Source organism: Pseudomonas fluorescens, assembly GCF_001648775.1.
GTDB lineage: Bacteria > Pseudomonadota > Gammaproteobacteria > Pseudomonadales > Pseudomonadaceae > Aquipseudomonas > Aquipseudomonas fluorescens_M.
Genome location: NZ_LVEJ01000016.1, coordinates 56,313 through 113,457, shown reverse-complemented (window position 1 = coordinate 113,457; position 57,145 = coordinate 56,313). Strand labels below are relative to the sequence as shown.

At 59.5% G+C, this 57,145-nt stretch carries 52 protein-coding genes (2 of these 52 only partly in view); 32 read left to right on the top strand and 20 right to left on the bottom strand.

Going from position 1 to position 57,145, the window contains the following annotated elements:
* Nucleotides 1-1,158 carry the 3' portion of a DNA repair protein RadA gene (gene radA, locus A8O26_RS15165; protein WP_064118751.1) on the top strand. It extends 210 nt beyond the left edge of the window, so only the last 1,158 of its 1,368 coding nucleotides appear in the window; its start codon lies beyond the left edge, outside the window; its stop codon occupies nucleotides 1,156-1,158.
* 118 nt (nucleotides 1,159-1,276) lie between these two features.
* On the opposite strand, the gene A8O26_RS15160 is transcribed toward radA, so the two are convergent.
* Complete coding sequence (locus tag A8O26_RS15160) at nucleotides 1,277-1,645, bottom strand: PilZ domain-containing protein (RefSeq protein ID WP_064118750.1); 369 nt, start codon at nucleotides 1,643-1,645, stop codon at nucleotides 1,277-1,279.
* 160 nt (nucleotides 1,646-1,805) lie between these two features.
* On the opposite strand from A8O26_RS15160, the gene A8O26_RS15155 reads away from it, so the two are divergent.
* The 3 genes from A8O26_RS15155 (at nucleotide 1,806) to yjiA (ending at nucleotide 5,221) form a co-directional block, all read left to right on the top strand.
* The gene (locus A8O26_RS15155) at nucleotides 1,806-3,872 is read left to right on the top strand and encodes a carbon starvation CstA family protein (RefSeq protein WP_064118749.1); all 2,067 of its coding nucleotides are present in this window, start codon (nucleotides 1,806-1,808) and stop codon (nucleotides 3,870-3,872) included.
* 15 nt (nucleotides 3,873-3,887) lie between these two features.
* Nucleotides 3,888-4,085, top strand: a complete 198-nt coding sequence (locus tag A8O26_RS15150; protein WP_003228401.1) for a YbdD/YjiX family protein — start codon at nucleotides 3,888-3,890, stop codon at nucleotides 4,083-4,085.
* Nucleotides 4,086-4,249: 164 nt separating this feature from the next.
* Nucleotides 4,250-5,221 (top strand): GTPase, encoded by a 972-nt coding sequence (gene yjiA, locus A8O26_RS15145; RefSeq protein ID WP_064118748.1) that lies wholly within the window; start codon nucleotides 4,250-4,252, stop codon nucleotides 5,219-5,221.
* A 116-nt stretch (nucleotides 5,222-5,337) separates the two neighbouring features.
* On the opposite strand, the gene A8O26_RS15140 is transcribed toward yjiA, so the two are convergent.
* The 5 genes from A8O26_RS15140 to morA form a co-directional block, all read right to left on the bottom strand.
* Entirely contained in the window at nucleotides 5,338-6,048 is a 711-nt protein-coding gene (locus A8O26_RS15140) for a GntR family transcriptional regulator (protein ID WP_064118747.1), read from the bottom strand.
* Nucleotides 6,049-6,067: 19 nt separating this feature from the next.
* Nucleotides 6,068-6,772, bottom strand: coding sequence for a FadR/GntR family transcriptional regulator (locus tag A8O26_RS15135; RefSeq protein ID WP_064118746.1), 705 nt, complete (start codon nucleotides 6,770-6,772; stop codon nucleotides 6,068-6,070).
* 83 nt (nucleotides 6,773-6,855) lie between these two features.
* Nucleotides 6,856-8,169: a C4-dicarboxylate transporter DctA gene (locus A8O26_RS15130; RefSeq protein ID WP_064118745.1), complete on the bottom strand. Its 1,314-nt coding sequence runs from the start codon at nucleotides 8,167-8,169 to the stop codon at nucleotides 6,856-6,858.
* A gap of 279 nt (nucleotides 8,170-8,448) precedes the next feature.
* Nucleotides 8,449-9,702: a serine hydroxymethyltransferase gene (gene glyA, locus A8O26_RS15125; protein ID WP_007909785.1), complete on the bottom strand. Its 1,254-nt coding sequence runs from the start codon at nucleotides 9,700-9,702 to the stop codon at nucleotides 8,449-8,451.
* A 240-nt stretch (nucleotides 9,703-9,942) separates the two neighbouring features.
* Nucleotides 9,943-13,791, bottom strand: coding sequence for a cyclic di-GMP receptor MorA (morA, locus tag A8O26_RS15120; protein ID WP_064118744.1), 3,849 nt, complete (start codon nucleotides 13,789-13,791; stop codon nucleotides 9,943-9,945).
* 425 nt (nucleotides 13,792-14,216) lie between these two features.
* On the opposite strand from morA, the gene ettA reads away from it, so the two are divergent.
* Nucleotides 14,217-15,881 carry an energy-dependent translational throttle protein EttA gene (gene ettA / locus A8O26_RS15115; RefSeq protein ID WP_064118743.1) on the top strand — a complete coding sequence of 555 codons (1,665 nt, stop codon included), beginning with the start codon at nucleotides 14,217-14,219 and terminating at the stop codon, nucleotides 15,879-15,881.
* Nucleotides 15,882-16,232: 351 nt separating this feature from the next.
* The gene (gdhA, locus tag A8O26_RS15110; RefSeq protein WP_064118742.1) at nucleotides 16,233-17,570 is read left to right on the top strand and encodes an NADP-specific glutamate dehydrogenase; all 1,338 of its coding nucleotides are present in this window, start codon (nucleotides 16,233-16,235) and stop codon (nucleotides 17,568-17,570) included.
* On the opposite strand, the gene A8O26_RS15105 is transcribed toward gdhA, so the two are convergent.
* From A8O26_RS15105 to A8O26_RS15090, 4 genes are all read right to left on the bottom strand, one after another.
* Complete coding sequence (locus A8O26_RS15105) at nucleotides 17,567-18,061, bottom strand: GreA/GreB family elongation factor (RefSeq protein ID WP_064118741.1); 495 nt, start codon at nucleotides 18,059-18,061, stop codon at nucleotides 17,567-17,569. The two genes, gdhA and A8O26_RS15105, sit on opposite strands and share 4 nt — an antisense overlap.
* Nucleotides 18,062-18,131: 70 nt before the next feature.
* Complete coding sequence (locus tag A8O26_RS15100; RefSeq protein ID WP_064118740.1) at nucleotides 18,132-18,488, bottom strand: hypothetical protein; 357 nt, start codon at nucleotides 18,486-18,488, stop codon at nucleotides 18,132-18,134.
* A 217-nt stretch (nucleotides 18,489-18,705) separates the two neighbouring features.
* Complete coding sequence (locus tag A8O26_RS15095) at nucleotides 18,706-20,559, bottom strand: Lnb N-terminal periplasmic domain-containing protein (protein WP_064118739.1); 1,854 nt, start codon at nucleotides 20,557-20,559, stop codon at nucleotides 18,706-18,708.
* Nucleotides 20,560-20,653: 94 nt separating this feature from the next.
* Nucleotides 20,654-21,142, bottom strand: coding sequence for a DUF3015 domain-containing protein (locus A8O26_RS15090; RefSeq protein WP_007909797.1), 489 nt, complete (start codon nucleotides 21,140-21,142; stop codon nucleotides 20,654-20,656).
* Between the two features lie 301 nt (nucleotides 21,143-21,443).
* Here A8O26_RS15090 and A8O26_RS15085 point away from each other — a divergent pair, with 301 nt between their 5' ends.
* Complete coding sequence (locus tag A8O26_RS15085) at nucleotides 21,444-23,882, top strand: Lon protease family protein (RefSeq protein ID WP_064118738.1); 2,439 nt, start codon at nucleotides 21,444-21,446, stop codon at nucleotides 23,880-23,882.
* Nucleotides 23,883-24,207: 325 nt separating this feature from the next.
* Complete coding sequence (locus A8O26_RS15080) at nucleotides 24,208-24,528, top strand: hypothetical protein (RefSeq protein ID WP_064118737.1); 321 nt, start codon at nucleotides 24,208-24,210, stop codon at nucleotides 24,526-24,528.
* Here A8O26_RS15080 and A8O26_RS15075 read toward each other — a convergent pair.
* Complete coding sequence (locus tag A8O26_RS15075; RefSeq protein WP_064118736.1) at nucleotides 24,525-26,354, bottom strand: hypothetical protein; 1,830 nt, start codon at nucleotides 26,352-26,354, stop codon at nucleotides 24,525-24,527. The genes A8O26_RS15080 and A8O26_RS15075 overlap by 4 nt on opposite strands.
* Before the next feature lie 159 nt (nucleotides 26,355-26,513).
* On the opposite strand from A8O26_RS15075, the gene A8O26_RS15070 reads away from it, so the two are divergent.
* From A8O26_RS15070 to A8O26_RS15060, 3 genes are all read left to right on the top strand, one after another.
* Nucleotides 26,514-27,002: a TIGR00645 family protein gene (locus A8O26_RS15070; RefSeq protein WP_007909801.1), complete on the top strand. Its 489-nt coding sequence runs from the start codon at nucleotides 26,514-26,516 to the stop codon at nucleotides 27,000-27,002.
* A 135-nt stretch (nucleotides 27,003-27,137) separates the two neighbouring features.
* Nucleotides 27,138-27,443: a DUF6482 family protein gene (locus A8O26_RS15065; RefSeq protein WP_008078563.1), complete on the top strand. Its 306-nt coding sequence runs from the start codon at nucleotides 27,138-27,140 to the stop codon at nucleotides 27,441-27,443.
* A 122-nt stretch (nucleotides 27,444-27,565) separates the two neighbouring features.
* Entirely contained in the window at nucleotides 27,566-28,183 is a 618-nt protein-coding gene (locus A8O26_RS15060; RefSeq protein WP_064118735.1) for an FKBP-type peptidyl-prolyl cis-trans isomerase, read from the top strand.
* A 143-nt stretch (nucleotides 28,184-28,326) separates the two neighbouring features.
* Here the strand turns inward: A8O26_RS15060 and A8O26_RS15055 are convergent, their stop codons facing one another.
* The 3 genes from A8O26_RS15055 to A8O26_RS15045 all read right to left on the bottom strand — a co-directional run bounded on the left by A8O26_RS15055 (nucleotide 28,327) and on the right by A8O26_RS15045 (nucleotide 30,297).
* Nucleotides 28,327-28,584, bottom strand: coding sequence for a PA4570 family protein (locus A8O26_RS15055; protein ID WP_064118734.1), 258 nt, complete (start codon nucleotides 28,582-28,584; stop codon nucleotides 28,327-28,329).
* Between the two features lie 207 nt (nucleotides 28,585-28,791).
* The gene (locus A8O26_RS15050; protein ID WP_064118733.1) at nucleotides 28,792-29,133 is read right to left on the bottom strand and encodes a zinc ribbon domain-containing protein YjdM; all 342 of its coding nucleotides are present in this window, start codon (nucleotides 29,131-29,133) and stop codon (nucleotides 28,792-28,794) included.
* Between the two features lie 195 nt (nucleotides 29,134-29,328).
* Nucleotides 29,329-30,297 (bottom strand): polyprenyl synthetase family protein, encoded by a 969-nt coding sequence (locus A8O26_RS15045; protein ID WP_034153846.1) that lies wholly within the window; start codon nucleotides 30,295-30,297, stop codon nucleotides 29,329-29,331.
* Nucleotides 30,298-30,536: 239 nt separating this feature from the next.
* Between A8O26_RS15045 and rplU the strand changes: the two genes are divergently transcribed.
* The 5 genes from rplU (at nucleotide 30,537) to A8O26_RS15020 (ending at nucleotide 34,280) form a co-directional block, all read left to right on the top strand.
* Nucleotides 30,537-30,851, top strand: coding sequence for a 50S ribosomal protein L21 (gene rplU / locus A8O26_RS15040; RefSeq protein ID WP_003176051.1), 315 nt, complete (start codon nucleotides 30,537-30,539; stop codon nucleotides 30,849-30,851).
* 34 nt (nucleotides 30,852-30,885) lie between these two features.
* The gene (gene rpmA, locus A8O26_RS15035) at nucleotides 30,886-31,143 is read left to right on the top strand and encodes a 50S ribosomal protein L27 (protein ID WP_003176049.1); all 258 of its coding nucleotides are present in this window, start codon (nucleotides 30,886-30,888) and stop codon (nucleotides 31,141-31,143) included.
* Nucleotides 31,144-31,336: 193 nt separating this feature from the next.
* Nucleotides 31,337-32,560: an Obg family GTPase CgtA gene (gene cgtA, locus A8O26_RS15030; protein ID WP_064118732.1), complete on the top strand. Its 1,224-nt coding sequence runs from the start codon at nucleotides 31,337-31,339 to the stop codon at nucleotides 32,558-32,560.
* A 123-nt stretch (nucleotides 32,561-32,683) separates the two neighbouring features.
* Nucleotides 32,684-33,802: a glutamate 5-kinase gene (gene proB / locus A8O26_RS15025; RefSeq protein ID WP_034153848.1), complete on the top strand. Its 1,119-nt coding sequence runs from the start codon at nucleotides 32,684-32,686 to the stop codon at nucleotides 33,800-33,802.
* 10 nt (nucleotides 33,803-33,812) lie between these two features.
* Complete coding sequence (locus A8O26_RS15020; protein WP_007909822.1) at nucleotides 33,813-34,280, top strand: CreA family protein; 468 nt, start codon at nucleotides 33,813-33,815, stop codon at nucleotides 34,278-34,280.
* A 184-nt stretch (nucleotides 34,281-34,464) separates the two neighbouring features.
* On the opposite strand, the gene rpsT is transcribed toward A8O26_RS15020, so the two are convergent.
* Complete coding sequence (rpsT, locus tag A8O26_RS15015; protein WP_003228351.1) at nucleotides 34,465-34,737, bottom strand: 30S ribosomal protein S20; 273 nt, start codon at nucleotides 34,735-34,737, stop codon at nucleotides 34,465-34,467.
* A 252-nt stretch (nucleotides 34,738-34,989) separates the two neighbouring features.
* Here rpsT and murJ point away from each other — a divergent pair, with 252 nt between their 5' ends.
* From murJ to ispH, 6 genes are all read left to right on the top strand, one after another.
* Nucleotides 34,990-36,528, top strand: coding sequence for a murein biosynthesis integral membrane protein MurJ (gene murJ, locus A8O26_RS15010; protein WP_064118731.1), 1,539 nt, complete (start codon nucleotides 34,990-34,992; stop codon nucleotides 36,526-36,528).
* A gap of 129 nt (nucleotides 36,529-36,657) precedes the next feature.
* Nucleotides 36,658-37,596: a bifunctional riboflavin kinase/FAD synthetase gene (gene ribF / locus A8O26_RS15005; RefSeq protein ID WP_008078544.1), complete on the top strand. Its 939-nt coding sequence runs from the start codon at nucleotides 36,658-36,660 to the stop codon at nucleotides 37,594-37,596.
* 13 nt (nucleotides 37,597-37,609) lie between these two features.
* Nucleotides 37,610-40,441, top strand: coding sequence for an isoleucine--tRNA ligase (gene ileS, locus A8O26_RS15000; protein WP_064118730.1), 2,832 nt, complete (start codon nucleotides 37,610-37,612; stop codon nucleotides 40,439-40,441).
* Nucleotides 40,434-40,946, top strand: a complete 513-nt coding sequence (gene lspA / locus A8O26_RS14995) for a signal peptidase II (RefSeq protein WP_064118729.1) — start codon at nucleotides 40,434-40,436, stop codon at nucleotides 40,944-40,946. Before ileS ends, lspA begins: the two co-directional genes overlap by 8 nt.
* A gap of 7 nt (nucleotides 40,947-40,953) precedes the next feature.
* On the top strand, nucleotides 40,954-41,391 hold the full coding sequence (gene fkpB, locus A8O26_RS14990; RefSeq protein WP_172828167.1) for an FKBP-type peptidyl-prolyl cis-trans isomerase: 438 nt from the start codon (nucleotides 40,954-40,956) through the stop codon (nucleotides 41,389-41,391).
* A 150-nt stretch (nucleotides 41,392-41,541) separates the two neighbouring features.
* Nucleotides 41,542-42,486, top strand: coding sequence for a 4-hydroxy-3-methylbut-2-enyl diphosphate reductase (gene ispH, locus A8O26_RS14985; protein WP_064118727.1), 945 nt, complete (start codon nucleotides 41,542-41,544; stop codon nucleotides 42,484-42,486).
* Here ispH and A8O26_RS14980 read toward each other — a convergent pair.
* A complete protein-coding gene (locus A8O26_RS14980) occupies nucleotides 42,443-43,012 on the bottom strand; it encodes a GspH/FimT family pseudopilin (protein ID WP_064118726.1) in 570 nt (189 codons plus the stop codon). The two genes, ispH and A8O26_RS14980, sit on opposite strands and share 44 nt — an antisense overlap.
* 130 nt (nucleotides 43,013-43,142) lie before the next feature.
* Between A8O26_RS14980 and A8O26_RS14975 the strand changes: the two genes are divergently transcribed.
* Genes A8O26_RS14975 through thiO form a run of 7 tightly spaced genes read left to right on the top strand, consistent with a single transcriptional unit; the run spans nucleotide 43,143 to nucleotide 49,908 of the window.
* Nucleotides 43,143-43,616: a GspH/FimT family pseudopilin gene (locus A8O26_RS14975; protein ID WP_064118725.1), complete on the top strand. Its 474-nt coding sequence runs from the start codon at nucleotides 43,143-43,145 to the stop codon at nucleotides 43,614-43,616.
* A complete protein-coding gene (gene pilV / locus A8O26_RS14970) occupies nucleotides 43,613-44,062 on the top strand; it encodes a type IV pilus modification protein PilV (protein ID WP_064118724.1) in 450 nt (149 codons plus the stop codon). Before A8O26_RS14975 ends, pilV begins: the two co-directional genes overlap by 4 nt.
* Nucleotides 44,059-44,772 (top strand): PilW family protein, encoded by a 714-nt coding sequence (locus tag A8O26_RS14965; RefSeq protein WP_064118723.1) that lies wholly within the window; start codon nucleotides 44,059-44,061, stop codon nucleotides 44,770-44,772. The genes pilV and A8O26_RS14965 overlap by 4 nt, the downstream gene beginning before the upstream one ends.
* 11 nt (nucleotides 44,773-44,783) lie before the next feature.
* The gene (locus A8O26_RS14960; RefSeq protein WP_064118722.1) at nucleotides 44,784-45,263 is read left to right on the top strand and encodes a pilus assembly PilX family protein; all 480 of its coding nucleotides are present in this window, start codon (nucleotides 44,784-44,786) and stop codon (nucleotides 45,261-45,263) included.
* Nucleotides 45,250-48,333: a pilus assembly protein gene (locus tag A8O26_RS14955; protein ID WP_064118721.1), complete on the top strand. Its 3,084-nt coding sequence runs from the start codon at nucleotides 45,250-45,252 to the stop codon at nucleotides 48,331-48,333. The genes A8O26_RS14960 and A8O26_RS14955 overlap by 14 nt, the downstream gene beginning before the upstream one ends.
* Before the next feature lie 15 nt (nucleotides 48,334-48,348).
* Nucleotides 48,349-48,750, top strand: coding sequence for a type IV pilin protein (locus A8O26_RS14950; protein ID WP_064118720.1), 402 nt, complete (start codon nucleotides 48,349-48,351; stop codon nucleotides 48,748-48,750).
* Nucleotides 48,751-48,807: 57 nt separating this feature from the next.
* The gene (thiO, locus tag A8O26_RS14945) at nucleotides 48,808-49,908 is read left to right on the top strand and encodes a glycine oxidase ThiO (RefSeq protein ID WP_064118719.1); all 1,101 of its coding nucleotides are present in this window, start codon (nucleotides 48,808-48,810) and stop codon (nucleotides 49,906-49,908) included.
* A gap of 115 nt (nucleotides 49,909-50,023) precedes the next feature.
* On the opposite strand, the gene A8O26_RS14940 is transcribed toward thiO, so the two are convergent.
* The 4 genes from A8O26_RS14940 to A8O26_RS14925 all read right to left on the bottom strand — a co-directional run bounded on the left by A8O26_RS14940 (nucleotide 50,024) and on the right by A8O26_RS14925 (nucleotide 54,331).
* Nucleotides 50,024-51,370: a sigma-54-dependent transcriptional regulator gene (locus tag A8O26_RS14940; protein ID WP_064118718.1), complete on the bottom strand. Its 1,347-nt coding sequence runs from the start codon at nucleotides 51,368-51,370 to the stop codon at nucleotides 50,024-50,026.
* Nucleotides 51,367-52,956: a sensor histidine kinase gene (locus A8O26_RS14935; protein WP_064118717.1), complete on the bottom strand. Its 1,590-nt coding sequence runs from the start codon at nucleotides 52,954-52,956 to the stop codon at nucleotides 51,367-51,369. The genes A8O26_RS14940 and A8O26_RS14935 overlap by 4 nt, the downstream gene beginning before the upstream one ends.
* Nucleotides 52,946-53,188 carry a PP0621 family protein gene (locus A8O26_RS14930; protein WP_034153864.1) on the bottom strand — a complete coding sequence of 81 codons (243 nt, stop codon included), beginning with the start codon at nucleotides 53,186-53,188 and terminating at the stop codon, nucleotides 52,946-52,948. Before A8O26_RS14930 ends, A8O26_RS14935 begins: the two co-directional genes overlap by 11 nt.
* A 126-nt stretch (nucleotides 53,189-53,314) precedes the next feature.
* The gene (locus tag A8O26_RS14925; protein WP_064118716.1) at nucleotides 53,315-54,331 is read right to left on the bottom strand and encodes an outer membrane protein assembly factor BamD; all 1,017 of its coding nucleotides are present in this window, start codon (nucleotides 54,329-54,331) and stop codon (nucleotides 53,315-53,317) included.
* 151 nt (nucleotides 54,332-54,482) lie between these two features.
* On the opposite strand from A8O26_RS14925, the gene rluD reads away from it, so the two are divergent.
* From rluD to clpB, 3 genes are all read left to right on the top strand, one after another.
* On the top strand, nucleotides 54,483-55,445 hold the full coding sequence (gene rluD, locus A8O26_RS14920; protein WP_064118715.1) for a 23S rRNA pseudouridine(1911/1915/1917) synthase RluD: 963 nt from the start codon (nucleotides 54,483-54,485) through the stop codon (nucleotides 55,443-55,445).
* On the top strand, nucleotides 55,442-56,164 hold the full coding sequence (pgeF, locus tag A8O26_RS14915) for a peptidoglycan editing factor PgeF (protein ID WP_064118714.1): 723 nt from the start codon (nucleotides 55,442-55,444) through the stop codon (nucleotides 56,162-56,164). Before rluD ends, pgeF begins: the two co-directional genes overlap by 4 nt.
* A 130-nt stretch (nucleotides 56,165-56,294) precedes the next feature.
* On the top strand, nucleotides 56,295-57,145 hold the start of the coding sequence (gene clpB / locus A8O26_RS14910; RefSeq protein ID WP_064118713.1) for an ATP-dependent chaperone ClpB. The gene runs 1,714 nt beyond the window's last position; only the first 851 of its 2,565 coding nucleotides appear in the window; its start codon is at nucleotides 56,295-56,297; its stop codon lies beyond the right edge, outside the window.

Below are 57,145 nucleotides of genomic sequence, written 5' to 3'. Positions count from 1 at the left end.
CCGCGCTTCTCGACGGCATCCGGTGAACTGGACCGGGTGCTCGGCGGCGGTCTGGTCGATGGTTCGGTGGTGCTGATCGGCGGTGATCCGGGGATCGGTAAGTCGACGATTCTGTTGCAGACCCTGTGCAATCTCGCCAAGAGCATGCCGGCCCTCTATGTCACCGGCGAAGAATCCCAGCAGCAAGTGGCGATGCGCGCGCGCCGCCTCGGCTTGCCGCAGGATCAACTGCGGGTGATGACCGAAACCTGCATCGAAACCATCATCGCCACCGCCCGTCAGGAAAAGCCCAAGGTGATGGTGATTGACTCGATTCAGACGATCTTCACCGAACAACTGCAATCGGCGCCCGGCGGCGTGTCGCAAGTGCGCGAGAGTGCGGCGCTGCTGGTGCGTTACGCCAAGCAAAGCGGCACGGCGATTTTCCTCGTTGGCCATGTGACCAAGGAAGGCGCGCTGGCCGGTCCGCGCGTGCTGGAGCACATGGTCGACACCGTGCTGTATTTCGAGGGGGAATCCGATGGTCGTCTGCGTTTGCTGCGCGCGGTGAAGAACCGTTTCGGTGCGGTCAACGAGTTGGGCGTGTTCGGCATGACCGACAAGGGCTTGAAAGAAGTTTCCAACCCTTCGGCGATTTTCCTCACCCGCGCGCAAGAAGAAGTCCCGGGCAGTGTGGTGATGGCGACCTGGGAAGGCACGCGCCCGATGCTGGTGGAAGTGCAGGCGCTGGTCGACGACAGTCATCTGGCCAATCCGCGTCGGGTGACGCTGGGCCTGGATCAGAACCGTCTGGCGATGTTGCTCGCGGTCTTGCATCGCCATGGCGGGATTCCGACGCACGATCAGGATGTGTTCCTCAACGTGGTCGGCGGGGTGAAGGTGTTGGAAACCGCGTCCGATCTGGCGCTGATGGCGGCGGTGATGTCGAGCCTGCGCAATCGGCCGTTGCCGCATGACTTGCTGGTATTCGGTGAAGTGGGCCTGTCTGGCGAAGTGCGGCCGGTGCCGAGCGGTCAGGAACGGTTGAAGGAAGCGGCCAAGCATGGCTTCAAACGGGCGATCGTGCCGAAGGGCAATGCGCCGAAGGAATCGCCGCCGGGCTTGCAGATCATCGCCGTGACCCGCCTCGAACAGGCCCTCGACGCATTGTTTGAGTGAACTACTAACCTGTGGGAGCGAGCCTGCTCGCGAAGGGGCCGTGTCAGTCGGCATCATTGCTCAATGACACGCCGTCTTCGCGAGCAGGCTCGCTCCCACAGGGGATTTGTATTGATGGCTAGATTTCGATCAGGGCCCCCAGTTCGCGCTCCAGTTCGGCTTCGTCAGCCAGATTCAGCTCGATCAACCGCCGCAGGCGCTGGATCGACTCCAGGCTGATATGCCGGCAGACAAACCCCAGTTGCCCGTGATCCTCATGGGCAAGGTGCACATCCATCTGAATATCCACGTCATCGCTCAGATGAATGTCGACGAAAAAATCCTGTTCATTATCTCCAAGCCACGGCTCAGGCCGTTCGATCAGCAGCCCTTTGAGCGACAGATCAATCAACTTCACCGGCCATATGAATTGGCCCTGACTCAGCTCGGTTCTGGCATCGAACGCAATACGTTTGAAGCGACGACGGTTGGCTGGGTGCTCGCTCATGGCGCAATCCTCCGAAGGTTCGCTGACTATAGACCCGCAGGGTTCCAGCGTGCCAGCGCAGACGGGCCAGATAGACCAATGTCGGGGTATGGCCTTTACCGCCAGTAGCGCTAAACTCGGGGTGGCTGTCTTTCTTGTCCACCCTGGCTGGAATAATAAAATGAAAAATAATAATAGCCTGCTACGCCACTTACCCTGGCTAGTGCTGGCAATCGTAGGAGCGTGCGCCCTGGGCGTAGTGGCATTGCGCCGCGGCGAGGCGATCAACGCCTTGTGGATCGTGGTCGCTGCCGTGGCCATTTATCTGGTTGCGTACCGTTACTACAGTCTGTTCATCGCTAACAATGTGATGCAACTCGACCCGCGTAGGGCCACCCCCGCCGTGCTCAACAACGACGGTCTGGACTATGTGCCGACCAACAAACACATTCTTTTCGGTCACCACTTCGCAGCGATCGCTGGCGCCGGACCTCTGGTCGGCCCGGTATTGGCAGCGCAGATGGGCTACTTGCCCGGCACGCTGTGGCTGATAGCCGGGGTGGTGCTGGCGGGCGCGGTGCAGGACTTCATGGTCCTGTTCATGTCGACCCGTCGCAACGGCCGTTCCCTGGGCGACATGGTGCGTGAAGAAATGGGCCGTATTCCCGGCACCATCGCACTGTTCGGCTGCTTCCTGATCATGATCATCATCCTCGCGGTGCTGGCGCTGATCGTGGTTAAAGCGCTGGCCGAGAGCCCGTGGGGCATCTTCACCGTGATGGCGACCATCCCTATCGCGATGTTCATGGGCATTTACATGCGCTATATCCGCCCGGGCCGCATCGGCGAAATCTCCGTGGTCGGCGTGTTGCTGCTGCTCGGTTCGATCTGGCTCGGTGGGCAGATTGCTGCTGATCCGGTGTGGGCCAAGGCGTTCACCTTCACTGGCGTGCAGATTACCTGGATGCTGGTCGGTTACGGATTCGTCGCGGCATCGCTGCCGGTCTGGCTGATTCTGGCGCCGCGCGACTACCTCTCCACGTTCCTCAAGATCGGCACCATCATCGCCCTGGCGATCGGCATTCTGGTGACCATGCCCGAGCTGAAAATGCCGGCGCTGACCCAGTTCGTCGACGGCACTGGCCCTGTGTGGAAGGGCGGTCTGTTCCCGTTCCTGTTCATCACCATCGCCTGCGGTGCGGTTTCCGGTTTCCATGCGCTGATTTCTTCGGGCACCACGCCGAAGCTGCTGGATAACGAAACCAACGCCCGTTACATCGGTTACGGCGGCATGTTGATGGAGTCGTTCGTCGCCATCATGGCCATGGTCGCCGCTTCGGTGATCGAGCCTGGCGTGTACTTCGCCATGAACAGCCCGGCCGCTGTGGTCGGCAGTGATGTCGCTTCGGTTGCGCAAGTGGTCTCCAGCTGGGGCTTTGCGATCACGCCGGAAGCGCTGCAAGCCGTGGCGCATGACATTGGCGAAACCACCATCCTGGCCCGTGCCGGTGGTGCGCCGACCCTGGCGGTCGGTATCGCGCAGATCCTGCACAGTGTTCTGCCGGGTGAAAACACCATGGCGTTCTGGTACCACTTCGCGATCCTGTTCGAAGCGCTGTTCATCCTGACCGCCGTCGACGCCGGTACCCGTGCCGGACGGTTCATGCTGCAGGATCTGCTCGGCTCCTTCGTTCCGGCACTGCGGCGCACCGAATCGTGGACTGCCAACCTGATCGCCACCGCCGGTTGTGTGGCGATGTGGGGCTGGTTGCTGTACCAAGGCGTGATCGATCCACTGGGCGGCATCAACACCCTGTGGCCATTGTTCGGTATCTCCAACCAGATGCTGGCCGGTATCGCGCTGATGCTCGGCACCGTGGTTCTGATCAAAATGAAGCGACAGCGCTACATTTGGGTCACCCTGCTGCCAGCCGCCTGGCTGCTGATTTGCACCACGACCGCAGGCTTCATCAAGCTGTTCGATGCCAACCCGGCGATCGGCTTCCTGTCGCTGGCCAAGAAGTACAGCGATGCGCTGGCCAACGGTCAGATTCTGGCCCCGGCCAAAAGCATCGATCAGATGCAGCACGTGATCTTCAACGCCTACACCAACGCAACGCTTACCGCGCTGTTCCTGTTCGTGGTCTTCAGCATCCTGTTCTATGCGCTCAAAGTCGGCATCGCCGCCTGGGGCAAAAAAGAGCGTACGGATAAAGAATCGCCATTCCAGGCCCTGCCGGACGCGTAACCAGAGGATTGCACCATGTTCAATGACCTGAGTCGCCTCGGTAAATACCTCGGTCAGGCCGCGCGCCTGATGGTCGGCATGCCCGACTACGACACCTACGTCGAGCATATGCAAACCAAGCACCCGGACAAACCGGTGATGAGCTACGAGATGTTCTTCCGCGAACGTCAGGAAGCCCGTTACGGTGGCAAGGGTGGGCCGAAGTGCTGTTGAGCTGACAGCCTGCGGTTGAGGTAATCCCCCTGTGGGAGCGAGCCTGCTCGCGAATACGGAGTGTCAGTTGATGATTGATTTGACTGACACACCGCTTTCGCGAGCAGGCTCGCTCCCACAGTTGTTTTTGTGTTGTTCATTCATTTTGTGAAGGAGATCGAGTTTTGTCCTCTCCCATCCCGGTAACGGTACTCAGCGGTTTCCTCGGCGCCGGCAAGACCACTTTGCTGCGCCATATCCTCAAAGCCGAGCACGGCCTGAAAATCGCCGTGATCGAAAACGAATTCAGCGATGCCGGCATCGACACTCAGTTGCTGGGTGATGAGCCGGTGCAAGTCATGACCTTGGCCAACGGCTGCGTCTGCTGCACCATTCACACTGACCTGACCAAAGCGCTGTATCTGCTGCTCGAACGTCTGGACAGCGGCGAAATCGCCTTTGATCGCTTGGTGATCGAATGCACCGGTCTGGCCGATCCTGCACCCGTAGCGCAGACTTTTTTCATCGATGAAGAACTGCGCGAACGTTACCTGCTCGACGGCATCATCACCCTGGTCGATGCGGCGCACGCGGACGTGCACCTGACCCAGACCATCGCTCAAGCCCAGATCGGTTTTGCCGATCGCCTGCTGGTGAGCAAGACCGATCTGGTCGACGAGGCCACGTTCAACGCGTTGAGCGAACGCCTGACGCGGATCAATCGGCGTGCGCCCGTGCGTGTGGTTGAGCACGGCAATATTGATCTGGCTGAATTGCTGGATGTGCGCGGCTTCAACCTCAACGCCGATCTTGGCGGCGGCTTGAGCCTGCGCCCGGTGAGCAAGGCGCCGTCGATCGATCGCATTTCCAGTCTGGTGCTGCGCACCGATCAGCCGCTGGATATCGATCAGCTCAGTGAGTTCATGAATGAACTGCTGGAAGAACACGGCAAGCAATTGCTGCGTTACAAGGGCGTGCTGAACATTGCCGGTGAGGATCGGCGCCTGGTGTTTCAGGGAGTGTTGAAACTCTATGGTTTCGACTGGGACACCGAATGGGCCGAGGGTGAGGCGCGGGAAAGTGTGATTGTGTTTATTGCTGATGATTTGCCGGAAGAGAAGATTCGGGCGGGGTTTGCCAAAGTCGCTTCTGCCTGATGGATCCTGGTTGTCAGTGATGGCCTCTTCGCGAGCAGGCTCGCTCCCACAGTAATTCGCATTCTGTCGGGAGGAATGCAGTTCACTGTGGGAGCGAGCCTGCTCGCGAAGGCGGTCTAACCGACAGCACAATGCTCAAGGTCTGAACCCAACAGGGTCTGCTCAAGATGATCCAGATGTTGATTCATCAGCATGGCTGCTTTGGAAACATCCCGATGTTCCACTGCTTCAACCAGCGCCAAATGCTCCCGCCACGCGCAACAGCTGTGCGTAGAACCCTCACTTCGCGCAATCGCCAATGACGTCAACGGCACCAGACTACCCAAAAAATTCGCCAACGGTGCATTCCCCGCCATCTGCGCCAAGTGCAAATGAAACTCCCCGGACAAACGAATCGCCGCACCACGCCGACCCTGCTCAACGGCCTGACGCTCGCGCTCGGTCAACCCGCGCAAGCGCTTGAAACCGTCAGCTTGCGGACGCTGGCACGCCAGACGCACCAACGTGTTTTCGGCCAGCCGCCGCGCATGTAGAGCCTGTCGGGTCTGCTCCCGATCAGGTGCTGCCACACGCGGGCGATGGTTGGCCCGCAGCACAATGACTTGCTCAAGCGACAACTGCGTCAGCACCCGACGCACATCGGCGCGGCTGACGCAGAACATCTCTTTCAAACTGTCTTCGGTGAAGCGGCTGGTCGAGTCGATGCGCTGTTCCAGAATCGCATCGAACAGTCGCGGATACAGATCGTCCGCCGGCACCCCGACGCGGGAGAAGGGCAGGGGCGCCGCAGTCGGCTGGGCATGGGAGGGTGAAGCGAAACTGTTCATGGCCTGTCTCCAATTGGGATCAGCGACTCAAGTTGTCTTCCGGAATATTCAGTTCGATGCCCATGCGCTGACCTTCACGCAGAATGTGCCGGCGCATTTCGGCGCTGGCCTGGGCGCTGTTCTTGCTGCGAATGGCGCGCACCACGGCTTCGTTCTCTTCGAGGCGTTCGGCCAAGTGTTCCGGGGAATTGCGCAGCACCTCGGCGCTTTGTTTGAGCGCGTTGCTGGTTTGTTGCACCACGCTCTGGAAAATCGGATTGGACGTCAGCGTGAACAGCTCTTCATGAAAGGCGATGTAGGCGTTGACCCCGGCTTCACTGTCGCCGGCCTCAAGGGCTTCGCGCATGTCCATCAGCGTCAGGCGTAACTGGCCGACTTCCTTGCTGCTGATCGACTGCGCCACCAGACCGACGATGAACGGCTCAAGGGTGTAGCGCAGTTGCAATACATCTTCGAGGCTGGCGCCGGCCACCGCGCTGTCGTGGCTCGGGCTGTCGCTGAGCTGAGCGTCGAGCACGACCACGCCTTTGCCCGGCATCGAACGCACCAGGCCGAGGGTTTCCAGGACGATCACCGCTTCACGCAGGCTTGGCCGACTGATGCCCAGCTGTTCCGCCAGTTCGCGCTGGCCGGGCAGCATGTCGCCGGAGCGCCACTGGCCACGGGCCAATGCGGCGCGGAGTTTTTCTACGACTGAGTTGACGACGGTTGATGTGGTAATCACTTGTCTTGCTCCATGTGCCTGACGGCGCGCCGCAAACCGGGATCAAAAGATTTCCGCTTGCGGCAGCGCCGACAGGGTTGAAATCAGAACTCCTGCTGGTGCGCCGGAGTTGCTGCTTTACGCGGTTGAAAGGTGTAGCCCTGCTGACCGCTGAGTACTTTGTTGGCGCGTTGTACGTCGATGTCTTTTTCCCAACGGGCGATCGCAACCGTGGCGACGCAGTTGCCGATGAGATTGGTGAGTGCCCGGCCGATGCCCATGAACCAATCCACCGCCAACACCAGCACCAGACCGACCACCGGGATTGCCGGAATCGCTGTCAGCGTTGCCGCCAGAATCACCAGCGCCGAACCGGGAATACCGTGGGCGCCTTTGGAGGTGATCAGCGATACCAGCAGAATCGTCAGCAGATCGGTCATGGCCAGTGGTGTGCCGGTGGCATTGGCGATGAACACGATGGCCAGGGTCAGGTAGATCGAAAAACCGTCGAGGTTGAACGAGTACCCGGTCGGAATCACCAGGCCCACGGTCGAGCTGCCGATGCCCAGGTGTTCGAGTTTGCGCATGATCTGCGGCAGCACCGCGTCGGACGACGCCGTGCCCATGACGATCAGCAGCTCTTCACGCAGGTACTTGAGCAGTGGCCACATACGCAGGCCGGAGGCACGCATCACCAAGCCGAGAATCACGCTGACAAATGCGATGCAGGTCAGGTAGAACAAACCGACCAGACTGCCCAGGTGTTGCAGCGAATCGAGGCCATATTTGCTGGTGGTGAAGGCGATGGCGCCGAACACGCCGATCGGCGCCAGACGCACGATCATGCCCATGATCCGGAAGATTACGTGGCTCAGTTCGTTGATCAGCCGCGAAATCCCGGAAGCCGCTTCGCCGACCAGATTCAACGCACTGCCGAACAGCACCGAGAACAGCAGCACCTGCAAGATGTTGTTGTCGGCGAAGGCGCCGATCACTGAAGTCGGAATCAGGTCCATCAGGAACTGCGTGGTGGTGTGCATGTGCTGACCGCGCTCGGCGATGTCGCCCATGTCTGCGGCGGAGAGTTGCTCCAGATGGATATTCGCGCCGCTGCCGATGCCGGTACTGAAGGCGAAGACCAGGCCGATCACCAGGGCGATGGTGGTCAGTACTTCGAAGTAGATCACCGACTTGAGGCCGATGCGCCCGACCTTCTTCAGATCGCCGGCGCCGCTGATACCGCTGACCACCACGCAGAACACGATCAGGCCGATGAGCATCTTGATCAGTTTGATGAAGCCGTCGCCGAGCGGTTTGAGCTGGGCCGAGTATTCAGGAAGGGTCAGCCCGCAGACGATGCCGAGCATCAGTCCGAGAACCACTTGGAGGAAGATTGAACGCGAGCACCATCTGAGCATGGGAGGAATCCTGGTCGGTGTCCTGGCTGCCGTGCGCTTGAAGCGCATCAGATTCAGAACTTAATTATTGTGGTCTTACCGGTATGTCCAGTGCAGGCGCAGTCTAGGCGCTGGTTTTCCATGATCGCAAGTGAAAAATGACGAATTGGCATGACCGGTCTGACCAGTTGTGCGACAAGTCCCATTCTTGAGCGGTTCAGGCGTTTGAAAAAAATCCGGGCGAAAAAAAACCGGCCAATCACTTGGCCGGTTTTTCATGCTGCAGATTTAACGTCGCAATTAAGCGCCGTATACCGGCAGTTTCTTGCAGATGGCTTTGACTTTCTCACGAACGGCGTCGATCACCGCTTCGTTGTTCAGGTCAGCCAGGATGTCGCAGATCCAGCCGGCCAGCTCTTTGCACTCGGCTTGCTTGAAGCCGCGAGTGGTCACAGCCGGGGTACCGAAGCGCAGGCCGGAAGTGACGAACGGCGAGCGTGGATCGTTTGGCACGGAGTTCTTGTTCACGGTGATGAACGCTTTGCCCAGAGCGGCGTCAGCGTCTTTACCGGAGATGTCCTGCTTGATCAGCGACAGCAGGAACAGGTGGTTCTTGGTACCACCGGAAACCACGTCGAAACCGCGCTCGATGAACACTTCGGCCATGGCCTGGGCGTTCAGCACCACTTGTTCCTGGTAGGCCTTGAACTCAGGCTGCAGCGCTTCCTTGAAGCAGATCGCTTTAGCGGCGATCACGTGCTCCAGCGGGCCACCCTGGGCGCCCGGGAATACCGCGGAGTTCAGCTTCTTCTCGATGTCGGCGTTGGCGCGCGCCAGGATCAGGCCGCCACGTGGACCGCGCAGGGTCTTGTGCGTGGTGGTGGTCACGACGTCAGCGAAAGGCACCGGGTTCGGGTAAACGCCAGCGGCAACCAGACCGGCCACGTGAGCCATGTCGACGAACAGGTAGGCGCCGACTTTGTCAGCGATGGCGCGGAAGCGTGGGAAATCCAGAATCTGCGAGTAGGCAGAGAAACCGGCCACGATCATTTTTGGCTTGTGCTCAACGGCCAGACGCTCGACTTCGTCGTAGTCGATCAGGCCGTTGGCATCGATACCGTATTGAACGGCGTTGTACAGCTTGCCCGAGGAGGAAACGCTGGCGCCGTGGGTCAGGTGACCGCCGTGAGCCAGGCTCATGCCCAGAATGGTGTCGCCACCTTGCAGCAGGGCCAGATAAACCGCAGCGTTGGCTTGCGAACCGGCGTGTGGCTGAACGTTGGCGTAATCGGCGCCGAACAGCTCTTTGGCGCGGTCGATGGCCAGTTGCTCAACGATGTCGACGTACTCGCAACCACCGTAGTAACGCTTGCCTGGGTAACCTTCAGCGTACTTGTTGGTCAGGACCGAGCCTTGAGCTTCCATCACCGCTGGGCTGGTGTAGTTTTCCGAAGCGATCAGCTCAATGTGTTCTTCCTGGCGCTGAGCTTCTTGCTCCATGGCGGCAAAAAGGTCGGCGTCGTACTTGGCAATAGTCAAATCACGGCTGAACATGGCGGTCCTCAAGGATCGGGGGCAGAAAAGGGGGGCATTCTAACCCAATGGGTTTTGGATGGCATATGAAACGACATCATGTCGCAGACAAGTGGCGTTCATGACAGATGTGCGGTGCTTTTGAAGGCCTCTTCGCGAGCAGGCTCGCTCCCACAGTAACCGAGGTGCTCTTGCGATTTTCTGACCGACATCAATCCCATGTGGGAGCGAGCCTGCTCGCGAAGGCAACGCCGCCGATGTTCAGTCAAACATGAACAGCGCATCGTTACTGAACTGCGCCTCAAACCGGCTCGCCGGCATCGGCCGCCCGAACAGATAGCCCTGAACCTCATCGCAACCGTGCTCGCGCAGGAAGTCCAGCTGCTCATGGGTTTCCACACCCTCGGCAATCACCGCCAGATTGAGGCTGTGCGCCATGGCGATGATCGCCCGGGCAATCTGCGCGTCCTGCTCGCCCGACGGCAAACCATCGACAAACGTGCGGTCGATTTTCAGCACGTCAATCGGGAACTGCTTGAGGTAGTTAAGCGATGAATAACCAGTGCCAAAGTCATCGACTGCAATGCTCAGGCCGAGGTTTTTCAATCCGGCGAGAATCTGCATCGCCTCGCTGACTTCACGCATCAGGATACTTTCGGTCAGCTCCAACTCCAGACACGCCGGCGGCAGGCCGGTCTCGCGCAGAATCGTGGCGATCCGCGTACCGAGTTGGCCGTCGGAGAACTGCCGTGCGGAGATGTTCACCGAGACCTTAGGCACACGCACACGATTCTGGTGCCACGTCTTCAACTGACGGCACGCTTCGCTGATCACCCAATCGCCGACGTCCACCACGAGCCCGAGCTCTTCCAGCACCGGAATGAAATCCCCCGGCGGCACCAGGCCACGACGTGGATGACGCCAGCGCAACAGCGCTTCGGCACCGGTCAGGCGTTTGCCGTCGCCGCTGAATTGTGGCTGGTAATACAGGACGAATTCGTTTTGTTCCAAGGCATGGCGCAAGTCGCTTTCCAGCTCCAGACGCTCCAGCGCACTGGCGTTCATGTCGGCCTGATAGAACTGGAAGTTGTTCTTGCCGCGTTCCTTGGCGTGGTACATCGCGGTGTCGGCGTTCTTCATCAACTGGCTGAGTTCGTTGCCGTCCTGCGGGCTCAGGGCGATGCCGATACTGGCGGTGACGAAGAACTCGCGGCCTTCGAGCACGAACGGCCGCACCAGGCTGCCAAGAATCTGCTCGGCGACATGAATCGCCCGGTTCAGCGCCATTTCACGGCTGGAACGATGTTGCAGCAGCAGAGTGAACTCGTCGCCGCCCATGCGCGCCACAGTGTCGTCATCGTCGACGCAGGTCAGCAGGCGCGTGGCCATGTCCTTCAACATGCGGTCGCCGGCGGCATGACCGAGGGAGTCGTTGATCGGTTTGAAACGGTCGAGGTCGAGGAACATCAACACGACCCACGACTTCTGCCGCTCGGCCGATTGCAGCGCGGTGTGCAGACGATCCTGGAACAGCGTGCGGTTCGGCAGGTGGGTCAGGGCGTCGTAGTAAGCGAGGCGGTGAATCCGCTGCTCGCTGGCCTTGCGCTCGCTGATGTCGCTGAAGAAGCACACGTAACTGGCCAGGTCGCCCTCGTCATCGAGCACCGCAGTAATGCCGACCCACGCCGGGTAATGCTCGCCGTTACGACGCTTGAGCCAGACTTCGCCTTCCCAGGTGTTGTGCTGATGCAATTGCTTGAGCACGTAACGCAGGTGCGCGTCCTGTTGCTCATCGACGGTGAGCATGTTCGGCAACTGGTCGAGCACCTCGCTCACCGCGTAACCGCTGACGCGGCTGAAGGCTTCGTTGGCTTGCACGATGTAGCCGGCCGGGTCGGTGATCAGAATGGCCGAGGTCGAGTGTTCGAAAACCGTGGCGGCCATGCGCAGGTCTTTCTCGGCGCGACGCTGCTGGCTGATGTCGCGACCGACACCGAGCACGCCTTCGAACGCGCCGTGCTCGTCCCACACCAGCACCAGACGCAGCTCGATCGGGATCTTGCGGCCATCGGCGCGCAGACAGTCGAACAGGAACAGTTGCGTCTGCACCTGGCTGCGCAACAGCGCCAGTTGCTCTGGTTTGTCCAGCGCCTTGCTGACCCGATCCATCAGCGTGTAGATGCCGCTCAGTTGCTGCGGGTTGGCGATGGTCGATTGCCAGCCGTTCTGGAAAATCCACTCGGCGTCGTAACCCAGCACGGCTTGCACCGACGGGCTGACGTAGTTCAGCGAGAGTTTGCTGTCGGTGGAGAAAATCACGTCGCTGATGCTTTCGGCGAGCATGCGGTAACGCTGCTCGCTGTCGCGCAGGGATTCGCTGGCCTCAATCTGCTCGGTGATGTCTTTGGCCACGCCGATGATCCGCGTGACCTGATCGTGCTTGTCGCGGGCCAGTGCCTGTTCGCGAATGTCGAAACGCCGCCACTTGCCGTCGCGATGACGGAAGCGCAACTGGCATTGCAGCAACTGGCTGTAACCGGCGTGACGCTGCATCTGCCGCGAGCGATGGTAATAATCGGCATCTTCCGGGTGCAGGAGGATTTCCCAGAAATACTCGCCCATCTGGTGCAGTTCGGTGCGGTTATAGCCGAGAGTCTGCCCGAGGTGGTGGTTGCTGAAAATCATCCGCTGGCTGATCACGTCCTGCACGTACAGATGATCCGGCACGGTGCGCACCACGTCCGACCAGAAACCTTCGCGTTCCAGCAGTGACAGTTCGATCAGCTTGCGGCTGGTGATGTCGTTGATGCTGAGGATCACCGCTTTGTAGTCGTGCTGCTCCTGCGGCAGGCGCAAGACCATCCACAGGTGCTGGTCGCGGCCGCTGCTGTTGGGCAGTTTGACTTCCAGTTCCAGCTGCTTTTGCTGTTGCAGAACCGCGTCGAGCACCTGATTGCCGATTGCGCAGTGATAGTGCGGATGGCCATCGATCAGCAGTTGCCAGGCGTGCTCGCAGGAATTGACGTCGAGCAGTTGCAGCGCCACCTGATTGACCTCGGTCACGCGCAGTTCTTGCAGCAACTGTTGGCGCTGCAGTGGCTGGTCGAGCCAGGCCTTGAGCTGATCGCTGGTCTGGATCTGCGCCTTGTCGAAGACTTGTTTGAGCCCGGACAGGTCGAGCACGCATAGCGCGACGCCGGTGCCTTCGAAAATGTCCTGATAACGCCGGCGACCTTCATGCAACTGGCGCTGGCGGCGGCGCATGTTCAACAGGGCAATCACCGGCAGCATCGAGAACGCCAGACCCAGCAGGCATTTACCGATGAACGCCGGCAGCAATTCTTCGAGCACGCGCTGGCGGTCGAACAGGCCACGCAGTTGCCAGTCGCTGCTGCTCAGCGGCACGGTCAGCACGGTGTTGGCCAGATCATCGGGCGTGAGCACGCCCGGCTTGGCCGCGGGCAGCGCTTCGTCGCGGCTGATGATCTGATGGTTGATGCGGTTTTCCACCAGCCACAGCGGGCGCAGGCCGGTGTCACCCTGTTTGGTCAGCGAATCGAAGAAGGTCGGAGTCAGGCGCAAGGCCCAATAGCCGCGGGTGCTGCCGCTGGCCTGATGGAGCAACAGATGCACCACCGAGCCGTCATCGGCATTACTGAAGTAGTGCGCTTGAGCGTGGCTGCGCCGGACCAGTTCGGTCAGGTAATCGGCGTCGGAACTGTCGGCAGCGCTGTCGCTGATGATCCGCCCGGAAGGACTGAGCAACGCCATGCTGCGCAGGTCCGGCAACGATTGCTGGAGTTTGCGCAGCAGCGCCTGCTGTTCGTCGGCTGATTGCGGCTGCTCGACGATCGGTAGCAGATTGAGGGCGATTTGCGCGTTCAGCGCCATGTTCAGGCTGACCTGCGAAGCGAGGTCGGCGGTGTAATCGATGGTGTACTGGCGCTGGTTTTTCTGGGTTTCGCGCAGTTGATCGAGCAGTTGCCAGAACAGCAGCGCCAGCAGCAAAAGCACCAGCGTCGCCAGCGCGCCCTTTAATGTCCCGCGCAGGGGCGAGCCGGGCGCCGGTTGGGTGCTGCTCACAGAGGCTGGCGGAGTGACATTGGACAAGCTGTAATCCTGCGGTCTGGCTGGACTGGCGCGACGTGCACTATAAGCCGGACGCCCAAAGGGCGGCTAGCATGCCTTGAGTTGTGGCGAAGTGCCAGCCCCGCTCGGCTGGACTGCCACCGGTCATTAAGGTAGCTTTGCCGGTTACGCGGGAGCCCAGACACTGTTAAAACTACTGCGCTCGGAAATACTGCGTTGAAAACAGGCTCGGACTGCTCATTTACAACCCGTAAACTCCGCGTCCTCGCCTGTTTTCGCCTTGTCTTTCCTTCGCTCGTTACGTTTTAACAGCGTCTGGTCCAGCTCCTAGACTCAGACTTTTTCAGCGCGCACGCATTGATAACCATCAAGTGAACGACGCGCATGGTCTGGCCGGGCTTCGCCTGCGCTGCAATCATTCATCTGTCACTGACCCAAGGTTCTCCATGGCTCAATACGTCTTCACCATGCATCGGCTGGGCAAAGTTGTTCCGCCGAAGCGGGAAATTCTCAAAAACATTTCGCTGTCGTTCTTCCCCGGCGCCAAAATTGGCGTACTCGGCCTCAACGGTTCGGGTAAGTCCACGCTGCTGAAAATCATGGCCGGCGTCGACACCGAGTTCGAGGGCGAAGCCCGTCCGATGCCGGAACTGAACATCGGTTATCTGCCGCAAGAGCCGCAACTTGACCCAACCAAGACCGTGCGTGAAGTGGTCGAGGAAGCGGTCAGCGTGATCAAGAACGCCCAGGCGCGCCTGGACGAGGTCTACGCGGCTTACGCTGAAGAAGACGCCGACTTCGACAAACTGGCTGCTGAACAGGCCAAGCTCGAAGCGATCCTGCAAGCCAGCGACGGTCACAACCTTGATCGCCAACTGGAAGTCGCCGCCGACGCACTGCGTCTGCCGGCCTGGGACGCCAAGGTCGAATTCCTCTCCGGTGGTGAAAAACGTCGTGTGGCCCTGTGCCGTCTGCTGCTGTCTGCGCCGGACATGCTGCTGCTCGACGAACCGACCAACCACTTGGACGCCGATTCCGTTGCGTGGCTGGAGCACTTCCTGCACGACTTCCCGGGTACCGTGGTCGCGATCACGCACGACCGTTACTTCCTCGACAACGTCGCCGGCTGGATTCTGGAACTCGACCGCGGCGCGGGCATTCCGTACGAAGGCAACTACTCGGGTTGGCTCGAAGCCAAGTCCGATCGTCTGGCCGCCGAATCCAAGCAGCAGTCGGCACACGAAAAAGCCATGAAAGAAGAACTGGAGTGGGTGCGCAAAGGCGCGAAAGCCCGCCAGTCGAAATCCAAGGCACGTCTGCAACGCTTCGAAGAAATGCAATCGCAGGAATTCCAGAAGCGCAGCGAAACCAACGAGATCTACATCCCGGCCGGTCCGCGCCTGGGCGACAAGGTCATCGAGTTCAAGAACGTCACCAAGGGCTACGGCGATCGCGTGCTGATCGACAACCTGTCGTTCTCGATGCCCAAAGGCGCCATCGTCGGCGTGATCGGCGGCAACGGTGCTGGTAAGTCGACCCTGTTCCGCATGCTGATGGGCAAGGAAACACCGGATTCGGGCAGCATCGAAGTCGGCGAAACCGTGCAACTGGCCTGCGTCGATCAGAGCCGCGATGACCTGGATGGCAGCAAGACTGTGTTCCAGCAAATCTCCGACGGTTCCGACCAGATCCGCATCGGCAACTACGAGATTCCGTCGCGCACCTACGTCGGTCGTTTCAACTTCAAGGGCGGCGATCAGCAGAAGTTCGTCAAGGATCTGTCCGGTGGTGAGCGTGGTCGTCTGCACCTGGCGTTGACCCTGAAGGAGGGCGGTAACGTCCTGCTGCTCGACGAACCGTCCAACGACCTCGACGTTGAAACCTTGCGTTCGCTGGAAGAAGCCTTGCTGGACTTCCCGGGCGCCGCCATTGTGATCTCTCACGATCGGTGGTTCCTTGACCGCGTCGCGACCCACATCCTCGCGTACGAAGACGACTCTCAAGCGATCTTCTTTGAAGGCAACTACACCGAGTACGAAGCGGATCGCAAGAAACGCCTCGGCGAAGCGGCTGCCCAGCCACACCGGGTACGTCACAAGAAACTGGCCTGATATCGGGTCGGTTGCATGAAAGAGCGGAGCCTTCGGGCTCCGTTTTTTTTGCCCGGTTTTTTTCAGGTTTACCGAGTCGCACCCTTCGCGAGCAAGCTCGCTCCCACAGGGGAACGCATTTCAAATGTGGGAGCGAGCTTGCTCGCGAAGGCGGTGTAACTGTTGGTGCATAACTCAAATCTTGAATCACCATTCAGGTGCAAAAACACTCCAAAAAACCCCCCTGATTTATATCCTGTGCACCATTTAATTTCATAACTGCGACATTTTGCTCTGTTCCTGTGCGCATTTCGTTTGTTACAGTCCGGCCCAATCTCCTCCAACGACAATAAATTTGCCGAGACTTTTCCCATGATCGAATCCGTCGAATCCTTCCTCGCCCGCTTGAAAAAACGCGACCCGGATCAACCCGAATTTCACCAGGCCGTCGAAGAAGTCCTGCGTAGCCTGTGGCCTTTTCTCGAAGCCAATCCGCACTACCTGAGCTCGGGGATTCTGGAACGTATCTGCGAGCCGGAGCGTGCCGTGGTGTTCCGCGTTTCATGGGTCGACGATCAGGGCAAAGTCCAGGTCAATCGCGGTTTCCGCATCCAGATGAACAGCGCGATTGGCCCGTACAAGGGCGGCTTGCGCTTCCATCCTTCGGTGAACCTCGGCGTGCTGAAATTCCTCGCCTTCGAACAGACCTTCAAAAACTCCCTGACCTCATTGCCCATGGGCGGCGGCAAGGGCGGCTCGGATTTCGATCCAAAGGGCAAGAGCGACGCTGAAGTCATGCGCTTCTGCCAGGCCTTCATGAGCGAGTTGTACCGCCACATCGGCGCCGACGTTGACGTGCCGGCCGGTGATATCGGTGTCGGTGCGCGCGAGATCGGTTTCCTCTTCGGCCAGTACAAACGCCTGAGCAATCAGTTCACCAGCGTGCTGACCGGCAAAGGCATGACCTACGGCGGCAGCCTGATTCGCCCGGAAGCCACCGGTTTCGGCTGCGTGTATTTCGCGGAAGAAATGCTCAAGCGTCGCGAGCTGAGCGTCGAAGGCAAACGCGTAGCGATCTCCGGTTCCGGCAACGTCGCGCAATACGCCGCGCGCAAAGTCATGGACCTGGGCGGCAAGGTGATTTCCCTGTCCGACTCCGAAGGCACGCTGTATTGCGAAGCAGGCTTGAGCGAAGAGCAGTGGCTGGCGCTGCTGGAGTTGAAAAACGTCAAACGCGGTCGCATCAGCGAACTGGCGGCCGCCTTCGGTCTGGAATTCCGCGCCGGTCAGTTGCCGTGGTCGCTGCCATGCGACATCGCGCTGCCGTGCGCCACGCAGAACGAACTCGACGCCGAAGCCGCACACGCGCTGCTGCGCAATGGCTGCGTATGCGTGGCCGAAGGCGCGAACATGCCGACCACGCTGGAGGCTGTGGATATCTTTATCGAGGCCGGCATTCTCTTTGCTCCGGGCAAGGCGTCCAATGCCGGCGGCGTGGCGGTGAGTGGTCTGGAGATGTCGCAGAACGCTATGCGCCTGCTGTGGACGGCGGGTGAGGTGGACAGCAAGCTGCACGCGATCATGCAGTCGATCCACCACGCTTGCGTGCATTACGGCGAAGAGAACGGGCGGATCAACTACGTCAAAGGCGCGAACATCGCCGGCTTCGTCAAAGTCGCCGACGCAATGCTCGCGCAGGGCGTGGTTTAAGCCGGTTCGATGCGGATCACTTCGATGATTTGATCGCCGGCGGGGCGCTGCCACAGCACCTCGTCATTGAGCCGGGCACCGAGTAACGCCCGGCCCAGCGGTGAGCCCCAATTGATCAGGCCTTTGCCGGCATCGGCCTGATCTTCGCCGACCAGTTGCACCCGACGTTCGGTGTCGTGTTCGTCGGCGTAGGTCACCCAACTGCCGATCTGCACCTTGTCGGTGGATGTGGCGGCAACCGCGACTTGTGCGCTGCTCAGGCGCTGATTGAAATAACGCAAATCCCTTTGCAGATCCGCCAACCGTTGTTTGTCGGCCTGCTCACCTTTGGCCGATTGTTCGGCATGCAGGGTTTGCAGTTCGGCGACTTTCGCCTGCAACTGCGCCAGCCCTTGCGGCGTGACGTAATTGGGCTGCGTGCTGACCTGCCGTTCGACGGGCTGATCGGCTTGCGCGGCGGCGTTGTCTTCGTTGACGAATGCGCGACTCATGGTGTCCTCCTCATATGAGGTTTGGGCCATGCTCGCAGGCATTTGGTTTCACTGGATGTCTGGAAACGACCTATGGCGAGCGATAGGCCCGCCCGGCGTCCTGATCTTTCTGTTGCTGCCAGGCGCGCTCGCGTTCGTCCCAGTGTTCGTTGCGATACTGCTCGCGATCCTTGTTCTCCAGCATCGCCTGACACTGGCGGAAGCCGTCGGTCCAGCCTTCGGCGTATTGCTTGTCCTTGAGATAACGCGGCACGTTCTTGCGAAACTCACCGCTGATCGAACCGGCGGCCTGGCGACCACTGACGCAACCATCGTCAAAGCCGTCGGCGAAAGCCGGTGGGTATCCCTTGGCGATCAAATCTTCGTGAGTGGTCTGGCAACCGCCCAGCAACAAAACAACACCCAGCCAACCCGCACACCGCCACATTGCACTCTCCCGCGCCGGTCTCGGCTGATAGGGAAAGTCTAGAAGGGGATTCATGACACGGCTGTCGAAGCCCCGTGAAAAATCCATTAACACCACAAAACCAATGTGGGAGCGAGCTTGCTCGCGAAGGCGTCCTGTCAGGCGATTTTAATATCGACAGACCCACCGCTTTCGCGAGCAAGCTCGCTCCCACATTGGTTCTGTGTTGTGTTCGGAGTCAGTAGTGATACCACTTCACTTCAAGCATGACCTCGGTTTCCGGCGTGGCAAGGTGGCTGAACTCACGCTGCGCACTCAGGCGCAAACCCAGGTTGCGTGACAATTCCCACTGCTGGTTCAAACTCAGGCTGCGGCGCACTTCGCCATTGAAAAAATAATCGCCCTTGGCTTCCAGGCTGAGATTGCCCAACGGGTTTTTCCACAACACGCCGGTATTGAAACCGCCTGCAGGGGACACGAACTCGGCGAAGTCATTGTTGTGTTCAACGCGCACGGTGCCGAGGGCAAAACCCAGCACATCGTCGCCCAGCGCCCAGGTGCCGCCACCGCCGCCATTCACATGGCTGACCAGCGTCTCGTCATCATGCTTGCCCGGTACGCGCTCAAGACCACCGGTGACCTGCCACGAAAGTGGCTGCAACAGCTCATTGCGTGGCGTCAGCGAGCGAATCGTCGCCAGATCCAGTTGCTGGAATTGCCAGTGATTGCCTTCGTACTGGCGCAACTTCATCTGCAGGATTTCAATCTGCGCGCCGAGCGGGAAGCTTTCGGCGTTGTCGTTGAGATCGTGATAGGCCATGCGCAAACCGTATTCACCGAACGCGCGATCGCCACGGGTGCCGAGACCGGCCTGCCAGGTGCGCGATTCATGGCCATCCTCAGGCAATCCCGGCTGTGGAATGTCCAGTTCGGGCGCGGGGTTCTTGTTGATCGCCCGCAGCAATTCGAAACTGCGTTGCGCCCTTTGCGGATCGCGTCCCTGGCCGTTGGCGCGGTAGCGTTCGAGGCGATACGCCGCGTCGATGATCAACGCCTGACGGTCGCGGGGCAGGGCTTTGAAGGTCGGGTCTTGCAAAACCTGTTGATCGGCGCTGACGTTCAGCACCCATTGCTGTTCGTCACTGTTCAAAGGCTCGGCACGGCTGAGCAGTTCGCGCTCGCGGGACGGGCGATATTCGATACTTTCCACCAGCCCGGCTTCCTTCACCGCTTTGACGGTGTCGGTGGGGATGGCGGTCAACGGAAATTGGTCGGTCAGGCGCAGACTCGGCCGGGCGACTTGCAGCAGTTCGAGCAAACGGTACGAGCAGTTTTCATCGAAGAAGAAATAGTCGAACTGAATCTGCTTGAGCTCCCACACATGCTCGACCATGCGCGCGGTTTCTTCCTGGGTCAGATTCAGTCGGTATTCCCACAAATCGCGGTTTTCCAGGCTCCGATATTCCGAAAGCTTTTCCTGATACGGCACCAGTGCAAACAACCCTGGGTAGCCGCCCATCAAACCCTTCCAGGCGTAAAGAATGCTGTTGTCCGAGCCTTCGATGTAGGCGCCGAAGTTGATCGCGTAACTCAGCAGCGACGTCTTGTCGGCCTGCACATCGGCCTGATCGATACGCAGCAGGGTGTGGCCGAACATCGATGACGGACTGTTCAAATAAGCCGCCGGGAAGATCATCACCGCGCTGTGCGGCGAGACATCCTTGAACCACTTTTTGTACTCGGCGCATTCTGGCGTCGGCAGATCGCTGAGATTGAGCTGTGCTTTCAGCCAGCGAGTGCGCGCCGGATAAACGCATTGCGCATGTTGCTCGCCAAGACGGGCCGGGGCGTACAGCGCTTGCACGGTGGCCGCCAGTTCATGATCGGGATGTTCGTTGCCATCGGGCGCGAGAAAGAATTTCTTGTCGCTGACATAGCTGCGCCAGCCGCCAAGCTTGGCGGTTTCGTAGTGACCGAGGGAAATCCAGAAGCGGTCGTTGGCCAGTTGCTGCAAACGTTGAGGGTCGATGTGGGGCGCGGCGGACAGCGGGGCGCAGACACAGAGCGCCAGCCAGGCAAGGCGTTTGAGCATAGTCGGCAACTTGAACAGGAAAGAAATAAAGACCCAAGGAGGGCGGGCCGAAAAAACAAAACCCGCTTCCCGAAGGAAGCGGGTGGGGTCGAGCTTAAGCCTGAGTTGCGTACTTGGCCAGACGAGGATCCGATTTCAGTACGGCCAGGGTGTTGGTATGCACGTCTTCAGCGGTCACGTCAGCCTTGCTGAAAATCTGCTGGAAGTGCTCGTGAGTCACAGCAGCGAAGTGCGCGCGATCTTCCGGCGCCACGCCCAGTACCACGGCATAAGTCGTCAGCGCTTCGCCGTTGCCTTTGGCCATGTCTTCGGACAGCTCGTTCATCATGCCATTCATGGCAAACCAGGATTTGCCGCCATAGGTCAGCGAAGCGTTGGTCGAGCAACCGTTGGTGCCGGACGTCATACCGAAGGTCGCGTTACCGGAAGTGCCGTTGGTGGTGGAAGCGAGGAAGTGAGCAGGGGTGCCACGCTGACCTTCGAACAGCATGTTGCCCCAACCGCAATCCGGGCCGCCTGGAGCTTGCGCCATTGCGTTGATGGATACAGCGGTGAAGAGAGTACCGAGAAGAATCCGTTTCATAGCTTTGTTCTCTTTGTGTGCATACCAATGGACAGGGTTCTGGCCCCCCAAGCTCTGTACGAAACAGACCCAAACGAAGCCAGTGGGCCGGTATTAGTTCCAGCCGCGCAGTTTGGAGTTTAGGCACGTTCCCGGGGTTCCGTGATTTTTTACAAAAGATTCGCTCATGACCCCGGTTTCAGGGGGCGCGCCGCTGGGGCGGCCGGTTGTCTATGCTTTGTCACATGGCGCGCCTTGCCAGTGGGGCACGGGCAGCGCCAGAATGCCGCTATCTGCCCCGCCTGATTGTTAAGGAAGCCCGATGCCTGATCCTGTTGCTGCCAGCTTGCGTCTCGCGCCCGAAGCGCTGACCCGTCCGTTTTCCGCTGAACAGTTCAGCTTCACTACCACCAATGATCTGGAGCCCTTTCGCGGTGTGCTCGGCCAGGAACGCGCGGTCGAAGCCTTGCAGTTCGGTGTGGCCATGCCACGCCCCGGTTACAACGTCTTTGTCATGGGCGAACCCGGCACCGGCCGTTTCTCGTTCGTCAAACGCTACCTGAAGGCCGAAGGCAAACGCCTGCAGACCCCGGCGGACTGGGTCTACGTCAACAATTTCGATGAGCCGCGCGAGCCGCGCGCCCTGGAATTGCCTTCGGGCACTGCCGGCGTGTTTATCGGTGACATCAACGGTTTGATCGACAACCTGCTGGCAACGTTTCCAGCGGTGTTTGAGCACCCGTCCTACCAGCAAAAGAAAAGCGCCATCGACCGCGCCTTCAACCAGCGCTATGACAAGGCCCTCGACATCATCGAGCGTCTGGCCCTGGAAAAAGACGTCGCCCTGTACCGCGACAGCAGCAACGTTGCCTTCACGCCGATGCTCGACGGTAAAGCGCTGGACGAAGCCGAATTCGCCCAGTTGCCGGAAGCCGATCGCGAGCGTTTTCACGAAGACATCTCCGGCCTCGAAGAGCGTCTGAACGAAGAGCTCGCCAGCCTGCCGCAATGGAAGCGTGAGTCGAACAATCAACTGCGTGCGCTCAACGAAGAAACCATCACCCTGGCTTTGCAGCCATTGCTGTCGCCGCTGTCGGAGAAGTACGCCGAGAACGCGGCCGTCTGCGGTTACCTGCAAGCGATGCAGGTATATCTGCTGAAAACCGTTGTCGAGCAACTGGTCGATGACAGCAAGACTGACGCCGTTGCGCGCAAGCTGCTGGAAGAGCAATACGCACCGAGCCTGGTGGTCGGTCATCCGCTCAGCGGCGGTGCGCCAGTCGTTTTCGAGCCGCACCCGACTTACGAAAACCTGTTCGGCCGCATCGAATACACCACCGATCAGGGCGCGCTCTACACCACTTACCGCCAGTTGCGTCCGGGAGCCTTGCACCGCGCCAACGGCGGTTTCCTGATTCTTGAAGCGGAAAAAATGCTCAGCGAGCCGTTCGTGTGGGACGCGCTGAAACGCGCCCTGCAATCGCGCAAGCTGAAAATGGAATCGCCGCTGGGCGAGATGGGCCGTTTCGCCACCGTGACCCTCAACCCGCAGCACATTCCGCTGCAGGTCAAAGTCATCATCATCGGTGCGCGTTCGCTGTATTACACCCTGCAAGACCTCGATCCGGACTTCCAGGAGATGTTCCGCGTTCTGGTGGATTTCGACGAAGACATCCCGATGGTCGACGAGAGCCTGGAGCAATTCGCCCAGCTGTTGAAAACCCGTACTTCGGAAGAAGGCATGGCGCCGCTGACCGCCGATGCGGTGGCGCGTCTGGCGACTTACAGCGCACGACTGGCCGAGCATCAGGGGCGTTTGTCGGCGCGTATCGGTGATCTGTTCCAATTGGTCAGCGAAGCGGATTTCATCCGTCATCTGGCCGGCGATGAGATGACTGATGCCGGGCACATCGAGCGTGCGCTGAAAGCCAAGGCCACGCGCACCGGACGTGTGTCGGCGCGGATTCTCGACGACATGCTCGCCGGGATCATCCTGATCGACACCGACGGCGCGGCGGTCGGCAAGTGCAACGGTCTGACCGTGCTCGAAGTCGGCGACTCGGCGTTCGGTGTGCCGGCGCGGATTTCCGCCACGGTGTACCCGGGCGGCAGCGGCATCGTCGACATCGAGCGTGAGGTCAACCTCGGTCAGCCGATCCACTCCAAAGGCGTGATGATCCTCACCGGGTATCTGGGCAGCCGTTACGCCCAGGAATTCCCGCTGGCGATTTCTGCGAGCATCGCGCTGGAGCAATCCTACGGTTACGTCGATGGCGACAGTGCGTCGCTGGGTGAGGCGTGCACGCTGATTTCGGCGCTGTCGAAAACGCCATTGAAGCAGTGCTTCGCGATCACCGGTTCGATCAACCAGTTCGGCGAAGTGCAGGCGGTGGGCGGGGTCAACGAGAAGATCGAAGGTTTCTTCCGCCTCTGTGAAGCGCGCGGGCTGACCGGTGAACAGGGCGCAATCATTCCGCAGGCCAACGTCGCGACATTGATGCTGGATGAGAAAGTGCTGGCGGCGGTGCGTGCCGGGCAGTTCCACGTATACGCGGTGCGTCAGGCCGACGAGGCGTTGAGCCTGCTGGTCGGTGAACCGGCCGGTGAGCCGAATGCCGATGGCGAATTCCCGGAAGGCAGCATCAACGCACGGGTGGTGGAGCGCCTGCGCGACATCGCCGAAATGATCAGCGAAGAGGACCTCAAGGAAGCCGAGAAGGAATTGGCCCAAGAGGCGTTAGCCGAAGCAAAACCGGCCTAACAGTCTTAAAACGAACCCTGTGGGAGCGAGCTTGCTCGCGAAAGCGGTGTATAAGTCAACGAATCAGTTGCCTGACACTCCGTATTCGCGAGCAAGCTCGCTCCCACAGTTGTTTTTCCACATTGGTCTTTGTGGGGATCTTCCGGAAATTCGCCACAACTCTGGCGCCAATATTCACACAATGACCATTCGGCGCCTTCTGGTTCCATTCGGCTTGCGCAGCAGACTTTTCTTCTATTCTCAGCTCAAGGATATCGACAGTATCACTGGATCGAGCCAGTCCTCCCGTGGGGGCTGAATACCGGCTTCACCGAGGGTCGCCGCCATGTCGCGCAACCTCTGTCTCACCCGTCAATGCCTGGGTCTTGTGACTCGTATCGAATGCGCCATCAAACCCTTGGCCGGCGATAACGGCATGTGGACGCTGCTCTTCGCGGCCGGCATGGCCGGCGAACAACCTTCCGCGATTAAAGCCCAGGGCCCGTTTCATGGGCCGGTCGCCGCCGAATCGATACTCGACACCATCGTTGAAAGCCTGACCTTGCATGGCTACGAACTGGCCGATGATCCGCAAATCTGGAGCCTGCACCTGCAAGCCCAGCTACGCCAGATCAACGGCGGACGTGGCCGCAGCCTCAACAGTTAGTGCGCCGTGCCGGCCTGTGGCGCCTTGTCGAGTTTGACCTCAAAGCCGTATTGCACGGTGGCGAGGTCGGTGCGCTGATAGGTTTCCACGTGGGTCGGGCGACCATAGAAGTAATGCACGCCGAACAACGCCGGGCCTTCTGCGCTCGCGTCATGGCTGACTGAAAGAACCTGCTTGAGGTAGTTGCCGCTGTCGTCTTTGACGAAGAAACGCCACTCGTTGGGTGGGAACAGTTTCAGATCCACCACCAGTTGATTGTTCTTGATCTCCAGACCTTTGGGCAACGACTTGGCGTCGTACGCCTGCTTGGCGACTGTTGCGAGAAACAATGGCATTGAGCCGACGGCAATCGCCGGGGTTTCCGGGAACAGATTCAGGTCGTAAGTAATCGTCGCGCGCAGCGGATCGACTTGATACGCCTCGGGCGGCAATTCGATCGGCTCATCAAGCTTGCCGCTGCGCTTTTCGGTAAAAAACGTTACCGGGCTGACGCCCGGATTGAAGTCATCGCCCAGTAATTCATCGTTGAAAGAACGGCGATGGGAAAACTCGATGCGTGCCGCGCTCGGCTCTTCCACCGACTGATGGACGCGAATGCCAGCCTTCAGTTGTTCTTCGGTCAGGCTCGCACCCTTGAGCCAGTTGACCGCCAGATCGTCATAAACCGTCACCGGCAGATCCAGCGGCGCAATGGCTTTTTCCGTGGTGTGTTGATTGAACGTGCGGATCGGCAGATCCAGCTTTTTGCGCGTCACCGTCGCCGAGGAAAAGTCGAGCACGCTGACTTCCAGGGTTTCGATCGGGCCATTGAAATAAACTTTGTTGTAGCGACGCGGGTGTTGTTCCTCGAATGCCTGTTGCTCTTGCGTGAGCTGCTTTTCCAGCGAATCGCTCCAGCTCTTTTGCTGTTGCAGGTCAGTCAGCTGTTTTTCGTAGAACGCCACTTGCTCGGGGCTCTCATTGATCGAGCCGGCGCGTATCAGATACTGCCCGGTTTTATCGCGGGCCTGAACGATCAATGGATTGAGCTGCGCGTCTGCCACTTCCGCGGCCAGCGGCAGGTTGTTGCTGAATTCGACTTCGGCGTAGTTCTTTTCAAGTTTCAGCAGTTTGACGCTGAGGTTGTCATTGGTGCGGGTCTGGCCGACATCCTTTTGCGTCAGGTCGAAGCTGTACAAGCGGCGCGGCGCGATGACTTCGATCTGGCCTTGCAGGCTGACCGGTTGCGGCAGGGACTTCTTGTCGACGTCGAGGCCGTCGATGAACGGGTAGGTCACCGTCAGGTCATCGGGGTTAGTGACGTTGGAGCTGGAAGGGCTGAGCTGAATGCCGGGATCGGTTTCCGACCATTCCGGCTGGTAAGGGATCACGCGCTTGTTGCTCAACGTCACTGACTGCCATTCCACCCCATGGGGGAACAGGAAACCGCCGGGAATGTTCAGGTTGAACGGGAATACCGGTTGCAGATCGGTGAGGTAGTCGGAGCTAGAGTCCTTGTGCAGCACGAACAGGCCGTTGATGAAGGTGTCGACCAACGCCTGCGGAGCCGGGTAGTGCTTGAGCACGGCGAGGGCATCTTCACCGTATTCGGTGCGCGCTGGAATGTCGTCGAGTTTGACCTGCGCACGTTCAAGCAATAGCAGGGAACTGCCGAGCTCGGCTACGGCCTCCTTGAGCTTCGGGTCAGTGATGGCATCCAGTGACTGTTCGAACTTTGCAGTTTTTTCCTCAAGGCTCGCGGCGTGTTTTTCATCGCTGGGTGAGCAGCCGCCCAGCAGCAGCGCGAGGCACATTCCGGCAGTCGTTATCGGCAATCGCACATCCATTTCCACTCGTCCTGTCCACAGTCACGGGCTGTCAATGGTTTGGACACTAGCAGAAAAAAAATGACACACACACGCAGGTGACGGATTTGCGGGCGGTTTCTGGCTGTCACAGGTCGCTGGTATACTCGCCGCCATTTCCAGCCCCTTGTGTGAGATTCAATGGAACGCTTTATCGAAAATGCAATGTACGCCTCGCGCTGGCTGCTGGCGCCGATCTATATCGGGCTGTCCCTCGGGTTGCTGGCGCTGGCACTGAAATTTTTCCAGGAAGTGTTCCACATCCTGCCCAACGTGTTCTCGATGGCCGAATCGGAACTGATCCTGGTGCTGCTGTCGCTGATCGACATGGCGCTGGTCGGCGGGCTATTGGTGATGGTGATGATTTCCGGCTACGAGAACTTCGTCTCTGAACTGAACATCGATGAAGGCAAGGAAAAGCTCAGCTGGCTCGGCACCATGGACTCGTCGTCGCTGAAGATGAAAGTCGCGGCCTCGATCGTGGCGATCTCTTCGATCCACCTGCTGCGCATCTTCATGGACGCCAAGAACGTCGATCCCGAGCACCTGATGTGGTACGTGATCATCCACATGACGTTTGTGGTCTCGGCATTCGCCATGGGTTACCTGGACAAGGTCACCAAGCACTGATCAATCGCTGATCGATGCAAAAACACCGCCCGTCTGTTGCGAAACAGACGGGCGGTGTCGTTTGTGGCTTGTGCTTTGGTGCGCGCGGGCATATCCCTGTAGACGTCCTGACTCGCCACTGCACGAGGTGCGTTCATGAACCTGCAAGAGTTGAATGCGTTTGCCATCGCCAGGAAGGTCGATGAGTTGAACCTGATCTCCATGGAAGGCGGGATTTATCTGCTCGAAGCACGGATGCACGGGGCGGCGTATCCGTTGAGTGATCTCAAGGGCAACATGCTGACCCTGCGTTCGGTGGAGCATGCCCGGGACTTGTTGCATGCCTTTCCGGTGCTGCCCTTCAATCTAGTCCACACCTCGGTCCACGATGAAATGTGTGGCCTGGGCGCCAGTGGCGAGGAAAGCCTGAAAGTGCCGCTCGCCTGGCGTTCAGCCCTGTAGGCGTTGCGCGCCAACGCCTGAGCATCTGTGCTAGTCTGCTCGCCCTTTTGGTTCCGGGCGCGCCGGGACGCGCTGTGCACGCACGGCAAGTCTTGTGGCCGTCCGCACAGCGGAGCAGTGTCATGTCCGAAGTAAATCTGTCCACCGACGAAACCCGCGTCAGCTACGGCATCGGCCGTCAGCTGGGTGACCAGCTGCGCGACAACCCGCCACCGGGCGTTAGCCTGGACGCCATCCTGGCTGGCCTGACCGACGCGTTCGGCGGTCTGCCAAGCCGTGTGGGTCAGGAAGAGCTGTCCGCCAGTTTCAAGGTTATCCGCGAAATCATGCAAGCCGAAGCGGCTGCCAAAGCTGAAGCCGCTGCTGGCGAAGGTCTGGCCTTCCTGGCTGAAAACGCCAAGCGCGACGGCATCACCACTCTGGCTTCCGGCCTGCAATTTGAAGTGCTGACTCAGGGCGAAGGCGCCAAGCCGACCCGTGAAGATCAAGTGCGTACCCACTACCACGGCACGCTGATCGACGGCACTGTGTTCGACAGCTCCTACGAGCGCGGCCAGCCTGCAGAATTCCCGGTTGGCGGCGTGATCGCTGGCTGGACCGAAGCCCTGCAACTGATGAATGCCGGCAGCAAATGGCGTCTGTACGTGCCGAGCGAACTGGCTTACGGCGCTCAAGGCGTTGGCAGCATCCCGCCGCACAGCGTGCTGGTATTCGACGTCGAGCTGCTGGACGTTCTGTAATCCCTGATTGTTGGAGCGGGCTCGGTCATGTGGGAGCGAGCTTGCTCGCGAAAGCGGTATGTCATTCAACGATGATGTTGAATGTTATGGCCTCTTCGCGAGCAAGCTCGATCCCACAGGGCTTGCTCCGACATGTTGCATTTTCATAGTTCTATCTTGTGGTGCAGTTCATGCGAAGGGCGCAAGGCCCGGGCGTAGCAGAACAGGAACAGATTGCGCACCAGCTCCTTGAGCACAAGCGGCTCGCTGGAATTGAGGCTGCTGACGTCCAGATCGCCTTGATCCTGCAGCTCATGCAAGGCTTCTTCCTCAAGAACCGCACAGACTTCACCGGTCTCCCGATGGAGGATTCTGAGGTAAGGGTGTGGGCGATCCAGCCACGCGTCGATCAAATAAGTCATGGTTCTCATCTCCTTGAAGGGTTTCAATGAGAATAATTCTTATTCATCAAATAGCAAGCGTCTATTGGCGGATTCTGAAATTTTCCGGGTAAAGATTGCGTAAGGTCAAAACGGCTGGCGTTTAGCTATTGCGTGGTTTTATCGGGGTGAAGCGGGGGGAGGGTAAAGCTCCATCCCACGGCTGGCGCGGGATGGATCACAGCAGAATCAGACTTTTCTGACGAACTCGGATTTGAGTTTCATCGGGCCGATGCCGTCGATCTTGCAGTCGATGTCGTGATCGCCATCGCACAGGCGGATGTTCTTGACCTTGGTGCCGACCTTGACCACCAGCGAGGTGCCCTTGACCTTCAGATCCTTGATCACGGTGATGGTGTCGCCGTCCTGCAGGACGTTGCCGACCGAGTCTTTCTTCACGGCATCATCGGACGCCACTTCGGCTTCGCCATTGGCGGACCATTCGTGGGCGCACTCCGGGCACACCAGTTGGGTACCGTCTTCGTAGGTGAATTCGGAATTGCATTTCGGGCAGGGTGGCAACGTGCTCACTAAGGCTCCTTGGTAGGGATCGCTAAAAGTCGCACATTGTATAGGGTTTTACGCGAGGGAGGGCATAGCGCAGAAACAACTGTGGGAGCGACGGTGCGACGATTCGACCTGCTCGCGAAGGCGTTTTGTCAGTCAGCATTGATATCGACTGGCAGAATGCTTTCGCGAGCAGGCTCGCTCCCACAGTGGGTTGTATCAGTGCGTACGGGCGACCGCAAATTCGCTCAGCTCAACCAGTGCATCGCGGTATTCGCTGGCTGGCAGCGCCTCAAGGCACTTGATCGCGCGTGCCACGTAATCACGGGCCAGTTGCGCGGTGTACTCCAGCGAGCCGGACGCTTCCACGGCAATGCGGATGCTTTCCAGGTCTTCGATCCCGCCTTTCTGGATCGCCTGACGCACAAGGGCAGCCTGTTCAGCCGTACCTTCGCGCATGGTGTAGATCAGCGGCAGGGTCGGCTTGCCTTCGGCCAGATCGTCACCGACGTTCTTGCCCAGGGTCTCGGCGTCGCCCTTGTAGTCGAGCAGGTCGTCGACCAGTTGGAACGCCACGCCCAGGTGATCGCCGAAGGTCCGCAGGGCTTCGCTCTGCTCAGCGGTAGCGCCGGCCAATGCGGCGGCACTGTGGGTCGAGGCTTCAAAGAGCATCGCGGTCTTGCCGCGGATGACTTCCATGTAGGTTTCTTCAGTGGTGCTGGCGTCGCGCACCTTGGACAACTGCAGCACTTCGCCTTCGGCGATGATGCGCGTGGCCTGGGACAGAATCTTCATCACCGGCATCGAGCCCAGTTCGACCATCATTTCGAACGAGCGCGAGTACAGGAAGTCGCCGACCAGTACGCTCGGGGCGTTGCCCCACATGGCGTTGGCAGTCGAGCGGCCACGGCGCATGCCGGACATGTCGACGACGTCGTCATGCAGCAGGGTCGCGGTGTGCAGGAATTCGATGGTGGCGGCTAGGAGACGCATGTCGTCGCCTTCGCGACCCAGGGCCTTGCCACACAGCAACACTAATAAAGGACGCAGACGCTTGCCGCCAGCCGAGGTGATGTAATCGCCGATTTTCGATACCAGCGGTACTCGGGAAGTCAGCTGCTTCTTGATGATGCCGTCGACGGCGCTAAAATCGTCCGCCACCGCGCGGTAGAAAGCTTGGGGTTGCATCAGCGAGAGTCGCTCCAGAAGGGTTGCGCGGCATGCTAGGACCCCCATCCAGACCTGTCAAGGCGCGATAGACGGCTACTTGCAAGCCTGCCGCGCCTTGCGTACAATCGCGCACCCTGAACTTCCTGGGCAGCACCTGCCTTACGCAATTGCAACGGGCCTTCCAGCCTTATGCAGCCATGCCAGCCAATACCTCTTCTTATAAAGAGCTGGGTGAGCAGGATTATCGGAGAAATACCATGTCTTATGCAGTAATCGTTACTGGCGGCAAGCAGTACAAAGTCGCCCCAGGTGAATACCTGAAGATCGAAAAACTGGAAATCGCTACCGGCGAATCCGTTACCTTTGATCGCGTTCTGTTGGTTGCCAATGGCGACGACGTGAATATCGGCGCTCCAGTTGTTGCTGGCGCTACCGTTGTGGCTGAAGTGATCTCCCAAGGTCGTCACGATAAAGTCCGCATCATCAAGTTCCGTCGCCGTAAGCACCACATGAAGCGTATGGGCCACCGCCAGTGGTACACCGAGATCAAAATCACCGGTATTCAGGCTTAATTTCAGCCTAATTCCTCACTAGGAGAATTGACTCATGGCACACAAAAAAGCTGGTGGTAGTACCCGTAACGGTCGCGACTCAGAAGCCAAACGCCTTGGCGTTAAGATGTATGGCGGCCAGAAAATCATTCCGGGCAACATCATCGTGCGTCAGCGCGGCACCCAATTCCACGCTGGCTACGGCGTTGGTATGGGTAAGGATCACACCCTCTTCGCGAAAATCGAAGGCGTGATCAAGTTTGAAGTAAAAGGCGCGTTCAACCGCCGTTACGTGAGCGTTGTCGCCGCTTAATTGCGCGATCGCTGGAAAAGCCCTGTCTCGCGACGGGGCTTTTTCGTTTGTGGGGTGAGTCTCTTGCAAAGCTGTTTGTATGGGCTGTCGGCGTGCGATGCAGGTCGTGTTTTGGGGTCGCTGCGCTCATTTTTGCAAGAGTCTTATGTCTTGATTGTTTTTCGGCTCGTCCGTACGGCGAGAGGCGTTGGTTATGAAGTTTGTTGATGAAGTATCGATTCGCGTAAAGGCCGGTGACGGTGGCAACGGTGCCATGAGTTTCCGTCGGGAAAAATTCATCGAAAACGGTGGCCCGAACGGTGGTGATGGCGGTGACGGCGGTTCCATCTACATGATGGCTGACGAAAACCTCAACACCCTGGTCGACTACCGTTACACCCGGCACTTCGATGCCGAGCGTGGCTCCAACGGCGGCAGCACCGACTGCACCGGGAAAAAAGGTGAAGACCTGATCCTGCGCGTGCCGGTCGGCACCACGGTGATCGACTCCGCCACTCAGGAAGTGATTGGCGACCTGACCAAGGCTGGCCAGAAACTGATGGTCGTGCAGGGCGGCTGGCACGGTCTGGGCAACACCCGTTTCAAATCCAGTACCAACCGTGCGCCGCGTCAAACCACGCCGGGTAAGCCGGGTGAGCAGCGCGACCTGAAACTGGAAATGAAAGTGCTGGCTGACGTCGGTCTGCTCGGTTTGCCGAACGCCGGTAAAAGTACCTTCATCCGTTCGGTCTCTGCCGCCAAGCCGAAAGTGGCTGACTATCCGTTCACTACGCTGGTGCCGAACCTGGGTGTGGTCAGCGTCGATCGCTGGAAAAGCTTCGTCGTCGCGGACATTCCGGGTCTGATCGAAGGTGCCTCCGATGGCGCCGGCCTGGGCATTCGCTTCCTCAAGCATTTGGCGCGTACGCGTCTGCTGCTGCACCTCGTCGACATGGCGCCGCTGGATGATTCCAGTGCACCAGACGCGGCAGAAGTGATCGTCAACGAACTGATCAAGTTCAGCCCGTCTCTGGCAGAGCGTGATCGTTGGCTGGTACTGAACAAGTGCGACCAGATCCTTGAAGAAGATCACGATGAGCGCGTCAAGGAAATCGTTGAGCGCCTCGAGTGGACTGGTCCGGTCTACGTGATCTCGGCCATCGCCAAGATCGGTACCGAGCGTCTGTGCCACGACATCATGCGTTACATGGAAGACCGTGCTGATCGCCTTGCTGCCGACCCGGCTTACAAGGAAGAGCTGGCCGATCTCGATCAGCGCATCGAAGACGAAGCGCGCGCGCAGCTGCAGGCACTGGATGACAAGCGTGCCCTGCGTCGCAGTGGCGTGAAGTCGGTCCATGACATCGGCGACGATGACTGGGACGAAGAAGATGTGGATGACGAAGACGGTCCGGAAATCATTTACGTGCGTGACTGATTCGTTGCAGTAAACTTAAGCGCCGCTCAATCGAGCGGCGTTTTAGTATCTGGAAATCGCAAGTCACAAATAACGTCATGGGCAGCGCTGGGTCGCGCTGCTCTCAAGCTAAGGTTGAAGATGATGCGGAGCAAGGTGACAGGTGCGCAGCGTTGGGTCGTGAAGATCGGCAGCGCTTTGCTGACAGCTGATGGTAAAGGGCTGGATCGCGCGGCAATGAGTGTCTGGGTCGAGCAGATGGTGGCCTTGCATGAGGCTGGCGTCGAGTTGGTGCTGGTGTCCTCCGGGGCGGTGGCGGCCGGCATGAGCCGTTTGGGCTGGACCGCACGACCCAGTGCGATGCACGAGCTCCAGGCGGCCGCTGCAATTGGTCAGATGGGCTTGGTGCAGGCGTGGGAATCGAGCTTTGCCGAGCACGGCCGGCACACTGCGCAGATTCTCCTGACCCACGACGACCTGTCCGACCGCAAGCGCTACCTCAATGCCCGCAGCACCCTGCGCGCACTGGTCGAGCTGAAAGTCATTCCGGTGATCAACGAAAACGACACCGTGGTCACCGACGAAATCCGCTTCGGCGACAACGATACGCTGGCAGCGCTGGTGGCGAACCTGGTCGAGGCCGATCTGCTGGTGATCCTCACCGATCGCGACGGCATGTTCGACGCCGATCCGCGCAACAACCCTGATGCGCAGCTGATTTACGAGGCGCGCGCTGATGATCCGAGCCTCGATGCGGTCGCGGGTGGTACCGGCGGCGCGCTGGGGCGTGGCGGCATGCAGACCAAGTTGCGCGCGGCGCGGCTGGCGGCGCGTTCCGGTGCGCACACCATCATTGTCGGTGGACGACTTGAGCGCGTGCTTGATCGTCTGAAGGCGGGTGAGCGCATCGGCACGTTGCTGTCGCCTGAGCGCGGCATGCTCGCGGCGCGCAAGCAATGGCTGGCCGGGCATCTGCAGACTCGCGGCACGTTGGTGCTGGATGATGGTGCGGTGTCGGCGCTATCGCAGGGCAACAAAAGCCTGCTGCCGGTGGGTGTGAAGTTGGTGCAGGGCAGTTTCCGTCGCGGTGAAATGGTGGTCTGTGTAGCGCCGGACGGTCGTGAGATCGCCCGTGGCCTGGCCAACTACAGTGCGCTGGAAGCACAAAAAATCATCGGTCAGTCGTCGGATGCGATTGTCGGTTTGCTCGGTTACATGGCGGAGCCTGAACTGGTTCACCGTGACAACCTGATTCTGGTCTAAGGAAAACTCGATGCGTTTAGCGAAAGGATTGTTGGGCTTGCTGATGGCAATGCCATTGCTGGCCTCGGCCGAGGAAATCGGTCAAGTGTCGACGGTGTTCAAGTTCGTCGGCCCGAACGACCGGATCGTCGTCGAAGCATTCGATGACCCGAAGGTTGAAGGGGTGACCTGCTACCTGTCGCGCGCCAAGACTGGCGGCGTGAAAGGTGGTTTGGGCTTGGCTGAAGATCGCGCGGAAGCATCGATCGCTTGTCGTCAGGTCGGCCCTATCAAGTTCAAGGGCGATCTGAAGGACGGCGATGAGGTATTCAAGGAGCGCACTTCGTTGGTGTTCAAAACCATGCAGGTGGTGCGTTTCCTCGACAAGAAGCGCAATACGCTGGTTTACCTGGTCTACAGCGATCGCTTGATCGAAGGCAGTCCGCAGAATGCCGTGACTGCCATTCCGATCCTGCCATGGGTGCCCGTCCAGCAATAACCCCGCAGATGCAAATGTGGGAGTGAGCCTGCTCGCGAAGAGGTCGTGTCAGTCGATAGAGCTATCAACTGGCAGATCCCATTCGCGAACAGGTTCGCTCCCACATTTTTTTTGCGCTGGATTTGTTAAATCACAGGCAATAAAAAACCGACCCTAAGGTCGGTTTTTTAATGACTACGTCGGATTAAGCGGCTTCTTTCAGCGCTTTGACGTGGCCATTCAGACGGCTCTTATGGCGAGCAGCCTTGTTCTTGTGGATGATGCCTTTATCGGCCATACGGTCGATAACTGGCACAGCCAGAACGTATGCAGCTTGAGCTTTTTCAGCGTCTTTTGCGTCGATGGCTTTAACTACATTCTTGATGTAGGTGCGAACCATGGAACGCAGGCTGGCGTTGTGGCTGCGACGCTTCTCAGCCTGTTTTGCACGTTTTTTGGCGGAAGGTGAGTTGGCCACCGTCGAGCTCCTCGAAAGACTTTTTAGGAAATAGCAAACAAAATAGGCCGCGAATCATGCCGATGAGTTGAAGTCTTGTCAAGGGCACTTGAAACGTTCCGCTAAGTGGTAGGTATAAAGAGGCGGGATATTTATTTCCGGCGCTTGACCTGTAAACTCGCGAGCTTTGGCTCTGTGCTGCTGCGGCGCGGAGTATCGCACAAGTAGGCGCTTTGTTCGCCTGCTGTTTATCGACAGGCACAAATTCCCTCAATGAATCTGCTCAAATCGTTGGCCGCTGTCAGCTCTATTACGATGCTTTCCCGGGTTTTAGGGTTTGTTCGTGACACATTGATTGCCCGTACATTCGGTGCCGGAATGGCGACGGACGCCTTCTTTATCGCCTTCAAATTGCCCAATCTGCTGCGGCGGATCTTCGCCGAGGGTGCTTTCTCGCAGGCATTCGTGCCGATTCTGGCCGAATACAAAAGCCAGCAGGGCGAAGAGGCGACCCGTACCTTCATTGCTTATGTGTCGGGTCTGCTGACACTGGTGCTGGCGATCGTCACGGCGCTGGGCATGATCGCTGCGCCTTGGGTGATCTGGGCCACGGCTCCGGGATTTACCGACACGCCGGAAAAATTTCAGCTCACCTCTGATCTGTTGCGGGTGACGTTCCCTTATATATTGCTGATCTCGCTGTCGTCGCTGGCGGGCGCGATTCTCAATACCTGGAACCGTTTCTCGGTGCCGGCGTTCGTGCCGACCCTGCTCAACGTCAGCATGATCGTGTTTTCGCTGTTCCTGACGCCGTATTTCGATCCGCCGGTAATGGCGCTCGGTTGGGCGGTATTGGTCGGTGGTCTGGCGCAGTTGCTCTATCAATTGCCGCACCTGAAAAAGATCGGCATGCTGGTGCTGCCGCGCCTGAACCTGCGAGATAGCGGTGTGTGGCGGGTGATGAAACAGATGCTGCCGGCGATTCTCGGCGTGTCGGTCAGCCAGATCTCGCTGATCATCAACACCATCTTCGCCTCGTTTCTGGTCGCGGGCTCGGTGTCGTGGATGTATTACGCCGACCGCTTGATGGAGTTGCCATCCGGCGTACTGGGTGTGGCGCTGGGCACAATCCTGTTGCCGACCCTGGCGAAAACTTACGCAAGCAAAGATCGCCACGAATACTCGCGGATTCTCGATTGGGGCCTGCGTCTGTGCTTTGTGCTGGTGCTGCCGTGCTCACTGGCGCTGGGGATTCTCGCCGAGCCGTTGACCGTTTCGCTGTTCCAGTACGGTCAGTTCAGTGGCTTTGATGCGGAAATGACCCAGCGTGCGCTGATTGCCTATTCTGTCGGCCTGCTCGGAATTATCGTGATCAAAGTGCTCGCGCCGGGCTTTTATGCGCAACAGAACATCCGTACCCCGGTAAAAATCGCAATCTTCACCCTGGTCGTCACTCAGTTGTTCAACCTGGTGCTGATTGGCCCTCTGGCTCACGCCGGTCTGGCCCTGGCGATCAGTGCCGGTGCCTGCCTCAACGCCGGGCTGCTGTTCTATCAACTGCGCAAACAACAGATGTATCAGCCGCAGCCGGGCTGGGCCAAGTTCGCTTTCAAACTGGTGATCGCGGTGGCGGTGATGTCGGCAGTGTTGCTGCTTGGCATGCATTTCATGCCGGCGTGGGATCAAGGTCACATGCTTGAACGCTTCCTGCGTCTGGGCGCATTGGTCGCGGCGGGCGTGGTGTCCTATTTCGGTATGTTGCTGCTGCTCGGTTTCCGCTTGCGTGACTTCAATCGCAAGGCCCTGAGCTAAGGTTTTACCCTTTATAAACAGGCGCGGGCCGGCAGTTTTGTCGGCTCGTTCACTTTGCGTTACGGTGTTGCCTGTCGTCGACCGTCGGGTGTGGTTATAATCGACCACTTTATGAGCAAGAAGCGCGTTATGCAGCTGGTTCGAGGCCTCCACAACTTGCGCCCCCAGCATCGGGGCTGCGTCGCCACTATTGGCAACTTTGACGGTGTTCACCGTGGTCACCAGGCTATCCTGGCCCGACTGCGTGAGCGTGCGCTCGAGTTGGGCGTACCCAGCTGCGTGGTGATTTTCGAGCCGCAGCCACGGGAATTCTTTGCCCCGGAGACCGCACCGGCGCGTCTGGCGCGGTTGCGCGACAAGCTGCAGCTGCTGGCCGCCGAAGGTGTCGACCGGGTGTTGTGCCTGGCCTTCAACCAGCGCTTGAGCAAGCTCAGCGCCAGCGAGTTCGTCGATACCATCCTTGTCGATGGCCTCGGCGTGCAGCATCTGGAGGTCGGTGACGATTTCCGCTTCGGTTGTGATCGCCTCGGTGATTTCGACTTCCTGTTGCAGGCCGGGCAGATGCACGGTTTTACCGTGGAAGCGGCGCAAACCGTCGAGCTGGACGGCATTCGCGTCAGCAGCACGCAGGTGCGCAACGCCTTGGCCGCCGCCGATTTTGCCTTGGCCGAACGTTTGCTCGGTCGCCCGTACCGGATCGCCGGTCGCGTGCTGCATGGCCAGAAACTGGCCCGGCAACTGGGTACGCCCACTGCCAACATTCAACTCAAGCGTCGTCGCGTGCCGTTCACCGGGGTGTATCTGGTGGATGTCGACATCGACGGCAAGACCTGGCCCGGCGTCGCCAATATCGGCGTGCGGCCCACGGTACAAGGTGATGGCAAGGCCCACCTTGAAGTCCATCTTTTAGATTTTGCCGGCGATCTGTATGACCGGCGTTTGACGGTGGTTTTCCACCAAAAGCTGCGTGAAGAGCAGCGCTTCGCCTCCCTGGAGGCATTGAAAACGGCGATCAATGCGGATGTCGCCACCGCCCGTGCACTAGCCGCACCTAGCGCCCATCGCTAATGAAGAGCCTTAAATGACCGACTATAAAGCCACGCTTAACCTTCCGGACACCGCCTTCCCAATGAAGGCCGGCCTGCCACAGCGCGAACCGCAGATCCTGCAGCGCTGGGACAGTATTGGCCTGTACGGAAAGTTGCGCGAGATTGGCAAGGATCGTCCGAAGTTCGTTCTGCATGACGGCCCTCCGTATGCCAACGGCACGATCCACATCGGTCACGCTCTGAACAAGATTCTCAAGGACATGATCATCCGCTCGAAGACCCTGTCGGGTTTCGACGCGCCGTATGTTCCGGGTTGGGACTGCCACGGCCTGCCGATCGAGCACAAGGTTGAAGTGACCCACGGCAAGAACCTGGGCGCGGACAAGACCCGCGAGCTGTGCCGTGCCTACGCCACCGAGCAGATCGAAGGGCAGAAGTCCGAGTTCATCCGTCTCGGCGTGCTGGGCGACTGGGCCAACCCGTACAAGACCATGGATTTCAAGAACGAGGCCGGCGAAATCCGCGCCCTCGCTGAAATCGTCAAGGGCGGTTTCGTGTTCAAGGGCCTCAAGCCTGTGAACTGGTGCTTCGACTGCGGTTCGGCCCTGGCTGAAGCGGAAGTCGAGTACGAAAACAAGAAGTCCTCGACCATCGACGTCGCCTTCCCGATCGCTGACGAAGCCAAACTGGCTGCCGCGTTCGGTCTGCAGTCGTTGAGCAAACCTGCCTCGATCGTGATCTGGACCACCACCCCGTGGACCATCCCGGCCAACCAGGCGCTGAACGTTCACCCGGAATTCAACTACGCCCTGGTCGACATCGGTGACAAGTTGCTGGTGCTGGCTGAAGAGCTGGTTGAAGCCTGCCTGGCGCGCTACGGCGTTGAAGGTTCGGTCATCGCCACCACCACCGGTAAAGAACTTGAGCTGATCAACTTCCGTCACCCGTTCTACGACCGTCTGTCGCCAGTTTATCTGGCTGACTACGTCGAACTGGGCGCAGGCACCGGTGTGGTTCACTCCGCGCCGGCCTACGGCGTGGACGACTTCGTGACCTGCAAGAAATACGGCATGGTCAACGACGACATCCTCAACCCGGTGCAGAGCAACGGCGTTTACGTGCCGTCGCTGGAATTCTTCGGCGGCCAGTTCATCTGGAAGGCCAACCCGGCGATCGTCGACAAGCTGACCGAAGTCGGTGCGCTGATGCACACCACCGTCATCGAACACAGCTACATGCACTGCTGGCGCCACAAGACCCCGCTGATCTACCGCGCGACTGCGCAGTGGTTCATCGGCATGGACAAAGAGCCAACCAGCGGCGACACCTTGCGTGTGCGCTCGCTCAAAGCCATCGAAGACACCCAGTTCGTCCCGGCCTGGGGCCAGGCGCGCCTGCACTCGATGATCGCCAATCGTCCGGACTGGTGCATCTCGCGTCAGCGCAACTGGGGTGTGCCGATCCCGTTCTTCCTCAACAAGGAAAGCGGCGAACTGCACCCACGCACCGTCGAGCTGATGGAAGAAGTCGCCAAACGCGTTGAAGTCGAAGGCATCGAAGCCTGGTTCAAGATGGACGCTGCCGAACTGCTCGGCGACGAAGCGCCGCTGTACGACAAGATCAGCGACACCCTCGACGTCTGGTTCGATTCGGGCACCACGCACTGGCACGTCCTGCGCGGTTCGCACCCGATGGGTCACGAGAGCGGCCCGCGTGCCGACCTGTACCTGGAAGGTTCCGACCAACACCGTGGCTGGTTCCACTCGTCGTTGCTGACCGGTTGCGCCATCGACAACCACGCGCCGTACCGCGAACTGCTGACCCACGGCTTCACCGTCGACGAAGCCGGCCGCAAGATGTCCAAATCGCTGGGCAACGTGATCGCACCGCAGAAAGTCAACGACACCCTGGGCGCCGACATCATGCGTCTGTGGGTCGCTTCGACCGACTACTCCGGTGAAATGGCGGTTTCCGACCAGATCCTGCAACGCAGTGCGGACGCCTATCGTCGTATCCGTAACACCGCGCGCTTCCTGCTCTCGAACCTGACGGGTTTCAACCCGGCCACCGACATCCTGCCGGCTGAAGAAATGCTCGCGCTGGATCGTTGGGCGGTCGACCGCACCTTGCTGCTGCAACGCGAGCTGCAAGAGCACTACGGCGAATACCGTTTCTGGAACGTCTACTCGAAGATCCACAACTTCTGCGTGCAGGAGCTGGGCGGTTTCTACCTCGATATCATCAAGGATCGTCAGTACACCACTGGCGCCAACAGCAAGGCCCGCCGTTCGGCGCAAACCGCGCTGTTCCACATCTCCGAAGCGCTGGTGCGCTGGATCGCGCCGATCCTCGCTTTCACCGCCGACGAACTGTGGGAATACCTGCCGGGCGAGCGTAACGAATCGGTGATGCTCAACACCTGGTACGAAGGCCTGACCGAACTGCCGGCCGACGTAGAACTGGGCCGCGAATACTGGGAACGCGTAATGGCGGTCAAAGTAGCGGTCAACAAAGAAATGGAAATCCAGCGCGCGGCGAAAGCCGTCGGTGGCAACCTGCAAGCCGAAGTGACGCTGTACGCCGAAGACGCCCTGAGCGCCGATCTGGCCAAGCTGAGCAACGAACTGCGCTTTGTTCTCATCACCTCGACGGCCAGTGTTGCGCCATTCGTCCAGGCTCCGGCCGACGCGGTCGTGACTGAAGTCAGCGGCCTGAAGCTGAAGATCGTCAAATCGGCCTTCCCGAAGTGCGCCCGTTGCTGGCACTGCCGTGAAGACGTCGGCGTGAACCCGGAGCATCCGGAAATCTGCGGTCGTTGCGTCGACAACATCAGCGGCGCTGGCGAGGTTCGTCACTATGCCTAATGCCGTTGGCCGTTTTGGACGGTTGAGCTGGCTGTGGTTGAGTTTGCTGGTTCTGGTCATCGACCAGGCCAGCAAGTTCTACTTCGAAGGCAAGCTCGAAATGTTCCAGCAGATCGTGATCATTCCCGATTACTTCAGCTGGACCCTGGCCTACAACACCGGCGCTGCGTTCAGCTTCCTGGCTGACAGCTCCGGCTGGCAGCGCTGGCTGTTCGCCCTGATCGCGATTGTGGTCAGTGCGGTGCTGGTGGTCTGGCTCAAGCGCCTGGGCCGCAACGAAACCTGGCTGGCCATCGCGCTGGCGCTGGTATTGGGCGGCGCGCTGGGCAATCTGTATGACCGCATTGCCCTGGGCCATGTGATCGATTTCATTCTGGTGCACTGGCAGAACCGCTGGTACTTCCCGGCGTTCAACTTCGCCGACAGCGCCATTACCGTGGGTGCGGTGATGCTGGCACTGGATATGTTCAAAAGTAAAAAGACCGGAGAAGCCGTTCATGACTGAACAGGTATTGGCTGAGCAACGCATCGGCCAGAACACGGAAGTCACCTTGCACTTTGCATTGCGCCTGGAGAACGGCGACACCGTCGACAGCACGTTCGACAAAGCCCCGGCGACCTTCAAGGTCGGCGACGGCAACCTGCTGCCGGGTTTCGAGGCGGCGCTGTTCGGCTTCAAGGCTGGCGACAAGCGTACGCTGACCGTCGAGCCGGAAAACGCCTTCGGCCAGCCGAACCCGCAGAACGTGCAGATCATTCCGCGCTCGCAGTTCGTCGACATGGAGCTGTCGCCGGGTTTGCTGGTGATCTTCAACGATGCGGCCAATACTGAGCTGCCGGGTGTGGTGAAAGAGTTCGACGACACGCAAGTGACCATCGACTTCAACCACCCGCTGGCAGGCAAGACGCTGACCTTTGACGTCGAGATCATCAACGTCAAAGCGATCTAACTGACTCTATGAAGTCAAATGTGGGAGCGAGCTTGCTCGCGAATGCGGTGTGTCAGCCAACAGTAATGTTGCAGGTGATGGCCTCTTCGCGAGCAAGCTCGCTCCCACAGTGTTTTTAACTGTTTTCGCGCGCAAGACACGAGGCACAGCATGCAAATCAAACTCGCCAACCCCCGTGGCTTCTGCGCCGGCGTGGACCGGGCGATCGAAATCGTCAACCGCGCCCTCGAAGTTTTCGGGCCGCCGATCTATGTGCGTCATGAAGTGGTGCACAACAAGTTCGTCGTCGAAGACCTGCGCAGTCGCGGGGCGATTTTCGTCGAAGAGCTGGATCAAGTGCCGGACGACGTCATCGTCATTTTCAGTGCCCACGGCGTTTCTCAAGCGGTGCGTACCGAGGCCGCTGGCCGTGGTCTGAAAGTATTCGACGCCACCTGCCCGCTGGTCACCAAGGTGCACATCGAAGTGGCGAAATACAGCCGCGACGGTCGTGAGTGCATTTTGATCGGCCACGCCGGTCACCCGGAAGTCGAAGGCACCATGGGCCAGTACGACGCCAGCAATGGCGGCGCGATCTACCTCGTTGAAGACGAAAAAGACGTTGCCGAATTGCAGGTGCACAACCCGGACAAACTGGCCTTCGTCACCCAGACCACGCTGTCGATGGACGACACCAGTCGCGTCATCGATGCGTTGCGCTCGCGTTTCCCGGCCATCGGTGGCCCGCGCAAGGATGACATCTGCTACGCCACGCAAAACCGTCAGGACGCGGTCAAGCAATTGGCCGACGAGTGCGACGTGGTGCTGGTAGTCGGTAGCCCGAACAGCTCCAACTCCAACCGTCTGCGTGAGCTGGCCGAACGCATGGCCACACCGGCCTACCTGATCGACGGTGCCGAAGACCTGCAAAAGAGCTGGTTTGATGGTGTTGAGCGTATCGGCATCACCGCCGGCGCCTCGGCACCGGAAGTGCTGGTGCGCGGCGTGATTCAGCAGTTGCAGGCCTGGGGTGCCACCGGCGCCGATGAACTGGCCGGGCGTGAAGAGAACATTACGTTCTCGATGCCGAAAGAGCTGCGCGTCCGCTCGATTTGACGCTTTTGGCTTTTTGACACAACGCCTGTTCGGCGCTTTTGCTGTTCAGGCGCACGCGACCGGTCGCCGCCAGCACCACCTGGCGCTGGCTGATCGGCTCGCGCGCCGAGCAGATATGTAATGTCCCCGCCTGAAAGGCCCGTCCGGGCATCAGCGGCTGCCCCAGGCTGCCGAACCGCACATATCGACGCACCCACCAATTACCGACAATCGGTACTTTGGCGTCACTCGCGTGCTCTACCAGTAGCGGATTGCTGCTGTCCTCCGGCCCCTTGCCGCTGATGTCCAGAATGATTCGCCAGCCCTGACTCCAGTCGCCATTAATGCCATGGATGACCACGCTCTGATTGCGCGTGATCGCCAGTGTGCGGGCATGACGAATACCGTCGAGCAAGGACTGCGCGGCCTGATCACGTTGATTCGATTCCCTGAGCGTGGCAAACGCCGGACTGACCAGCAGCAGAACAATTGCGCCAATCGCCAGTCCCATAAGCAGTTCGATCAGGCTGAAACCCTGTTGTGGCATGAAAACTCCCTCCATGGAGCGTGATTGGCGGCGCGGTCCGTACGCCGGGCAGGGCAAATCAACCGACACAGGTCGGTCGAATGTTCTAGCGTGTAGAAGCAGGTATAGCCGACGGCAACGGAGGGCATCGATGGATCTTCGTACAAAAGGTTTCACGCTGATCGAGTTGCTGGTCGCGCTCGCGATCTTCGTGATCCTGATAACCCTGGCAGTGCCAGCGTTTACCCGCTCGATACAAGGCAGCAGGGCCGATACCGAAATGGGCGACCTGCAGCGCGCGATCAATTTCGCCCGCCTGGAAGCCATTGATCGTGGCACTACTCTGCGTCTGCGCCCGACCGCCGGGGGCAGCGTGTGGACCGGCGAGTTATCGGTCTACGACAGTACTGGCACTCCGGCCAATGTGTTGCGGGTTGTTCCCGCGATGAGCAGCGGCGCAACTCTGACGCTAACCTCAGGAGTGACCGCGCTGGATTTCAACAATCTCGGCGGTCTGGCGGCACCGTCGACGGCGGTGGTCATCAGTTACACGCTGGGAACGCAAAGCAGGACGCTGAACGTGTGTTTGAACGGACGAATTCAATTGGGTGGAAGTTGCGGATGAGGGCAGGGAGTCAATACACACAGCAGGGCATGACGCTGATCGAGGTGCTGGTCGCGTTGCTGATTCTGACGGTCGGACTGCTCGGTGCAGCAGCGGTGCAACTGAATGCGCTGAAGTACACCGACAGCTCGCGGATGACCAGTCAGGCCAGTTTCATCGCCTACGACATGATGGACCGTATTCGCGCCAACTCCGGCGCCGACTACACCGTCACGCCGCCGACCTCGGGCAACCTCAGCGTTGCCCGCGATCAGGATCTCTACGATTTCACCACCAACATCGTCAATTTCGGCGGCCCGACCGCGACCGGTAGCATTACCCTTAGTCAGCGGGTGTACACCATCACGATCAACTGGAGTGACGCACGGGCGACCAACACTGCCAGTGCGCCGCGCAGTTTCGTTCTGAGCAGTCGCGCTGCCGTCGACCCGGTGGCCACACCATGACGCGCCATCAACGGGGTTTCGGCCTGATCGAATTGCTGATTGCCCTCGCACTGGGCTTGATCATCGTGCTGGGAGTCGTGCAGATTTTCATCGCGGCGAAAAACACCTACGTCAGTCAGAACAGCGCCGCGGCAATGCAGGAAGACGCGCGTTTTGTGCTGAGCAAAATGATTCAGGAAATACGCATGGTCGGGATGTTCGGATGCCTCGGCACCATTACGGACTCCAGCTCGGCGGGGGATTTCAATGCGGCGCAGATAGCGCCGATCAACTGGGACAACGCCAACCTGAAACTGACGCTGGTCACCGCCGATATCGGCAGCGGCGGCGGCACGCCGACCTGGACGGTAGTTTCCGATTGCCGCAACAGCGCCACAGCGTATACGGGTTTACGAGCGGCGGCGAGCGGGCAGATTGCCTTTCCGATCCGGCGACTGATTTACAGCTTCAGCAACAACCAGATTCTCATGGGCACCGGTAGCGGCACGCCCACCCAGCAGGTGTTGGTGAACAACGTCAGTGCCTTTAACGTGACATTTGGTCTGGCCAGTTCGGCGACGGATGTGGCGGCCTCGACGTACAGCGCCAACCCCAGCGACCCGGCACGCATTCGCAGTGTGCGCCTGAGCCTGACCCTCACCGACCCCAACAGCCGGGTCGCCACGCAAACCTTCAACGTGGTTGCCGCTTTGCGCAACCGCTTGCAGTGAGGGCCGTGGCGATGCGGATTTCTCTTCATGACCGGCAAGCGCAACGCGGCATGGCGTTGCTGGTCAGTCTGGTGTTTCTGTTGTTGCTGACGCTGATCGGCCTGTCGTCGATGCAGAGTGCCAACCTGCAGGAAAAAATGGCCGGTAGCGTGAGTCTGCGTAATCAGTCGTTTCAAACCGCCGAGGCGGCGTTGCGCGTGGGTGAGAGTGCGGTGCAACTCGACAGCTACACCCTCGCGGTTTGCAGCGGCACCACGCAATGCGCTCCGCCTGCGGAGTCATCGGTGGTGAGTGCGGCGGGGCTCAACTCAACCTCGGGGGTGACCTGGATTGCGACCGGTAATGGCTTCTACGGTGTACAGAATATTGGCACCACACTCACTGCCGTGAACGTGCCGAGCAATACGTCGGCGACGTTGTATCGGGTCACGGCCGTCGGCATCGCCGGCACTTCGCGTAGCGTTGTGGAGAGTGTCTATGCGAAGTATTGAGCGCTACGGATCGCTGCTGTTCGGCATGCTGATGAGCTTTTATCTGGCGGCGCCGGCGTATGCGTTCACGCCGTCTGATTCGCCGCTGTTGAGTGCGGCAGCGGTGGCTCCCAACGTCATGTTGCTGATCGACGACTCGGGGAGTATGAACAGCATCATTTATGCGTCCGGATTCGATCCGACGGTTGATCGCACACCGGCGCGGCAGTGCAACGCATTGCTCGGTTTGTGCCTGAGTTCGACGGCGATCACCGGCGACACGATCTTTCTGTCGAGCCTGCCGACCTCCGGGTGTTCCGGCGGTGCCTATGCGTTCTACAACAACAGTCTGGCGCCGTTGTGTCTGAAACTGCCGGATCCGGTGGGCAGCGGCAACACGCGTTATTCCGGGGATTACATTGCCTACGTCGTCGGTCTGGCCATCAACAACGGCACGCGCGATTTCACCGCAGGGGCGATTCCCAACGACTACCGCATCAACGTTGCGCGTAACGTCTCGACGGCGCTGGTCACCAGCAACCGCACCTTGCGTATCGGTCTATCGACGTTCAACCCTGCCACCAGCAACAACTCCGGTAACGGTGGTTTCATCGCCCGCTCGATCAGCGATTTGTCACCGGTTTCCGGCAGCGTGACTCAGGCGCAGGCAGACACCAACTACAACGCGCTGATTTCATCGATCAATGGTTTGAGTGCTGTGGCCAACACGCCATTGGCAGAAACCTACTATGAAATCACTCGCTACATGCGCGGCATGGCGCCTTACTACAACAGCACTCCGGCGACCTATACCAGCCCGATCCAGTACCGCTGCCAGAAAAACTATGGCGTGGTGATTACCGACGGTTTGCCGACCTTCGACCGGACCTTCCCGACCAACGACCCGTTGGGCGGTAGCCGTTTGCCGAACTGGGACGGCGTCAACAATGACGGCAACAACCTCAATGGCGATAACGAAGGTGACACGTTGTATCTGGATGACATCGCCAAGTTCGCCTTCGATATCGATATGCGCTCAACCGGTACTGACGCGGCAGGCAAGAGCTGGAACGCGGTGGATTTTCCCAAGCAGAACCTGAACACCTACACCGTGGGCTTCACCGCCGATAACGACATGTTGTCGGACGCCGCCAGTTACGGACAGGGCAGGTATTACCAGGCGACCGACAGTACCGGGCTCAACGCCGCGTTGTCGTCGGCGTTGAGTGATATCACCTCCAAGGCAGGTTCCGGCGGCAGTGGCGTCACCAGCGGCACCACACTGGCCAGCGGCACCAGTTATTTTCAGACCAGTTACGATCCCAAGGACTGGCGCGGCACGATCAAATCTTTCGGTTTTACGGCTGCCGGGGCGGTGAATACCTCGGCGGCGCTCTGGACCACCGACACGACCATCGTGCCGGGAGCCACTGCACCAACTTATCAATCGTGGAATACCGCGAACAATGCCGCGGTGACGCTCGCCTACGGCAACTTCGCCACCGCGCAACAGACCACACTCAACCAAGGCCTGCCCACCGGTATCACCGGCAGTGACTTGGTGGAGTGGAGCAAAGGCACCAACAAGACCGGGCTCAAGGTGCGCAGCGTGTTGCTCGGCGACATCATCAACTCGCCGTTGGTGCTGGCGTCACCGACGGACAAGACCGCCTCCGATCTGTCGGGCGACACCACGTACACCGCTTACCTGACCACCAAAGCGGCAAACATGAATGCCAATCTGGTGGTGAACGCCAACGACGGTTTCGTCAACGTCATCAACTCGGCCAACGGCACCCGTCGCTACGCTTATATGCCTTCCAGCGTATTGCCGTCGCTGCGGCTGATTGCCGATCCGAACTACATCAACGGTGTCAGCCACAAGTTTCTCGTCGACGGCCAAGTGGGCGTGTATGACGCCCAGCTCAATAGCGCATGGAAAACCATGGCCATCGGCGGCACCGGTGCCGGAGGCAAGACGTTCTACGCGCTGCAACTGTTCGACGCTTCGGCGGGTAACGTTTTGCGTGCGTTGTGGGAAGTCAGTGCGCCGGCGACCGCAAGCACCGCCAACGCTTTTAATGATCTGGGTTACGCCTACGCGCGACCGGAAGTGGCACGCTTGGCCGATGGTCGCTGGGCGGCTTTCATTGCCAACGGTTACGGCAGCAACTCCGGCGTGGCGGCGTTGTATGTGCTGGACGTACGTGATGGTTCGCTGATCAAGAAAATCGTCATCGACAGCACGGAAACCACCAATGGCTTGTCGTCGGTAAAACTCAAGGTCAATTCTTCGAACGTGGTGCAGGCCGCTTATGGCGGCGACTTGAAAGGGCGCCTGTGGAAATTCGATCTGAGCGCGACATCGACGGATAGCTGGGGTGTGGCATTTTCCGGCAAGCCGCTGTTCACGACGGCGGGTGGGGCGACTCAACCGATCACCGCGCAACCACTGCTGGCGGACAACTCGCTCGGCGGCAAACAGATCTTCGTTGGCACCGGTAAATTCAACGAGACGGCTGACAAGACCAACAAGGATCTGCAGGCGTTCTATTCGGTGTGGGATGCCGATGGCGGCTCAGGGCAGCTTACCGTCAGCAGTTTGCAGGCGCAGGCGGTTACTGGCGTGTTCTCCGGCAGTAGTGGGCAGTTCGTGACAACGACGCAGAACGACACGACCTATCCAGGCGAGAAGGGCTGGTACTTGCCCTTGGTGTATAACAACGCGCTGACGGGCGAGCGGGTGATCAATCAGGCCAGCCTGGTGCTGGGGCGGATCATCTTCACCACGGCGAGTGTCGATACCACCGACCCCTGTTCGAGTTTCGGTACCGGCAAACTGGTCGAACTCGATGCGTTCAGCGGTAAGATGCTCAACTACGCGGTGCTCGACACCAACGCCGATGGCGTGGTCGATAGCAACGACACGATTTCCAGTGGCGTGGTGTTCACGGGCGGCATTCCGACGCTGAACGCCATCGTCAACGGCGCCACACGCAAGATCGTGAATGATTCCAGTGGCGGCATAACGACCCTGGTGGAAAAATCCGGCGGTGGCAGCCGTCGTATCATGTGGCGACAAATACAGTAAGTGAGAGTTTGAGGCATGCGCAGATTCAACCGAGGCTTCACCCTGATCGAAATCATGATCGTGATTGCGATCATCGGGATCGTCGTCACCATCGCCGCACCGAGCTATACCGAGTACCTGAAAAAGGGCCGTCGCGCCGAAGTGGTGTCGCTGCTCTCGGAGCAGGCGCAGACCCTCGAACGTTTCTACACCAAGAATAATGTCTATACCGGCATCACCGGGCTCAGCACGGGTAATGACTTCTACACCATCACCCCAACCATCGCTGACCAGACTTTCCTGCTCACTGCCACCCGCAAAACGGGGACGTCGATGGCCACCGACAAGTGCGGGGACTTCACCCTGACCAACACCGGTGTCAGAAGCATGAACAACGCGACCACCGGGCTGACCACCAAGGATTGCTGGGGCCGCTGAGGCGCTTTCTTTCGGGTGCCTTTTGCGCCCACTGTCTTTTTTATGGTTGGAACAAACATGACCAGGCAACAGCAAGTGGTGATTGTCGGTGGCGGGGTGATTGGCCTGCTGACCGCCTACAACCTCGCCTCCGAAGTGCGCAGCGTGGTGCTGCTGGATCGTTCGAACCTCGGTCAGGAATCCTCCTGGGCGGGCGGCGGTATCGTTTCGCCGTTGTATCCATGGCGCTATAGTCCGGCGGTTACCGCGCTGGCGCACTGGTCGCAGGATTTTTATCCACAGCTCGGCGAGCGTTTGTTCGCTGACACCGGGGTCGATCCTGAAGTGCACACCACCGGCCTGTACTGGCTGGATCTGGATGACGAAGCCGAAGCACTGGCCTGGGCCGAGCGGGAAAACCGTCCGCTGCGGGCTGTGGATATCTCGGCGGCGCATGACGCGGTGCCGGTGCTCGGTAGCGGGTTCTCCCGAGCGATCTACATGGCCGATGTCGCCAACGTGCGCAATCCACGTCTGGTGAAGTCGCTGAAAGCGGCGTTGCTGGCGTTGCCGAACGTGACGATTCACGAGCAATGCGAAGTCAGCGGGTTTATCCGTGAGGGCGCGCAGGTCGTCGGTGTCGACACCTCCAACGGCGTGATAAAAGGGGATCAGGTCGTGCTGACGGCCGGTGCGTGGAGCGGTGATTTGCTCAAGACACTGGACCTGACGCTGCCGGTCGAGCCGGTTAAAGGCCAGATGATTCTCTACAAGTGCGCGGCGGACTTCCTGCCGAGCATGGTACTGGCGAAAGGGCGTTATGCGATTCCGCGTCGCGACGGGCATATTTTGATCGGCAGCACGCTGGAGCACGAAGGCTACGACAAGACGCCAACCGACGTCGCCCTGGAAAGCCTCAAAGCCTCGGCGGTGGAGTTATTGCCGGCGCTGGCGGAGGCCGAAGTGGTCGGGCACTGGGCGGGGTTGCGTCCGGGGTCGCCGGAGGGGATTCCGTACATTGGCCGGGTGCCGGGGTTTGCCGGGTTGTGGTTGAACTGCGGGCATTACCGCAATGGGCTGGTGCTGGCGCCGGCGTCGTGTCAGTTGTTTGCCGATGTGATGCTGGGGCGGGCGCCGATTATTGATCCGGCGCCGTATGCGCCAGAAGGGCGGATTTAGTCAGATATTTCTCTGTCGTTTGGCAGACCGCCTTCGCGAGCAAGCTCGCTCCCACATTGGATTTTGTGAACGACAAAGATCAAATGTGGGAGCGAGCTTGCTCGCGAAGGGGCCCTTAATCCAGGCCCAGTTTCTTCAGCCGATAGCGCATCGACCGGAACGAAAGACTCAAGCGCTGCGCCGCCGCCGTACGATTCCAGCGCGTTTCTTCCAGCGCTTGCAGAATCAGCTTCCGCTCGACGTTTTCCAGATAATCCTCAAGATTGTCGATCTGCGTCAGATCAGCAATTGCGCCATCCGCCGCGCAGTTGCCCTCGCTCAAACGTAAATCTTCAGCTTCGATCGTGCGGTTTTCACACAAGGTGTGCGCCCGCTCAAGCACGTTTTCCAGTTCCCGCACATTTCCCGGAAACCGGTAGTTCTTCAGCGCTTCCAAAGCCTGCGCATGCAGGCGCGCCGCGGGTTGACCGGTGTCCTTGGCCAAGCGCTTGAGCATGTGCGCCGCCAACACTTCAATGTCATCACGGCGCTCGCGCAGAGACGGCACGCGCAGTTCAATCACGTTCAAGCGGTAATAAAGATCCTGCCGAAACCGTTCGGCCGCGACCTCTGCATCGAGGTCCTTGTGCGTGGCGCAGAGAATCCGCACATCGACCACGCTTTCCTGCTGCCCGCCGACACTGCGCACGGCTTTTTCCTGAATCGCGCGCAGCAATTTCACCTGCATCGACAGCGGCAAGTCCGCGACTTCATCGAGAAACAGCGTGCCGCCATGGGCCGCCTGAAACAGCCCGGGCTTGTCCTCGACCGCGCCGGTGAAACTGCCTTTGCGGTGGCCGAAGAATTCGCTTTCCATCAGTTCTGAAGGGATCGCGCCGCAGTTCACCGGCACGAAGGGTTGGTTGGCGCGTGGCCCTTGTTCATGAATCAGTCGTGCGACCAGTTCCTTGCCGCTGCCCGATTCGCCGCTGATATACACCGGCGCCTGGCTGCGGGCGAGTTTGTCGATCTGTTTGCGCAGGTTACGCATCGGCAGCGAGTCACCGAGCAGGCGCCGATCAATCGAGGTGCATCCACCGCCCGCCGCTGGCATGCGCAGGGCCGAGCCAACCAGTTCGCGCAGTCGATTGAGGTCCACCGGTTTGGTCAGAAAGTCGAAAGCACCGGCCTTCAGCGCGTTGATCGCGGTTTCCAGACTGCCGTAGGCGGTGATCATTGCCACCGGCAGTTGTGGATAACGTTGCTGAATGTGCTGCACCAGTTCCAGCCCGGTACCGTCGGGCAGGCGCATGTCGGTCAGGCACAGGTCAAAACGCTCGCGGTTCAACAGCGCCTGGGCTTCGCTCAGGTTACGGGCGCTGTAGGTGTCGAGTTTCATCCGTCCCAGGGTGATTTCCAGGAGTTCGCGGATATCCGGTTCGTCGTCGACGATGAGAACTTTTTGCCGTGGGCTCGTATTCAACTTTGTTTCCGTCCGTGAGCAAAGGTGATGCGAAAGCAGCCGCCGCCTTGGCGTGATTGGAAGTCTAGGCGCGCTTGGTTGCTTTCGCACAGCTCACGGGACAGATAAAGCCCAAGGCCGGTGCCCTGGCTGCTGGTGGTGAAGAACGGTTCGAACAGATGCGTTTGCTCTTCGGCGGGTACGCCGGGGCCGTTGTCCTGCACTTCGAGTACCGCCAACTGGCTGTCGGGATCGATGAACAAGGCCAGCCAGACTTCCGCCTGATCGTGCAGCAGGGCGCTGTGGCGCCAGCCGTTGCGCAACAGATTGTCGAGAATTTGCGTGAGCTGGTTGGGGTCCATCAGGGTACTGAAGTCACCTGAGTTGACCCGCAGATGAATCTGTTGTCGCTCGCTGGCCTGTTCGCGGCTTTCGGCAACGAAATTTTCCAGCCACGGCTTGAGATCCAGCCGTTGCGGGGCACTTTGCTGGCGGCGGGACAGTTGCAGGACGTTTTCGATGACTCGGTTCATGCGCTGAGAGTGATCTTGAATGATCTGCGTCAGACGCCGATCGGCGCTGTCGAGTTCCTCGGACTCGGCCAATAGCTGCGCGGCATGACTGATGGCGCCCAGCGGATTGCGAATTTCGTGGGAGATGCCGGCGGTCAGGCGTCCGAGCGCGGCGAGTTTGAGTTGTTGGGCTTGTTGCGCGACTTGCGCCAGATCTTCAAGAAAGACCAGGGTTTGCTGGTTCGGGCTCTGCTCCAGAGCGATGAAGTTCGGCTGCAGTTCGAGGCCGTTACCGGGGATTTTCAGGCTTTGCGGGCGCAGGGTCGGGTTGTTCATCCACAGTTGCAGGCGATCGACCAATGCCGTCGAATACTCGTCGATCAAATGGCCGTGAAGATGCGCTTGCGCCAGCAACGTCTGGGCACTGTGGTTGGCCAGTTGCACCCGGCGCTCCTCGTCGAGGACCAGAATGCCGGTGCGCATGCGTTGCAGAATCAGTGCGTTGAGGGCTTCGAGCCCCACCACTTCGCTGGCACGGCGTTCAGCCAGGGTTTCGCTGACCTCCAGGCGACGGATCAGGCCTTGCACCAACAGCGAGGCGGCAAAACACAGCGCGCCGAGGGTGCCGGCCTGCAAGTATTCATTGGCGCTCAGAGGGTGGCTGAAGCTCAGCAGAAAGCTCAAGGCGACGATGCCCAGAGCGCCGATCGCGGCGATCAACAAACCAATTCGACGACGCAGCAAGGTATTGCTGATCGCCACCGAGACAATCAGCAAGTTGCCGAGGGCACTGGCCACGCCACCGGCCGCATAGAACAGACCGCACAGCAACAGCACATCGACCAGCGCCAGGCTGAACAACTGGGCCGGGCGTCGGGTGTTTTCAAGAAAGACCACGAGCAGGATGTTGAGAACGAGGTACAGCCAACTGCCGCCGCGCAGCAATTCGTCGTTGGCCGACGTCAGCAGGCGGTTGTCCATGTTGCTGGAGATCAGCAACACCAGGGTGATGCCGACGCTTAAACGGTAGAGATGGTAGAGGCGCAGCAGGCGCTGCGCCTGTTTGCTGTCGGCGTGGGTGGCCTCAGCGATCACTGGAGCCCGGGCCTTGCTCGAGGTGAGCCTGGCTGCAATACCACTGTTGTTGAACGCTCAGTGCACGATCGCGCGGCAGATGCACGCCGCAATGGGCGCAACGCACCATTGGCGGGGCGTCCTGTTCGCGGGGGGCGCGACTGGATTGATTGGACGCGGCAGGCGCCTTGAATTTACGCCACAACCATATCGCGGCGAAAATCACGACGATCCAGAACAATAAACGAAGCATGATGAGCGGCTTTTCGACTGATGATCCGGCAGTTTAGCCAAGGACCCGACAAGCGCACAGCCTATTAACGCGCGGCAATAAAAAAGGGAGATCCGCAGATCTCCCTTTTTTGTCCATCCGGTGTGATCAGTCGAACACGCCGAAGGTCATGTAGCTGAACCACGAACGGTCAGTGTTGCTCGACTCAGGCTCTGGCTCTTCGATCACGTCGCCGTTTTCGTCTTTAGGCTTGAGCTCGTTCGGGATCGCGTCTTTCGCGTCCTGGAACTGCTTCTGCACGTCCTGGTTGGCGCGGGTTTCGCCCGGCGGCAGCGGTGGACGCGACTCGATCAGACCGAGGGTTGCCTTGCTCAGGAACGAACGGTTGTCGGCTTCGGCAACCCGTGGCACGAACTGGCCGTCTTGCAGGTTCGGGTGATTCGGGTAGTTGAGCTTCAGGGTTTCCAGACTGGTGTTGGCCAGCTCGTCCAGGTGCAGACGCTGGTAAGCCTCAGTCATTACCGCCAGGCCGTCACCGACCGATGGGGTTTCCTGGAAGTTTTCTACGACGTAACGGCCACGGTTAGCAGCGGCTACATACGCCTGACGGGTCAGGTAGTAGTCGGCCACGTGGATTTCGTAGGCCGCCAGCAGGTTGCGCAGGTAGATCATGCGCTGCTTGGCGTCCGGCGCGTAACGGCTGTTCGGGTAGCGACTGGTCAGCTGGGCGAACTCGTTGTACGAGTCGCGCGCGGCGCCCGGGTCACGCTTGGTCATGTCCAGCGGCAGGAAGCGCGCCAGCAGGCCAACGTCCTGGTCGAACGAAGTCAGACCTTTCAGGTAGTACGCGTAATCCACGTTCGGGTGCTGCGGATGCAAACGAATGAAACGCTCGGCGGCAGATTTTGCAGCTTCCGGCTCGGCGTTTTTATAGTTGGCGTAGATCAGTTCCAGCTGTGCCTGATCGGCGTAGCGACCGAACGGATAACGCGACTCCAGAGCCTTCAGCTTGGCTGTGGCGCTGGTGTAGCTGTTGTTGTCCAGGTCAGTCTGAGCCTGCTGATACAGCTCGGCTTCGCTGAGGTTTTCGTCTACGACTTCCTTCGATGAGCAAGCAGCGGTCAATGCGAGGATGGCGATCAGCAGCAGGTGTTTCACTTGCATGGCGGCTTGCGTCCCTATGACGGCCGCTGTCTTGGGCGGGGCCGTCCTGTTATGATGAGCGCCCCGTTGAAAAGCCTCGGGGCAAAAGACGCCGTATTTAACCACAAGCGCGCAGCCGAAACCAAAAGCTGTGCCGACGCACAGTCAGAGCATGTCCGATAAAATTGAACTTCGCGCAGAGGTGCCGTCCGAATTGGGCGGCCAACGCCTCGATCAAGTCGCTGCCCAACTCTTCGCTGAGCACTCTCGCTCGCGCCTTTCCGCCTGGATCAAAGAAGGTCGCCTGACTGTGGACGGGGCGGTCATCCGCCCTCGCGACATCGTGCACGGCGGTGCCATCCTTGAGCTGATTGCCGAACAGGAAGCCCAGGGCGAGTGGATCGCCCAGGACATCGAGCTCGACATCGTCTATGAAGACGACGACATTCTGGTGATCAACAAGCCTGCGGGCCTGGTGGTGCACCCGGCTGCCGGTCATGCCGATGGCACTTTGCTCAACGCCTTGCTGCACCATGTGCCGGACATCATCAATGTCCCGCGCGCCGGTATCGTGCATCGTCTGGACAAGGACACCACCGGTTTGATGGTGGTGGCCAAGACCATTCAGGCTCAGACAAAGCTCGTTACTCAATTGCAGAGTCGCAGTGTCAGCCGCATCTATGAGTGCATCGTGATCGGCGTCGTGACCGCCGGTGGCAAGATCAACGCCCCGATCGGTCGCCACGGCCAGCAGCGTCAGCGCATGGCGGTGATGGAAGGCGGCAAGCCTGCCGTCAGCCACTACCGCGTGCTGGAGCGCTTCCGTTCCCACACCCATGTACGGGTGAAACTGGAAACCGGTCGTACTCACCAGATTCGCGTACACATGTCGCACATCAACTTTCCGTTGGTCGGCGACCCGGCGTACGGCGGTCGTTTCCGCATTCCGCCGGCGGCGAACCCGACGATGGTTGAATCGCTCAAGCACTTCCCGCGTCAGGCCCTGCACGCGCGTTTCCTTGAGCTGGATCATCCGACGACCGGTCAGCGCATGAGCTGGGAATCGCCGCTGCCAGAAGATTTCGTCTGGCTGCTGACCCTGCTCAAGCAAGACCGTGAGGCTTTCATCGGATGAACTGGCTGACGCCGGACTGGCCAGCGCCGGCCAGCGTCAAAGCCTGCGTCACCACCCGCGAGGGCGGTGTCAGCGAGGCGCCGTTCGACAGCCTCAATCTGGGCGATCACGTTGATGATCGTCCTGAGGCTGTTGCCGAGAACCGACGGCGCCTGACCGATCACTTCTCTATACAGCCTGCCTGGTTGCAGCAAGTGCACGGGATTGCCGTGGCGCATGCTGATCCGGGCATTGTCGCGACCGCCGATGCCAGTTGGACGACAACCCCCGGAATTGCCTGCACGGCAATGACGGCGGATTGCTTGCCGGCATTGTTCTGCGATCGCGCCGGCACTCGTGTTGCTGCGGCTCACGCCGGTTGGCGTGGTCTGGCGGCGGGCGTGCTGGAAGCCACGCTCGATACGCTGGATGTACCGGCAGGCGACGTACTGGTCTGGCTCGGTCCGGCTATTGGCCCGAAAGCCTTTGAAGTCGGCCCGGAAGTGCGCGAAGTCTTCATCAATCAATTGCCTCAAGCGGCAGAAGCCTTCGTACCGAGCGCCAATTCCGGCAAGTTCATGGCTGACATCTATCTGTTGGCACGTCTGCTTCTGGCTGAACGGGGTGTCACTGCTGTTTATGGTGGCGGTTTCTGCACCGTGACCGATTCACGCTTTTTCTCTTATCGCCGTGCGTCGCGCACCGGTCGCTTTGCCTCCCTCGTTTGGCTCACCCGCTAGACTTGCCTGACCTGAATCAACCCTCTGACGCTTGAATCTTGCAGAATCGACCGCATCTATAGCGGTATCTGGCAGGTTTCTTTATTCAGGATGGTTTTTAGGTCCGGCCTGCTCAAAAGGAAGGTGACTTATGCGAATAGACCGTTTAACCAGCAAATTACAGTTGGCCTTGTCCGATGCCCAGTCGTTGGCAGTCGGCCACGATCATCCGGCGATTGAGCCGGCGCACTTGATGCAAGCCATGCTTGAACAGCAGGGTGGTTCGATCAAACCTCTGTTGATGCAGGTGGGCTTCGACGTCAACAGCTTGCGTAAAGAGCTGACCAAAGAGCTCGACCAATTACCGAAAATCCAGAACCCGACCGGCGACGTCAACATGTCGCAGGATCTGGCGCGCCTGCTCAACCAGGCCGATCGTCTGGCCCAGCAGAAGGGCGACCAGTTCATCTCCAGCGAACTGGTGCTGCTCGCGGCGATGGACGAGAACAGCAAGCTCGGCAAGTTGCTGCTCGGCCAGGGCGTGAGCAAGAAAGCCCTGGAAAACGCGATCAACAACCTGCGCGGTGGCGAAGCAGTGAATGACGCCAACCACGAAGAGTCGCGCCAGGCGCTGGATAAATACACTGTCGACCTGACCAAGCGCGCCGAAGACGGCAAGCTTGATCCGGTGATCGGCCGTGACGACGAAATTCGTCGCACCATTCAGGTTCTGCAACGCCGCACCAAGAACAACCCAGTGCTGATCGGTGAGCCTGGTGTGGGTAAAACCGCGATTGCCGAAGGTCTGGCCCAGCGCATCATCAACGGCGAAGTGCCGGACGGCCTCAAAGGCAAACGTCTGCTTTCGCTGGACATGGGCGCGTTGATTGCCGGTGCCAAGTATCGCGGTGAGTTCGAAGAGCGCCTGAAGTCGCTGCTCAACGAGCTGTCGAAGCAGGAAGGGCAGATCATTCTGTTTATCGACGAACTGCACACCATGGT

Coding starts and splice junctions, on each gene's coding strand:
- A8O26_RS15160 (WP_064118750.1), bottom strand. CDS start 1,645: ATGAGCGAGCACCCAGCCAACCGTCGTCGCTTCAAACGTATTGCGTTC.
- A8O26_RS15155 (WP_064118749.1), top strand. CDS start 1,806: ATGAAAAATAATAATAGCCTGCTACGCCACTTACCCTGGCTAGTGCTG.
- A8O26_RS15150 (WP_003228401.1), top strand. CDS start 3,888: ATGTTCAATGACCTGAGTCGCCTCGGTAAATACCTCGGTCAGGCCGCG.
- A8O26_RS15140 (WP_064118747.1), bottom strand. CDS start 6,048: ATGAACAGTTTCGCTTCACCCTCCCATGCCCAGCCGACTGCGGCGCCC.
- A8O26_RS15130 (WP_064118745.1), bottom strand. CDS start 8,169: ATGCTCAGATGGTGCTCGCGTTCAATCTTCCTCCAAGTGGTTCTCGGA.
- glyA (WP_007909785.1), bottom strand. CDS start 9,702: ATGTTCAGCCGTGATTTGACTATTGCCAAGTACGACGCCGACCTTTTT.
- ettA (WP_064118743.1), top strand. CDS start 14,217: ATGGCTCAATACGTCTTCACCATGCATCGGCTGGGCAAAGTTGTTCCG.
- gdhA (WP_064118742.1), top strand. CDS start 16,233: ATGATCGAATCCGTCGAATCCTTCCTCGCCCGCTTGAAAAAACGCGAC.
- A8O26_RS15105 (WP_064118741.1), bottom strand. CDS start 18,061: ATGAGTCGCGCATTCGTCAACGAAGACAACGCCGCCGCGCAAGCCGAT.
- A8O26_RS15100 (WP_064118740.1), bottom strand. CDS start 18,488: ATGTGGCGGTGTGCGGGTTGGCTGGGTGTTGTTTTGTTGCTGGGCGGT.
- A8O26_RS15095 (WP_064118739.1), bottom strand. CDS start 20,559: ATGCTCAAACGCCTTGCCTGGCTGGCGCTCTGTGTCTGCGCCCCGCTG.
- A8O26_RS15090 (WP_007909797.1), bottom strand. CDS start 21,142: ATGAAACGGATTCTTCTCGGTACTCTCTTCACCGCTGTATCCATCAAC.
- A8O26_RS15085 (WP_064118738.1), top strand. CDS start 21,444: ATGCCTGATCCTGTTGCTGCCAGCTTGCGTCTCGCGCCCGAAGCGCTG.
- A8O26_RS15080 (WP_064118737.1), top strand. CDS start 24,208: ATGTCGCGCAACCTCTGTCTCACCCGTCAATGCCTGGGTCTTGTGACT.
- A8O26_RS15075 (WP_064118736.1), bottom strand. CDS start 26,354: ATGGATGTGCGATTGCCGATAACGACTGCCGGAATGTGCCTCGCGCTG.
- A8O26_RS15070 (WP_007909801.1), top strand. CDS start 26,514: ATGGAACGCTTTATCGAAAATGCAATGTACGCCTCGCGCTGGCTGCTG.
- A8O26_RS15065 (WP_008078563.1), top strand. CDS start 27,138: ATGAACCTGCAAGAGTTGAATGCGTTTGCCATCGCCAGGAAGGTCGAT.
- A8O26_RS15060 (WP_064118735.1), top strand. CDS start 27,566: ATGTCCGAAGTAAATCTGTCCACCGACGAAACCCGCGTCAGCTACGGC.
- A8O26_RS15055 (WP_064118734.1), bottom strand. CDS start 28,584: ATGACTTATTTGATCGACGCGTGGCTGGATCGCCCACACCCTTACCTC.
- A8O26_RS15045 (WP_034153846.1), bottom strand. CDS start 30,297: ATGCAACCCCAAGCTTTCTACCGCGCGGTGGCGGACGATTTTAGCGCC.
- rplU (WP_003176051.1), top strand. CDS start 30,537: ATGTCTTATGCAGTAATCGTTACTGGCGGCAAGCAGTACAAAGTCGCC.
- rpmA (WP_003176049.1), top strand. CDS start 30,886: ATGGCACACAAAAAAGCTGGTGGTAGTACCCGTAACGGTCGCGACTCA.
- cgtA (WP_064118732.1), top strand. CDS start 31,337: ATGAAGTTTGTTGATGAAGTATCGATTCGCGTAAAGGCCGGTGACGGT.
- proB (WP_034153848.1), top strand. CDS start 32,684: ATGCGGAGCAAGGTGACAGGTGCGCAGCGTTGGGTCGTGAAGATCGGC.
- A8O26_RS15020 (WP_007909822.1), top strand. CDS start 33,813: ATGCGTTTAGCGAAAGGATTGTTGGGCTTGCTGATGGCAATGCCATTG.
- murJ (WP_064118731.1), top strand. CDS start 34,990: ATGAATCTGCTCAAATCGTTGGCCGCTGTCAGCTCTATTACGATGCTT.
- ribF (WP_008078544.1), top strand. CDS start 36,658: ATGCAGCTGGTTCGAGGCCTCCACAACTTGCGCCCCCAGCATCGGGGC.
- ileS (WP_064118730.1), top strand. CDS start 37,610: ATGACCGACTATAAAGCCACGCTTAACCTTCCGGACACCGCCTTCCCA.
- lspA (WP_064118729.1), top strand. CDS start 40,434: ATGCCTAATGCCGTTGGCCGTTTTGGACGGTTGAGCTGGCTGTGGTTG.
- ispH (WP_064118727.1), top strand. CDS start 41,542: ATGCAAATCAAACTCGCCAACCCCCGTGGCTTCTGCGCCGGCGTGGAC.
- A8O26_RS14980 (WP_064118726.1), bottom strand. CDS start 43,012: ATGCCACAACAGGGTTTCAGCCTGATCGAACTGCTTATGGGACTGGCG.
- A8O26_RS14975 (WP_064118725.1), top strand. CDS start 43,143: ATGGATCTTCGTACAAAAGGTTTCACGCTGATCGAGTTGCTGGTCGCG.
- pilV (WP_064118724.1), top strand. CDS start 43,613: ATGAGGGCAGGGAGTCAATACACACAGCAGGGCATGACGCTGATCGAG.
- A8O26_RS14965 (WP_064118723.1), top strand. CDS start 44,059: ATGACGCGCCATCAACGGGGTTTCGGCCTGATCGAATTGCTGATTGCC.
- A8O26_RS14960 (WP_064118722.1), top strand. CDS start 44,784: ATGCGGATTTCTCTTCATGACCGGCAAGCGCAACGCGGCATGGCGTTG.
- A8O26_RS14955 (WP_064118721.1), top strand. CDS start 45,250: ATGCGAAGTATTGAGCGCTACGGATCGCTGCTGTTCGGCATGCTGATG.
- A8O26_RS14950 (WP_064118720.1), top strand. CDS start 48,349: ATGCGCAGATTCAACCGAGGCTTCACCCTGATCGAAATCATGATCGTG.
- thiO (WP_064118719.1), top strand. CDS start 48,808: ATGACCAGGCAACAGCAAGTGGTGATTGTCGGTGGCGGGGTGATTGGC.
- A8O26_RS14930 (WP_034153864.1), bottom strand. CDS start 53,188: ATGCTTCGTTTATTGTTCTGGATCGTCGTGATTTTCGCCGCGATATGG.
- A8O26_RS14925 (WP_064118716.1), bottom strand. CDS start 54,331: ATGCAAGTGAAACACCTGCTGCTGATCGCCATCCTCGCATTGACCGCT.
- rluD (WP_064118715.1), top strand. CDS start 54,483: ATGTCCGATAAAATTGAACTTCGCGCAGAGGTGCCGTCCGAATTGGGC.
- pgeF (WP_064118714.1), top strand. CDS start 55,442: ATGAACTGGCTGACGCCGGACTGGCCAGCGCCGGCCAGCGTCAAAGCC.